The 57,094-nt window shown below is 72.2% G+C and carries 54 protein-coding genes, 1 pseudogene and 1 riboswitch (1 of these 56 only partly in view); of the genes and pseudogenes, 20 read left to right on the top strand and 35 right to left on the bottom strand.

Annotated elements, in window-relative coordinates; all coding sequences use genetic code 11:
• Together ACNTMW_RS22465 and ACNTMW_RS22460 are read left to right on the top strand one after the other, a co-directional pair.
• A protein-coding gene (locus ACNTMW_RS22465) for a methyl-accepting chemotaxis protein (protein ID WP_426635705.1) crosses the window boundary here: on the top strand, positions 1–269 show its final stretch. 1,276 nt of this gene lie to the left of the window's left edge; the window shows 269 of its 1,545 coding nt (coding positions 1,277–1,545); the start codon falls outside the window, past its left edge; it ends in the stop codon at positions 267–269.
• A 381-nt stretch (positions 270–650) separates the two neighbouring features.
• Positions 651–2,405: a cholesterol oxidase substrate-binding domain-containing protein gene (locus tag ACNTMW_RS22460; protein ID WP_426635704.1), complete on the top strand. Its 1,755-nt coding sequence runs from the start codon at positions 651–653 to the stop codon at positions 2,403–2,405.
• Positions 2,406–2,485: 80 nt separating this feature from the next.
• Here ACNTMW_RS22460 and ACNTMW_RS22455 read toward each other — a convergent pair whose 3' ends face one another.
• The 9 genes from ACNTMW_RS22455 to ACNTMW_RS22415 form a co-directional block, all read right to left on the bottom strand.
• Entirely contained in the window at positions 2,486–3,724 is a 1,239-nt protein-coding gene (locus tag ACNTMW_RS22455; protein ID WP_426635703.1) for a deoxyguanosinetriphosphate triphosphohydrolase, read from the bottom strand.
• A complete protein-coding gene (locus ACNTMW_RS22450) occupies positions 3,721–4,908 on the bottom strand; it encodes an AI-2E family transporter (protein ID WP_426635702.1) in 1,188 nt (395 codons plus the stop codon). Before ACNTMW_RS22450 ends, ACNTMW_RS22455 begins: the two co-directional genes overlap by 4 nt.
• Before the next feature lie 88 nt (positions 4,909–4,996).
• Positions 4,997–5,539 (bottom strand): hypothetical protein, encoded by a 543-nt coding sequence (locus ACNTMW_RS22445; RefSeq protein WP_426635701.1) that lies wholly within the window; start codon positions 5,537–5,539, stop codon positions 4,997–4,999.
• A gap of 160 nt (positions 5,540–5,699) precedes the next feature.
• Positions 5,700–6,056: a VOC family protein gene (locus ACNTMW_RS22440; RefSeq protein ID WP_426635700.1), complete on the bottom strand. Its 357-nt coding sequence runs from the start codon at positions 6,054–6,056 to the stop codon at positions 5,700–5,702.
• Positions 6,057–6,124: 68 nt separating this feature from the next.
• Positions 6,125–8,857, bottom strand: coding sequence for a pyruvate, phosphate dikinase (ppdK, locus tag ACNTMW_RS22435; RefSeq protein WP_426635732.1), 2,733 nt, complete (start codon positions 8,855–8,857; stop codon positions 6,125–6,127).
• 395 nt (positions 8,858–9,252) lie between these two features.
• Complete coding sequence (dusB, locus tag ACNTMW_RS22430) at positions 9,253–10,386, bottom strand: tRNA dihydrouridine synthase DusB (protein ID WP_426635699.1); 1,134 nt, start codon at positions 10,384–10,386, stop codon at positions 9,253–9,255.
• Between the two features lie 239 nt (positions 10,387–10,625).
• Entirely contained in the window at positions 10,626–12,005 is a 1,380-nt protein-coding gene (locus tag ACNTMW_RS22425; protein ID WP_426635697.1) for a glycine--tRNA ligase, read from the bottom strand.
• Between the two features lie 262 nt (positions 12,006–12,267).
• On the bottom strand, positions 12,268–12,843 hold the full coding sequence (locus ACNTMW_RS22420; protein WP_426635696.1) for an Rv0361 family membrane protein: 576 nt from the start codon (positions 12,841–12,843) through the stop codon (positions 12,268–12,270).
• Positions 12,840–13,187: an antibiotic biosynthesis monooxygenase family protein gene (locus ACNTMW_RS22415; RefSeq protein WP_426635731.1), complete on the bottom strand. Its 348-nt coding sequence runs from the start codon at positions 13,185–13,187 to the stop codon at positions 12,840–12,842. The genes ACNTMW_RS22420 and ACNTMW_RS22415 overlap by 4 nt, the downstream gene beginning before the upstream one ends.
• Positions 13,188–13,219: 32 nt before the next feature.
• Between ACNTMW_RS22415 and ACNTMW_RS22410 the strand changes: the two genes are divergently transcribed.
• From ACNTMW_RS22410 to ACNTMW_RS22385, 6 genes are all read left to right on the top strand, one after another.
• Positions 13,220–13,549 carry a DUF6703 family protein gene (locus tag ACNTMW_RS22410; RefSeq protein ID WP_426635730.1) on the top strand — a complete coding sequence of 110 codons (330 nt, stop codon included), beginning with the start codon at positions 13,220–13,222 and terminating at the stop codon, positions 13,547–13,549.
• 96 nt (positions 13,550–13,645) lie between these two features.
• Positions 13,646–14,545, top strand: coding sequence for a metal ABC transporter substrate-binding protein (locus tag ACNTMW_RS22405; RefSeq protein ID WP_426635729.1), 900 nt, complete (start codon positions 13,646–13,648; stop codon positions 14,543–14,545).
• The gene (locus tag ACNTMW_RS22400) at positions 14,542–15,339 is read left to right on the top strand and encodes a metal ABC transporter ATP-binding protein (RefSeq protein ID WP_426635695.1); all 798 of its coding nucleotides are present in this window, start codon (positions 14,542–14,544) and stop codon (positions 15,337–15,339) included. Before ACNTMW_RS22405 ends, ACNTMW_RS22400 begins: the two co-directional genes overlap by 4 nt.
• 49 nt (positions 15,340–15,388) lie before the next feature.
• On the top strand, positions 15,389–16,276 hold the full coding sequence (locus ACNTMW_RS22395) for a metal ABC transporter permease (RefSeq protein ID WP_426635693.1): 888 nt from the start codon (positions 15,389–15,391) through the stop codon (positions 16,274–16,276).
• Between the two features lie 13 nt (positions 16,277–16,289).
• On the top strand, positions 16,290–16,577 hold the full coding sequence (locus ACNTMW_RS22390; protein WP_426635692.1) for an ArsR/SmtB family transcription factor: 288 nt from the start codon (positions 16,290–16,292) through the stop codon (positions 16,575–16,577).
• Between the two features lie 26 nt (positions 16,578–16,603).
• Positions 16,604–17,023 carry a Fur family transcriptional regulator gene (locus tag ACNTMW_RS22385; protein ID WP_426635691.1) on the top strand — a complete coding sequence of 140 codons (420 nt, stop codon included), beginning with the start codon at positions 16,604–16,606 and terminating at the stop codon, positions 17,021–17,023.
• Between the two features lie 46 nt (positions 17,024–17,069).
• On the opposite strand, the gene ACNTMW_RS22380 is transcribed toward ACNTMW_RS22385, so the two are convergent.
• The 4 genes from ACNTMW_RS22380 to ACNTMW_RS22365 form a co-directional block, all read right to left on the bottom strand.
• Positions 17,070–19,004 carry an acyl-CoA dehydrogenase family protein gene (locus ACNTMW_RS22380; RefSeq protein WP_426635690.1) on the bottom strand — a complete coding sequence of 645 codons (1,935 nt, stop codon included), beginning with the start codon at positions 19,002–19,004 and terminating at the stop codon, positions 17,070–17,072.
• A 108-nt stretch (positions 19,005–19,112) separates the two neighbouring features.
• Positions 19,113–19,946: an alpha/beta fold hydrolase gene (locus tag ACNTMW_RS22375; protein WP_426635689.1), complete on the bottom strand. Its 834-nt coding sequence runs from the start codon at positions 19,944–19,946 to the stop codon at positions 19,113–19,115.
• A gap of 9 nt (positions 19,947–19,955) precedes the next feature.
• Positions 19,956–20,687, bottom strand: coding sequence for a TIGR03943 family putative permease subunit (locus ACNTMW_RS22370; protein ID WP_426635688.1), 732 nt, complete (start codon positions 20,685–20,687; stop codon positions 19,956–19,958).
• Positions 20,684–21,682, bottom strand: coding sequence for a permease (locus tag ACNTMW_RS22365; protein WP_426635728.1), 999 nt, complete (start codon positions 21,680–21,682; stop codon positions 20,684–20,686). Before ACNTMW_RS22365 ends, ACNTMW_RS22370 begins: the two co-directional genes overlap by 4 nt.
• A 338-nt stretch (positions 21,683–22,020) precedes the next feature.
• Positions 22,021–22,124: riboswitch (TPP riboswitch) on the top strand.
• 77 nt (positions 22,125–22,201) lie between these two features.
• On the opposite strand from ACNTMW_RS22365, the gene ACNTMW_RS22360 reads away from it, so the two are divergent.
• From ACNTMW_RS22360 to ACNTMW_RS22335, 6 genes are all read left to right on the top strand, one after another.
• Entirely contained in the window at positions 22,202–22,774 is a 573-nt protein-coding gene (locus tag ACNTMW_RS22360) for an ECF transporter S component (RefSeq protein WP_426635687.1), read from the top strand.
• Positions 22,771–24,234: an ABC transporter ATP-binding protein gene (locus tag ACNTMW_RS22355; protein WP_426635727.1), complete on the top strand. Its 1,464-nt coding sequence runs from the start codon at positions 22,771–22,773 to the stop codon at positions 24,232–24,234. Before ACNTMW_RS22360 ends, ACNTMW_RS22355 begins: the two co-directional genes overlap by 4 nt.
• Entirely contained in the window at positions 24,231–25,028 is a 798-nt protein-coding gene (locus ACNTMW_RS22350; RefSeq protein ID WP_426635685.1) for an energy-coupling factor transporter transmembrane component T family protein, read from the top strand. The genes ACNTMW_RS22355 and ACNTMW_RS22350 overlap by 4 nt, the downstream gene beginning before the upstream one ends.
• A gap of 189 nt (positions 25,029–25,217) precedes the next feature.
• Positions 25,218–25,478 carry a hypothetical protein gene (locus tag ACNTMW_RS22345; protein ID WP_426635684.1) on the top strand — a complete coding sequence of 87 codons (261 nt, stop codon included), beginning with the start codon at positions 25,218–25,220 and terminating at the stop codon, positions 25,476–25,478.
• Between the two features lie 204 nt (positions 25,479–25,682).
• The gene (locus ACNTMW_RS22340; RefSeq protein WP_426635683.1) at positions 25,683–27,383 is read left to right on the top strand and encodes a PHP domain-containing protein; all 1,701 of its coding nucleotides are present in this window, start codon (positions 25,683–25,685) and stop codon (positions 27,381–27,383) included.
• Positions 27,383–27,949 (top strand): hypothetical protein, encoded by a 567-nt coding sequence (locus ACNTMW_RS22335; RefSeq protein WP_426635682.1) that lies wholly within the window; start codon positions 27,383–27,385, stop codon positions 27,947–27,949. The genes ACNTMW_RS22340 and ACNTMW_RS22335 overlap by 1 nt, the downstream gene beginning before the upstream one ends.
• Before the next feature lie 114 nt (positions 27,950–28,063).
• Here ACNTMW_RS22335 and ACNTMW_RS22330 read toward each other — a convergent pair.
• From ACNTMW_RS22330 to ACNTMW_RS22300, 7 genes and pseudogenes are all read right to left on the bottom strand, one after another.
• Positions 28,064–28,849, bottom strand: a pseudogene (locus tag ACNTMW_RS22330) (isoprenyl transferase); the annotation flags it as partial.
• Positions 28,849–29,664, bottom strand: coding sequence for a DNA repair protein RecO (gene recO, locus ACNTMW_RS22325; protein WP_426635681.1), 816 nt, complete (start codon positions 29,662–29,664; stop codon positions 28,849–28,851). The pseudogene ACNTMW_RS22330 and the gene recO, both read right to left, overlap by 1 nt.
• Positions 29,665–29,712: 48 nt before the next feature.
• On the bottom strand, positions 29,713–30,612 hold the full coding sequence (era, locus tag ACNTMW_RS22320) for a GTPase Era (protein ID WP_426635679.1): 900 nt from the start codon (positions 30,610–30,612) through the stop codon (positions 29,713–29,715).
• Positions 30,613–30,826: 214 nt separating this feature from the next.
• Positions 30,827–31,168, bottom strand: a complete 342-nt coding sequence (locus ACNTMW_RS22315; RefSeq protein WP_426635678.1) for a cytidine deaminase — start codon at positions 31,166–31,168, stop codon at positions 30,827–30,829.
• A complete protein-coding gene (locus ACNTMW_RS22310; RefSeq protein WP_426635677.1) occupies positions 31,161–32,480 on the bottom strand; it encodes a hemolysin family protein in 1,320 nt (439 codons plus the stop codon). The genes ACNTMW_RS22315 and ACNTMW_RS22310 overlap by 8 nt, the downstream gene beginning before the upstream one ends.
• Positions 32,480–32,944 (bottom strand): rRNA maturation RNase YbeY, encoded by a 465-nt coding sequence (ybeY, locus tag ACNTMW_RS22305; protein WP_426635676.1) that lies wholly within the window; start codon positions 32,942–32,944, stop codon positions 32,480–32,482. The genes ACNTMW_RS22310 and ybeY overlap by 1 nt, the downstream gene beginning before the upstream one ends.
• 15 nt (positions 32,945–32,959) lie before the next feature.
• On the bottom strand, positions 32,960–34,030 hold the full coding sequence (locus tag ACNTMW_RS22300) for a PhoH family protein (RefSeq protein ID WP_426635675.1): 1,071 nt from the start codon (positions 34,028–34,030) through the stop codon (positions 32,960–32,962).
• Positions 34,031–34,266: 236 nt separating this feature from the next.
• Here ACNTMW_RS22300 and ACNTMW_RS22295 point away from each other — a divergent pair, with 236 nt between their 5' ends.
• A complete protein-coding gene (locus tag ACNTMW_RS22295; RefSeq protein WP_426635674.1) occupies positions 34,267–35,022 on the top strand; it encodes an SDR family NAD(P)-dependent oxidoreductase in 756 nt (251 codons plus the stop codon).
• A gap of 68 nt (positions 35,023–35,090) precedes the next feature.
• On the opposite strand, the gene ACNTMW_RS22290 is transcribed toward ACNTMW_RS22295, so the two are convergent.
• From ACNTMW_RS22290 to hrcA, 4 genes are all read right to left on the bottom strand, one after another.
• Positions 35,091–36,071 (bottom strand): aldo/keto reductase, encoded by a 981-nt coding sequence (locus ACNTMW_RS22290; protein WP_426635725.1) that lies wholly within the window; start codon positions 36,069–36,071, stop codon positions 35,091–35,093.
• Positions 36,072–36,135: 64 nt separating this feature from the next.
• Complete coding sequence (locus ACNTMW_RS22285) at positions 36,136–36,846, bottom strand: 16S rRNA (uracil(1498)-N(3))-methyltransferase (RefSeq protein ID WP_426635673.1); 711 nt, start codon at positions 36,844–36,846, stop codon at positions 36,136–36,138.
• 115 nt (positions 36,847–36,961) lie between these two features.
• Complete coding sequence (gene dnaJ / locus ACNTMW_RS22280) at positions 36,962–38,092, bottom strand: molecular chaperone DnaJ (protein ID WP_426635672.1); 1,131 nt, start codon at positions 38,090–38,092, stop codon at positions 36,962–36,964.
• A gap of 73 nt (positions 38,093–38,165) precedes the next feature.
• Positions 38,166–39,179 (bottom strand): heat-inducible transcriptional repressor HrcA, encoded by a 1,014-nt coding sequence (gene hrcA / locus ACNTMW_RS22275; RefSeq protein WP_426635671.1) that lies wholly within the window; start codon positions 39,177–39,179, stop codon positions 38,166–38,168.
• A gap of 285 nt (positions 39,180–39,464) precedes the next feature.
• Here hrcA and ACNTMW_RS22270 point away from each other — a divergent pair, with 285 nt between their 5' ends.
• A complete protein-coding gene (locus ACNTMW_RS22270) occupies positions 39,465–40,049 on the top strand; it encodes a DUF4870 domain-containing protein (protein WP_426635670.1) in 585 nt (194 codons plus the stop codon).
• Between the two features lie 118 nt (positions 40,050–40,167).
• Here the strand turns inward: ACNTMW_RS22270 and hemW are convergent, their stop codons facing one another.
• A complete protein-coding gene (gene hemW / locus ACNTMW_RS22265) occupies positions 40,168–41,376 on the bottom strand; it encodes a radical SAM family heme chaperone HemW (protein ID WP_426635669.1) in 1,209 nt (402 codons plus the stop codon).
• 18 nt (positions 41,377–41,394) lie between these two features.
• Between hemW and ACNTMW_RS22260 the strand changes: the two genes are divergently transcribed.
• Both ACNTMW_RS22260 and ACNTMW_RS22255 read left to right on the top strand, forming a co-directional pair.
• The gene (locus tag ACNTMW_RS22260; RefSeq protein WP_426635668.1) at positions 41,395–42,171 is read left to right on the top strand and encodes an enoyl-CoA hydratase-related protein; all 777 of its coding nucleotides are present in this window, start codon (positions 41,395–41,397) and stop codon (positions 42,169–42,171) included.
• A 78-nt stretch (positions 42,172–42,249) separates the two neighbouring features.
• Entirely contained in the window at positions 42,250–43,122 is an 873-nt protein-coding gene (locus ACNTMW_RS22255) for a hypothetical protein (protein WP_426635667.1), read from the top strand.
• A 98-nt stretch (positions 43,123–43,220) separates the two neighbouring features.
• On the opposite strand, the gene ACNTMW_RS22250 is transcribed toward ACNTMW_RS22255, so the two are convergent.
• The 8 genes from ACNTMW_RS22250 to ettA form a co-directional block, all read right to left on the bottom strand.
• The gene (locus ACNTMW_RS22250) at positions 43,221–43,496 is read right to left on the bottom strand and encodes a GlsB/YeaQ/YmgE family stress response membrane protein (RefSeq protein ID WP_426635666.1); all 276 of its coding nucleotides are present in this window, start codon (positions 43,494–43,496) and stop codon (positions 43,221–43,223) included.
• 289 nt (positions 43,497–43,785) lie between these two features.
• On the bottom strand, positions 43,786–44,061 hold the full coding sequence (locus ACNTMW_RS22245; RefSeq protein ID WP_426635665.1) for a GlsB/YeaQ/YmgE family stress response membrane protein: 276 nt from the start codon (positions 44,059–44,061) through the stop codon (positions 43,786–43,788).
• Positions 44,062–44,125: 64 nt separating this feature from the next.
• On the bottom strand, positions 44,126–44,569 hold the full coding sequence (locus ACNTMW_RS22240) for an NUDIX hydrolase (protein WP_426635664.1): 444 nt from the start codon (positions 44,567–44,569) through the stop codon (positions 44,126–44,128).
• 53 nt (positions 44,570–44,622) lie between these two features.
• A complete protein-coding gene (gene lepA / locus ACNTMW_RS22235; protein WP_426635663.1) occupies positions 44,623–46,491 on the bottom strand; it encodes a translation elongation factor 4 in 1,869 nt (622 codons plus the stop codon).
• A 116-nt stretch (positions 46,492–46,607) separates the two neighbouring features.
• Entirely contained in the window at positions 46,608–47,129 is a 522-nt protein-coding gene (locus ACNTMW_RS22230) for a type III secretion system chaperone family protein (protein WP_426635662.1), read from the bottom strand.
• A 252-nt stretch (positions 47,130–47,381) separates the two neighbouring features.
• Complete coding sequence (locus tag ACNTMW_RS22225) at positions 47,382–48,068, bottom strand: DUF8010 domain-containing protein (RefSeq protein WP_426635661.1); 687 nt, start codon at positions 48,066–48,068, stop codon at positions 47,382–47,384.
• The gene (locus tag ACNTMW_RS22220) at positions 48,065–48,517 is read right to left on the bottom strand and encodes an acyl-CoA thioesterase (RefSeq protein ID WP_426635660.1); all 453 of its coding nucleotides are present in this window, start codon (positions 48,515–48,517) and stop codon (positions 48,065–48,067) included. Before ACNTMW_RS22220 ends, ACNTMW_RS22225 begins: the two co-directional genes overlap by 4 nt.
• Before the next feature lie 93 nt (positions 48,518–48,610).
• On the bottom strand, positions 48,611–50,287 hold the full coding sequence (gene ettA, locus ACNTMW_RS22215; protein WP_426635659.1) for an energy-dependent translational throttle protein EttA: 1,677 nt from the start codon (positions 50,285–50,287) through the stop codon (positions 48,611–48,613).
• A gap of 288 nt (positions 50,288–50,575) precedes the next feature.
• Between ettA and ACNTMW_RS22210 the strand changes: the two genes are divergently transcribed.
• Both ACNTMW_RS22210 and otsB read left to right on the top strand, forming a co-directional pair.
• Positions 50,576–51,982, top strand: a complete 1,407-nt coding sequence (locus tag ACNTMW_RS22210; RefSeq protein ID WP_426635658.1) for an alpha,alpha-trehalose-phosphate synthase (UDP-forming) — start codon at positions 50,576–50,578, stop codon at positions 51,980–51,982.
• Entirely contained in the window at positions 51,979–54,639 is a 2,661-nt protein-coding gene (gene otsB / locus ACNTMW_RS22205; protein ID WP_426635656.1) for a trehalose-phosphatase, read from the top strand. The genes ACNTMW_RS22210 and otsB overlap by 4 nt, the downstream gene beginning before the upstream one ends.
• Positions 54,640–54,668: 29 nt before the next feature.
• Here otsB and cobA read toward each other — a convergent pair whose 3' ends face one another.
• Both cobA and cobT read right to left on the bottom strand, forming a co-directional pair.
• Positions 54,669–55,895, bottom strand: coding sequence for a uroporphyrinogen-III C-methyltransferase (cobA, locus tag ACNTMW_RS22200; protein ID WP_426635655.1), 1,227 nt, complete (start codon positions 55,893–55,895; stop codon positions 54,669–54,671).
• Between the two features lie 53 nt (positions 55,896–55,948).
• Entirely contained in the window at positions 55,949–57,016 is a 1,068-nt protein-coding gene (gene cobT, locus ACNTMW_RS22195; RefSeq protein ID WP_426635723.1) for a nicotinate-nucleotide--dimethylbenzimidazole phosphoribosyltransferase, read from the bottom strand.
• Between the last annotated feature and the right edge of the window lie 78 nt (positions 57,017–57,094).

Raw genomic sequence — 57,094 nt, 5'->3', positions numbered from 1 at the left:
ACGAGATCTCCCAGATCATCAACCGCATCAACGACTACCAGGCCACCATCGCCTCCGCGGTCGAGGAGCAGACCGCCACGACCGGCGAGATCAACCGCAACGTCAGCGAGGCCGCCACCGGCTCCGGACAGATCGCGGTCAACATCACCAGCGTCGCCTCGGCGACCGCCGCCACCACGACCGGCGCTGCCCGCAGCCGGCAGGCCGCCGCCGAACTGGCCCGCCTCTCCGACGACCTGGGCGCGCTGGTATCGCAGTTCCGCCTCTGACCCGGGACGGGACCCCCAACGTCGCAAACATTGCGGCATCGGCGACGCCTGATGCCGCAATGTTTGCGACATTGCCTGGATCTTGGGCGTTGCCGGAAGCACGCGGGGCGCCCTCCTCGGTACCGGGTCGACCACCGCCACGCCGGCGCTGCCCGGTTTGGCGTTATTTGTCCTCATTGGTCCGACTCGGCTTGATTCGGTGGCGGTGATCGGCACCGCGCCGGTTCGGCAATCTTCTCGACACTTGTCGTTTCAAGCGACACTTGTCGTTTCAAGCGGTACTTGTCTTTTCGAGCGGCTAACGCAATCGCTGCTTTCGATCAATCGGCTCCGGGTACCCGTCGGCGGCACATCCATACACCCGTTGCCGAAGGGGGCGTCGTGACGCAGGAGCGCGACCGTGGGGTGGTGTCCCGTCGACAGGTGCTGACCGCCGCGGCGACCGGCGTGGGGTGGACGCTGGCCGGCCGGGTCGGCGCCGCGTCCGCCGCCGGCCCGGCTACCACGGCGGGCGCGGGGGCGGCGGTGGCGTCCGGCGTGGGGCCGGCACCCGCCGACTTCCCGGCCGGCATCGAGCCGTACCGCCAGGTGTACCGCAACTGGGCCGGTGAACTGGTCGTCGACGACGTGTGGACGTGCGCACCCGGTACCCCGGACGAGGTGGTGACGCTGGCCAACTGGGCGCACACGCACGGGTACACGCTGCGCGCGCAGGGGTTCCGCCACGGCTGGTCGCCGCTGACGGTGACCGCCGGCGGCGCCGACCGGGTGGTCCTGGTGGACACCACGCGGCACCTGACCGGGATGTCCCTGACCGGGAACTCGGTCCGGGTACAGGCCGGCGCGGCGATGGAGGACCTGCTCGGGTACCTGGAACGGGCCGGCCGCGGCCTGCTGGCCACGCCCGCGCCCGGTGACCTGTCGGTGGGCGGCGCGCTCGCCGTCGACGGGCACGGCACCGCCGTCCCCGCCGACGGCGAGACGCGACCCGCCGACACCACGTACGGCTCGCTGAGCAACCTGATCCTGTCGCTGACCGCCGTGGTGTGGGATCCCGCCGCCGGCGGGTACGTCCTGCGCACGTTCGACCGGGCGGAGCCCGACTGCGGCGCGTTCCTGACCCACCTCGGCCGCGCCTTCGTCACCGAGGTGGTCCTGCGGGTCGGCGCCGACCGCAACCTGCGCTGCGTGAGCCAGGTCGACGTGCCGGCCGCCGAACTGTTCGCCGCACCGGGGTCGGCCGGGCGTACCTTCGCGTCGGTGCTGGACGCGACCGGCCGGGCCGAGGCGATCTGGTTCGCGTTCACCGCGAACCCGTGGCTGAAGACGTGGCGGGTCAGCCCCGCCCGTCCGCCGGCCAGCCGGCCGGTCAGCGGGCCGTACAACTACCCGTTCTCCGACAACGTGCCCCGGCCGGTCGCCGAGCTGGCCGGGCGGGTCGTCGCCGGCGAGTACTATCTCGCCCCGGTGTTCGGGCAGGCGCAGTACGACACCACCGTCGCCGGGCTGGCGGCCACCGCCTCGGCCGACCTCTGGGGCGCGTCGAAGAACCTCCTGCTGTACATCAAGCCGACCACGATGCGGATGCACGCCAACGGGTACGCCGTCCTGTGCGCCCGTGCCGACGTCCAGCGGGTGGTGCACGAGTTCACCCGGTTCTACTCCCGGCGGCTGGACGAGTACGCGGCGGCGGGCCGTTTCCCCGTCAACGGGGCGCTGGAGATCCGGGTGACCGGCCTGGACCGGCCGGGCGACACCGGTCTACCCGGCGCGGTGCCCGCCGCGCTGTCGGCGCTGTCCCCGCGCCCGGACCACCCCGACTGGGACGTGGCGGTCTGGTTCGACGTGCTCACCCTGCCCGGCACCGCGTACGCCGGGGAGTTCTACCGCGAGGTCGAGCAGTTCCTGTTCACCACGTTCGCCGGCTCCTCGGCCGCGACCCGGGTGGAGTGGTCGAAGGGCTGGGGCTACACCGACCGGGCGGCCTGGTCGGAGCCGGCGACGCTGACCGGCAGGATCCCGGCGTCGTTCCCCGCCGGCCCGGACACCGGCTGGCGCTGGGCGGTGGACACGCTCGACCGGTACGACCCGCACCGGGTCTTCACCAACCCGTTCCTGGACGCCCTGCTGTCCTGACCGGGCACAGCCCGGCGGCGGGGCGCCAGCGGCGGCGTCCGCGCCGGCTCAGCGCACGAGTCGGCGGTGGCCGCGCCGGCTCAGCGCACGAGCCGGCGGTGCCAGTCGACGGCCGCCGGGTCGGTGAGGCTGGCCACCTGGTCGACCACGACCCGCAGCCGGGCGTCGTCGTCGGCCGCGGCCCGCCAGCGCGGGGCGAAGACCGGGTCGAGCGCCTCCGGGGCGCGCCGGCACAGCACCTCCACCAGGTCCCGCAGGATCTCCTGCTGGCGGTCGCGCCACGAGGCGACGCCCGCGCGGCGCATCACGTACCGCAGGGCGATGCCTTTGAGCAGCGCGCACTGCGCCCGGATCCGGCGGGGCACGACCAGGTCGCAGGCGTACCGGTGGAGCGGCCCGTCGCCGTGGCGCTCCCGGGTGGCCGACACCGCTCCGGCGATGAACCGCCCGGTGAGCACGCTGGTCACCCGTTTGAGCCCGACCTGGGCGCGGTGGCTGCCGTCGTAGTCGTCGAGCGGGGTGAACAGCGGGTCGGCGAGCAGCTCGTCGAGGACGGCCGCCAGGTCCGCCGGAGACTCGGCGGAGTACGCGGCGGCCACGTCGGCGCAGAGCGCCGCCCGCTCGTCGGCGTCCTTGCGCAGCCGGGTCAGTGGCACGTACCCGCCGTAGACGCCGTCCTCGACGTCGTGCACCGAGTAGGCCACGTCGTCGGCCCAGTCCATGACCTGGGCCTCCAGGCAGCGCCGGCCGTCCGGGGCACCGGCGCGCAGCCACTCGAAGACCGCCGCGTCCTCGGCGTACGCGCCGAACTTGCGGGTGCCGGGGCGGCGGTACCACGGGTACTTGGCGACCGCGTCGAGGCTGGCCCTGGTCAGGTTGAGGCCGGCCGAGCCGCCGTCGGCGTCGAGGATCTTGGCTTCCAGGTTGGTGAGTACCCGCAGCGTCTGCGCGTTGCCCTCGAAGCCACCGCAGTCCCGCGCGGCCGCGTCGAGCGCCTCCTCGCCGGTGTGCCCGAACGGCGGATGGCCGAGGTCGTGGGCGAGCCCGGCGGTGTCGACGATGTCGGGGTCGCAGCCCAGCCGCTCCCCCATCTCGCGGGCGATCTGCGCGACCTCCAGCGAGTGGGTCAGCCGGGTGCGCAGGAATTCGTCCCCGCCGGCCGTGTGTACCTGCGTCTTGGCGGCCAACCGCCGGAAGGCCGCCGAGTGCAGCACCCGGGCGCGGTCGCGCTGGAAGGGGCTGCGCCAGCCGGCCTCGACCGGGCGTAGCGGGTCCTTGGCCGTCTCCGGCACGAACCGCTCGGTGTCGTGATCGCTCACCTGCCGAGATTATCCGCGCCGGCCGACGGTTCCGCCTCGGACACGGCCTCCGCCGGCGGCGGGGGCTGGTGCATGGTCTCGATCGTCGGGGTGACGACCACCTTGACGGCCGCCGCGATCGGGATGGCCATCAGCGCGCCGACCACGCCCAGGACGCTGCCGCCGATCAGCGCGACCAGCAGCACCGCCACCGCGGACAGGTCGACGGTGTTGCGCAGCACCCGCGGCGCGATCAGGTAGTTCTCAAGTTGCTGGTACACCACGAAGAAGATCAGCACGATCACGCCGGCCGGCCACAGGTCGACGGTGAAGAACGTGACGAGTACGCACAGCGCCGCCCCGAGGGTGGCACCGATCAGGGGGATCAGGTCGGTGATTGCCACCGCGATCGCGAGCGGCAGCGCGAACGGCACCTTCAGGATCGCCAGGCACAGGAAGGCCGAGACCCCGGCGAACAGGGAGATGATCAGATTGCCGATCATGTAGGCGCCGACCTTGTCGACGACGATGTTGGCGATCTCGGCGACCTGCGGGCGCCGCCGGTGCGGGAACAGGCGGACCAGGCCGCGCCGCATCCGCGGCATGTCGGCCATGAAGTAGATGGCGAGCACCAGCACGGTGACCGTGGACAGCAGCGCGCCGAAGAACTGCTGCACGAAGCCGAGCGCGCCGCCTGCGATCCGCGTGGGCAGGTCGGCGACGAACGCGCTGAGCCGGTTGGTCAGGTTGTACCGGTCGCTGAGCTCCCGGAAGGTCCTCGACTCCTCGGGCAGCCGGCGCAGGTAGTCCGGCACGTTGGAGATGAGCTTGCCGCCCTGCTCGACCAGCGGCGGCACGATCGACCAGATGAAGACGCCGAACAGCGCGAGGACGACCAGGACCACCAGCGTGACCGCGACCGGGCGGCCCATCCCGCGCCGGACCAGCCAGCGCACCGCCGGGTCGAGGCTGACCGCGATGAACAGCGAGATCAGCACGAGCACGAGGATGCTGCGCACGGTGTAGAGCGCGTACAGGCTCAGCAGGACGGTGAGCACACCGAGGGTCGCCGCCGCGGCCCACCGGAAGACCAGACCGGGCGGTACGAGTCGGGCGAACCCCGCGGGGCCGGACGCCCGGTCGACGCCCGCGGCATCCATCGGCTCGTCGCGTCCTCCCTGCGGTTTCTCTTCCACGGCGGTCATACGCACACGATGCCAGCCGACAATCCGGAAGTCCAAGACGGCGGCCGGTCACGCCGTGCCGCCGGCCAGGAACGACGCCTGCCGCCGGTCACGGAACGACGTCGAGGACCCCGTTGTCGTCGCGGCGCCACCGGCGGCCGAGGGCGTCGGCGAAGCTGATCTCCACCCGCATCTCCGCCGACGGTAGGAGCTTGATCGAGCCGTCCTTGTTGATCCGCTCCGGCGCCGGTACGCCGGTGGTGGCCTCCTCGTCGAACCCGGCGACGATCTGCGGCTCGTCGGAGGGCGCGACCAGGTGCAGGCGACGGACGGCGGTCCACGCGGCGCCCTCGTCGCGGTACACGATCTCGACGTTGTAGATGGGCATCGGCGACGCGTTGCGGACGGCCGCGCCGACCACCCCGCGCTCGATCGTCTTCTGGAACGTCTCACGCTCGCTGATCGGCCAGGCGGCCACCAGGGTCGCCTGCTGGCGCTCCCGCGCCTCCCGGCGCGCGTCGTCGGCCCGGGCGGCCGCGGCGGACGCGGTCAGGAACGCGCCGTACGACCAGCGCGCCGCGAGCGCCGCGAGGGTGAGCGCGCCGGCCGACACCACCACGAGAGCCCACGAGGGGACATCACCCCAATTCACGGGGCAAAACTAGCAAAAGGGTGCGAAAAGGCGGGCGAGTTTGCCCGACGGACACGCGGCCGGAGTACGGCGTCCGACAGGCACGCGGCCGGAGTACGGCGTCTGACGGAGACGCGGCCGGAGTACGGCGTCCGACAGGCACGCGGCCGGGGGGCGACACCTACCCGACGCGCGGCCGGAGTACGCAGAACTCGTTGCCCTCGGGGTCGGCCAGCACCACCCACGGCACCTCGTCGCCCTGCCCGATGTCGACCCGGCGGGCGCCCATGTCGACCAGGCGCTCCACCTCGGCCTCCTGGTCGTCGGGCGTGAGGTCGAGGTGGAGCCGGTTCTTGCCGCACTTGGGTTCCGCGATGCGGCCGAACAGCAGCCGCGGATACGTGTCCTCGGCGAGCCCGATCACGACCTCGTCGAGGTCCTCGGAGAGCAGGTGGTAGTCGAGCACCTCCGCCCACCACCGACCGAGACGCGCCGGGTCGACCGCGTCGACGACGACCTCGCTCCACCGGCTGCTCATCGGAAACCCCCTTGCCGGGTCGATCCCACGGACGATGGATCACCCTACGCCCGTGGGATCGACCGGGGTCACCGGCTGTCGGATCCTTCCGACGCCACCGCGGCCCGGCCCGCCTCCAGCCGGGCCACCGGTACCCGGAACGGCGAGCAGGAGACGTAGTCCAGGCCGGCGTCGTGGAAGAAGTGCACCGAGTCCGGGTCGCCGCCGTGCTCGCCGCAGACCCCGAGCTGGAGGTCGGGACGGGCGGCCCGACCCTCCCGGACGGCGAGCTGCACCAGCCGGCCGACGCCGTCGCGGTCGATCGACTCGAACGGCGAGACGCCGAAGATACCCAGCTCCAGGTACCGCGAGAAGAACGCCGCCTCGACGTCGTCCCGGGAGAAGCCCCAGGTCATCTGGGTCAGGTCGTTGGTGCCGAACGAGAAGAACTCGGCGGCCTGCGCGATCTGGCCTGCGTTCAGCGCCGCCCGCGGCAGCTCGATCATGGTGCCGATCAGCGCGGGTACGTCGACACCGGTCTTCTCGGCAACGTCACGCAGTACCCGCTCGGCCTCCGCGCGTACGGTCTCCAGCTCCTGCACGGCGCCGACCAGCGGAACCATGATCTCCGGCCGGGGGTCGCAGCCCTCGGCGCGGCACTGCGCCGCGGCCTCGGCGATCGCGCGGATCTGCATCTCGAACAGTCCCGGGATGACCAGGCCGAGGCGTACGCCGCGCAGGCCCAGCATCGGGTTCTGCTCGTGCATGCGGCGCACGGCGACCAGCATCACGCCGTCCTTACCGGGGTCCTTGTGCAGCGCTTCGGCCACCGCCACCTTCGCGGCCAGGTCCTCCAGGCCGGGCAGGAACTCGTGCAGCGGCGGGTCGATCAGGCGCACCACCACCGGCTGCCCGTCCATCGCCCGGAAGATTTCCAGGAAGTCCGCGCGCTGCAACGGCAGCAGCGCGTCGAGCGCCGCCTGCCGCTGCTCGTCGGTCTCGGCGAGGATCAGCCGCTCGACCAGTTCCCGCCGGTCGCCGAGGAACATGTGCTCGGTGCGGCACAGGCCGATACCTTCGGCGCCGAAGCGGCGGGCCCGCGCGGCGTCCTCCCCGGTGTCGGCGTTGGTCCACACGCCCAGCCGGCGTACCGAGTCGGCGTGGGTGATGAGCCGGTGCACGGCCGTCACGAGGGGGTCCGCGTCGGGGGCCAGCTTGCCCTCGAAGTACTGCACGACCGGCGACGGCTGTACCGGCACCTCGCCGAGGTAGATCTTGCCGCTGGTGCCGTCGATCGAAATGAGGTCGCCCTCGGACACCGTCTGGCCGCCGACGGTGAACTTCCGCCCCTCGATGTCCACGTCGAGCGCCTCGGCGCCGCACACGCAGGTCTTACCCATGCCCCGGGCCACCACCGCGGCGTGCGAGGTCTTGCCGCCCCGGCTGGTCAGGACCCCCTGGGCGGCGATCATGCCCGGCAGGTCGTCCGGGTTGGTCTCCCGGCGGACCAGGACGACCTTCTCCCCCTTTTCTCCCAGCTCGGCGGCGCGGTGCGAGTCGAAGACGGCCTTGCCGACGGCGGCGCCGGGCGACGCGGCGACGCCCTTGGCGACCGGCCTGTGGTCGCCGTCGGTGTCGAACGTGGGGAACATCAGCTGCGCGAGCTGGGTGCCGTTGACCCGCTTGAGCGCCTCGTCGAGATCGATGACGCCCTCGTCGATCAGCTGAGTGGCGATGACGAACGCGGCGGCGGCGGTCCGCTTGCCGACGCGGGTCTGCAGCATCCAGAGCTTGCCGCGCTCGATGGTGAACTCGATGTCGCACAGGTCCTTGTAGTGGCCCTCGAGCGTGGCCATGATCTGCATGAGCTGGTCGAAGCTCGCCTTGTCGAGCTGTTCGAGCTGCTGCAGCGGGATCGTGTTGCGGATGCCGGCGACGACGTCCTCGCCCTGGGCGTTGGCCAGGTAGTCGCCGTAGACGCCCGGCTCGCCGGTTGCCGGGTCGCGGGTGAACGCGACGCCCGTACCGGAGTCGGCGCCCAGGTTGCCGAAGACCATCGCGACCACGTTGACCGCGGTGCCGAGGTCCGCCGGGATGCGCTCCTGGCGTCGGTACAGCACGGCGCGGTCGGCGTTCCACGAGTGGAACACCGCCCGGACGGCGAGGTCGAGCTGCTCGCGCGGGTCCTGCGGGAAGTCGCGCCCGGTGTGCTGGGAGAAGATCTTCTTGTACTCGTCGACCAGTGCCCGCAGGTCGGCGGCGTCCAGGTCGAGGTCGCTGTGGGTGTTCTTGGCGCGCTTGGCGGCCTCGAGCGCGCCCTCGAACGCCTCCCCCGGCACCTCGCACACGGTCTTGCCGAACATCTGGATCAGGCGACGGTAGGAGTCCCAGGCGAAGCGCTCACCGGCTCCGCCGGCCGACGGGTCCGTGCCGCCGGCCTGTTTTGCCAGGCCATTGACGCTGGCGTCGGTGAGGCCGACGTTGAGGACGGTCTCCATCATGCCGGGCATCGAGAACTTCGCGCCCGAACGGACCGACACCAGCAGCGGGTCCTCGCTGTCACCCAGGCGCTTGCCCATGGTGTCTTCCAGCGCCCGCAGATGCTCGGTGATCTCGTCGGCCAGGCCGTCGGGCTCGGTACCCCGCTCGAGGTAGACCTTGCACGCCTCGGTCGTGATGGTGAAGCCCGGCGGCACCGGCAGGCCGAGATTGGTCATCTCGGCGAGGTTGGCACCCTTGCCACCGAGTAGATCCTTGAGGTCCTTGTTGCCTTCCGCGAAGTCGTACACGTACTTCACGGCCCGCTCCTGCTGCGCCACGATTACCTCCCGGGACCCACCGTCGTTCAGGGATATCCGCGGTGCTACTACCCAGTAGGGCGCATACCGGAACGGATAGAGCCCGTTGTGTGGCGTCAGGCTAGTGGCCGGCCAACGGCCTTAGGGAGGCTTCAGTGACTCTTCACATACCGCCGAACCAGCAATAGTCCAAATGCGTTTCCGGGAACGCTCCCACGCGCATGAACGTGCATTAAATGGGGGCGGCCGACCGTTTCGGCCGACCACTGTGATCCCCGTTTCGCCGTCGGTTTCCGCACTGATTCGGCACTGATTCGGCTGCCGATTTCCGCCGTGTGGTGCGCCGGGCCGGCCCGGCGGGGTGACCCGCACGCCGGTCGGCCGGTTCTCGTCAGCTGACGGGTCGTCAGCGGCTCTCGTCAGCCGCCGGAGTCGGCGAGTTCCGCGCCCTCGGGAACACCGTCGGCGTCCGGGCCGTCCAGCCACCCGTCCGGCAGCGCCACCCGGCCCGGCGAGTTGGTACGTCCCCGCGGCTGGCCCAGGGTCTCTACCGGGTACGGCACGGCCGGGTCCAGTTTGCCCAGCAGGTCGTCCAACTCGACCAGGCTGTTGATCATGGCGAGCCGGCGGCGCAGCTCACTGCCGACCGGGAAGCCCTTCAGGTACCACGCGACGTGCTTGCGGAAGTCGGCACAGCCGTGTCGCTCATCCCCCAGCCACTCCACCAGCAGCTCGGCGTGGCGGCGCATCGTCGCGGCGACCTCGCCGAGGGTCGGCAGTACCCGCTCGGGGCGGCCGTCGAAGGCGGCGGCGAGGTCGGCGAACAGCCACGGCCGGCCCAGGCAGCCGCGCCCGACCACCACCCCATCGGCGCCGGTCGTGGCGACCATCCGCAGCGCGTCATCGGCCTCCCAGATGTCGCCGTTGCCGAGCACCGGGACGTCCAGGTGAGCCTTGAGGTCCGCGATCGACTCCCAGTCGGCGGTGCCCGAGTACCGCTGCGCGGCGGTCCGCCCGTGCAGCGCCACCCAGGCCACCCCGGCGTCCTGCGCGATCTCGCCCGCCCGCCGGTACGTCAGGTGGTCGTCGTCGATGCCCGTGCGCATCTTCACGGTCACCGGCACGTGCTCTGCCGCCTCGACCGCACCCCTGACGATCCGCTCGAAGAGGCGGTGCCGCCACGGCAGCGCCGAGCCGCCGCCCTTGCGGGTGACCTTGGGCACCGGGCAGCCGAAGTTCAGGTCGACATGGTCGGCGAGGTTCTCCTCGACCACCATGCGCACCGCCCGGGCCACGATCTCCGGGTCGATGCCGTACAACTGGAGGCTGCGCGGGCGCTCGTCCGGGGAGAACGCGAGCATCCGCATCGTCTTGGGGTTGCGCTCGACCAGCGCCCGGGTGGTGACCATCTCGCACACGTACAGGCCCGCCCCGTACTCGCGGCACAGGCGGCGGAACGCGACGTTGGTGATGCCGGCCATCGGGGCCAGCACGACGGGTGGCCCCACCTCGTAGGGGCCCAGGCGCAGGGATTTCACGTCGTCCAGCCTCACATGATCATCGGAGTTCGCGGAGCAGCGCGGTGACGTTCGACGGACAGCAGCCGAGGGGGTACGCCTGATCGCAGGTCGACCACTGCCCATGACCCGGCGTGCGAGATGGCACGCGGATCGCGATCACCGGAGCCGGACGGGACGATGCGGGTCGACGGCGGCCCGGACGCCGAGATCTTGGACACCGAGGAGGGCTGTGGCCCCCACACGTGTCCAAGATCTCGGCTGGCGGGCGCGGCTCAGCAGCCGGGCAGGCGGTCGGCCAGGTACCGCTCGACGTTGTCCAGCGACACCCGCTCCTGAGCCATCGTGTCCCGGTCCCGCACGGTCACCGCGTTGTCCTCGAGCGTGTCGAAGTCCACCGTCACGCAGAACGGGGTGCCGATCTCGTCCTGGCGGCGGTAGCGGCGGCCGATCGCCTGCGAGTCGTCGAACTCGACGACCCAGCGCTTACGCAGGTCGGCGGCGAGGCCCTTGGCCTTCGGCGACAGCTCCGGGTTGCGCGACAGCGGCAGCACCGCGACCTTGACCGGCGCGAGCCGCGGGTCGAACCGCATGACCGTCCGCTTGTCCACGCCGCCCTTGGTGTTGGGCGCGGTGTCCTCGTCGTACGCCTCGAGCAGGAACGCGAGCACCGCCCGGGTGAGGCCGGCGGCCGGCTCGATCACGTACGGGAACCAGCGCTCGCCCTTCTCCTGATCGAAGTAGGACAGGTCGACGCCGGAGTGCGTGGAGTGCGTACGCAGGTCGAAGTCGGTGCGGTTGGCCACGCCCTCCAACTCCGAGAACTCGGTGCCGCCGAAGCGGAACCGGTACTCGATGTCGACGGTGCGCTTCGAGTAGTGCGAGAGCTTCTCCTGCGGGTGCTCGTAGAAGCGCAGGTTGTCCTCGGACAGGCCGAGGTCGCGGTACCAGTTCCAGCGCTCGGTCAGCCAGTACTCGTGCCACTTCTCGTCGGTGCCGGGCTCGACGAAGTACTCCATCTCCATCTGCTCGAACTCGCGGGTCCGGAAGATGAAGTTGCCCGGGGTGATCTCGTTGCGGAAGCTCTTGCCCACCTGGGCGATGCCGAACGGCGGCTTCTTTCGGGCCGAGGTCTCCACGTTCTTGTAGTTGACGAAGATGCCCTGGGCGGTCTCCGGCCGCAGGTAGTGCAGGCCTTCCTCGCTCTCCACCGGGCCCAGGTAGGTCTTCATCAGGCCGTTGAACATCCGCGGCTCGGTGAAGGTGCCCTTGTTGCCGCAGTTCGGGCAGTTGATCTCGCCGAGGCCGTCCGGCTGCCGGCCGTGCTTGGAGGCGAACGCCTCCTCCAGGTGGTCGGCGCGGAAGCGCTTGTGGCAGGACTGGCACTCGGTCAGCGGGTCGACGAACTCGCTCACGTGGCCCGAGGCCTCCCAGACCGGGCGGGCGAGGATGACGGCGGAGTCCAGGCCGACGATGTCGTCGCGCTGCTGCACCATCGCCTTCCACCACTGACGGCGGACGTTGTCCTTGAGCTCGACGCCGAGCGGACCGTAGTCCCAGGCGGAGCGGGTGCCACCGTAGATCTCGCTCGACGGGTAGACGAAACCGCGGCGCTTGGCGAGGCTGACGACGGATTCGATGCGGTCGGCGGCCATGGAATAGTCCTCCTACGAACGTCGGGTCTGACGTCCGGCTCGTCGTGCCGGTCGACCCGAGGTTCGCCGGCTGGCTGTCGGCGACCAGTCTGGCCCGCCGGGCGAAGCCCGCGAACCAGATTGATCGAAGACCAGTCTGGACTGGTCTGTGGCGGCCCGCATGAGCAGACCGACGGACCGGTCAAGCGTACGATCCCGCTCGCCGGCCAGCACCAACATTAACGCGCGTACCGCCCCGGACCTTCCCTGCCCCCGGAGCCGATCAGATGCCCCCGCAGATACGCAGTTCCTGGCTGCCGGACTCCTGCCGTAGCCGGTAGCGGTGCAGGCTCGAGGTGCCGTCTTGGTACCTGAGGTCCGCCGGTACGACGATCGTGTTGCCGACCTGGGGCTGGTGGACCACGTACGATGTCAGGCGCGGCCCGTCCTCCTGCCGGGCGGCGAACTCGGCCCTGCTGACCTGCCGTTTCATCGGCGAGCACAGGTGCGAGTACGCGGCGTCGTAGTCGGCCGCCTCGATCGCGTCGAGGTACCCGCTGACCTCCTCGGTCGCCTGGGTCTGCACCTGCCGGGTACCGCTGACCGCGAGCAGCCCGAAGCCGGCGAGCCCGCCGACGCAGCAGAGGACGAGGACGAGGGCGCCGAGGCCGAGGCCGATCCACAGCCCGCGCCGGTCCCGGTCGGTCGGCGGGGCGGCGAACGGCGGCGTGACCCCGGGACCGGGCGGCGGCTCGGGCGCACCGGCCGGGCCGGGCCAGCCGGGCACGCCGGACGGGCCGGCACCGGACGGTTCGGAGGTGCCGGACGGTTCGACCGGGTACCCGCCGGGTGTACTCATGGTCGTGATCGTAGTGCGGGCCCCTCGGCCCGGTCGCTGCCGGCGACGACCACCGGGCCGGCGGGCTCGGCGGCGGCGAGCACCTCGAACGCGGACGGCTCGTCGAGCGCCTCCGCCAGCAGCGGCGTGGCGTGCAGCTTCACCTCGTACGACGACAGCGCCCGCCGGTACGCCCCGACCGACTCCCAGCTGGTCACCAGGCACCACGTGTCGGGCTCGTCGACGGCCCGCGCGAGCCGGCCGCTGACGTACCCGGGGCGCGCGGCGAGGGCGGCCAGCGCGGTGTGGGCTCGTTCCACGAACGGATCGGGCTCGCTCACCACGAACCGGGTCACCACCAGCACAGCCGCCTCCACGCGGAAACCACCGGGAACGAATCGCCGGGGAAGCGGAAACGTATCGCCGGGAAAGTAAGGTACGACGTCGAGAATACGGAGGTGCGATTGTGCCGACGCGGGGCACACAGGTCCTACTCGCGCGCCTGCGCCAGCTCAACCCGACGACGGTCTTCCTGGTCGCCGCGGCGCTGGTCATCGGCGGGCTGCTCGCACCACGCCCGTTCGGCGGCGCCCTGCTGCTGGTCATGGCCGCGGCGCTGGCCGCCCTGTTGACGCTCACCTGGGGGTACGGCACGTCCCGCACCCGGGTCGCCCGGGTGGTGATCCTCGCCCTCCTGGTGGCGCTCGCGGTCGTCCGCCTGGTCTGACCCGTCCCCTCCCGTGACCGCGACTCGCCTCTCCCGCCACCGGGACCGATGCGTCTTTGACAATGATTGTCATTAGCCGTCAGAGTAGGGAACATGATTCGTTCTCGCACGGCGCTGCTCGCCGTGGTCGCGGCGTCCGCCTGCCTGCTCACCGCGTGCGGCACCGGCGCCGGGGCGGACACCGGTGACCGGATGCGGGTGGTGGCCGCCTTCTACCCGCTGCAGTACGTGACCGAGCAGGTCGGCGGGGACCGTGTCGCGGTGACGAACCTGGTCAAGCCGGGTGCCGAGCCGCACGACCTGGAGCTGCAGCCGTCCCAGATGGCCAGGCTCGCCACGGCCGACCTCGTGGTGTACCTGCGGGGCTTCCAGCCGAGCGTGGACTCCGCCGTCGACCAGGAGGCCCGCGGCAAGGCGATCGACACCAGCACCGTTCAGCCGCTCCAGCAGGCGGCCCCCGGTGTGGAGGACAGCGGCGGGAAGGACCCGCACATCTGGCTCGACCCGACCCGGCTGGCCGCCGTCGCCGACGCGGTCGCCGACCGGCTGGCCGCGCGCGACTCCGGACACGCCGCCGACATCCGCGCCCGGGCGGCGAAACTGCGCGGCGAACTCGAGGCGCTCGACAAGGAGTACGCGGCCGGGCTCGCGAACTGCCAGCGACACGAGATCGTGACCAGCCACGCCGCCTTCGGCTACCTGGCCGCCCGCTACCGGCTCACCCAGATCCCGATCACCGGGCTCAACCCCGAGGAGGAGCCGACCCCACAGCACCTCGCCGACGTGGCGGCGCAGGCCCGGAAGTACAAGGCGACCACCATCTTCTTCGAGAGCCTGGTCAGCCCCAAGATCGCCGAGACCCTCGCCAAGGAGGTCGGCGCCAAGGCCGAGGTCCTCGACCCGATCGAGGGCATCGAGCCGGGCTCCTCGGACACCTACCTGTCGGTGATGCGCGCCAACCTCGCCACCCTCCGCACCGCGCTGGGCTGCTCATGAGCGGGTCCGTACCGGTGAACGCCGCCGGCGGAACGGAGCCCGTCGTCGCCACCGACGGGGTCGTGGTCGGCTACGACGGGCGGCCGATCCTGCACGACGTGACCCTGCGGGTGGCGGCCGGCGAGGTCGTCGCGATCCTGGGCGCCAACGGATCCGGCAAGTCGACGCTGGTCAAGGCCACCCTCGGCCTGCTGACGCCACGCCACGGCGAGGTGCGGCTGTTCGGTACCCCGCTGCGGCGGTTCCGCCAGTGGCAGCGCATCGGGTACGTACCGCAGCGGCTGGACGCCGGTGGCGGGGTGCCCGCCACGGTACGCGAGGTCGTCGCCTCGGGCCGGCTGGCCCGGCGCGGCTTCCTGCGCCCCCGCGGGGCCGCCGACCGCGCGGCGGTGGCGGCGGCACTGGCCGACGTGGGCCTGTCCGACCGCGCCGCCGATCCGGTGGGCACCCTCTCCGGTGGTCAACAGCAGCGGGTACTCATCGCGCGCGCCCTGGCCGGTGCGCCCGACCTGCTCGTCCTCGACGAGCCGACGGCCGGCGTCGACGCCGCCAGCCAGGAGGCGTTCGCGGCGGCCCTGGGACGGTTCGTCGACCGCGGCGGCACCGTCCTGCTGGTCGCGCACGAACTGGGCCCGCTGGCCCCGCTCATCAGCCGCGCCGTGGTCGTCCACCACGGCCGGATCGTCCATGACGGAGCGGTACCGGAGCCGGCCGGCCACCATGCCGGCCCCGACCACGACCACGTCCATCCACACGCGCCGGTCGACCGGCCCGGCATCTGGAGCGCCCCGTGAGCGGCGTACGAGAACAGCGCTCCGCGCGCGGCGTTGACAAGGAACACGGGTGAACCTCTTCGCGTACGACTACATGATCCGCGCCCTCGTCGGCGCGACGATCATCGGCCTGGCCGCCCCGGCCATCGGCATCTACCTGGTACAGCGCCGACTGTCGCTGATCGGCGACGGGCTCGGCCACGTCGCGCTCACCGGCGTCGGTCTGGGCCTGCTGACCCACAACTCCCCCACGCTCACCGCCGTGGTGGTCGCCGCCCTTGGTGCCGTCGCGGTCGAACTGGTCCGCGAACGCGGCAAGGCGTCCGGCGACGTGGCCCTGGCGATCCTGTTCTACGGCGGTATCTCCGGCGGCGTCGTCCTGGTGAACCTCTCCTCGGGGCAGAGCAGCCGAAGCCTCACGTCGTACCTGTTCGGCTCGCCGTTGACGACGTCACCCGGCGACCTCGCCGTGATGGGCGTCCTCGGCGCGGCCACCCTTGCCGTCGCCCTGCTGCTGCGCCCCTGGCTGTTCGCCACCTGCCACGACGAGGAGTACGCCCGGGTGGCCGGCCTGCCCATCCGGCTGCTGAACGTGGTTCTGGCGGTCACCACCGCGGTGACCGTGACGGCGGCGATGCGCGCGGTCGGACTGCTGCTGGTGAGTGCGCTGATGGTGGTACCGGTGGCGACCGCTCAGCAGGTCACCCGTGGCTTCCACGCGACCATGTACCTCGCCATGGCGTTCGGGGCCGGAGCGGCCGTCGCCGGCATGGGAGTCTCGGCACAGCTCGACACCGCCTCCGGGGCGACGGTCGTCCTGCTGGCCATCGTGGCCTTCGTCGTGGTGACCGCCGGTGCCGGTGCCGTCCGCCGGAGACGGTCACGGCGGACGGCACCGGTGCCGGAACCGCAGCCGCAGGCCGGCTCCGAGCCGCACGAGGTTCTGCTGGACCGCTGATACCGTGGCCCACGTGACAACGGACGGATACGAGGCCGCGGGAGAACTGCTGCGCGCGCTCGCCGCACCGCTGCGCATCGGGATCGTCACCGAACTGGCCGCCGGCCCCCGATGCGTCCACGAACTCGTCGACACCCTCGGTGCGCCGCAGCCGCTGGTCTCCCAACACCTGCGGGTGCTGCGGGGCGCCGGGATCGTACGCGGTTCGCGCCGGGGGCGCGAGATCGCGTACTCGTTGACCGACGAGCACGTGGCTCACATCGTCGCCGACGCGGTGAGCCACAGCCGGGAGGTCCGGTGAACGCGAAGCCACAGCCGGGAGACCAGATGAACGCGCGACCACGGCCGGACAGCCCGGCGGCCGGGCCGGCACGCCACACCCGCCAGCGCGGCGCGGTCAGCGCGCTGCTGGCCGAGGTCGAGGGGTTCCACAGCGCCCAGGAACTGCACGCGATGCTGCGCTCCCGGGGTGAGGCCGTGGGGCTGACGACGGTGTACCGGACGCTGGTCGCGCTGGCCGACGCGGGCGAGATCGACGTGATGCAGACGCCGGCCGGCGAGAACCGGTACCGGCGGTGCAGCGACGGCCACCATCACCACCTGGTGTGCCGCTCCTGCGGGCAGACCGTCGAGGTGCTCGGCCCGGCGGTGGAGAGCTGGGCGGAGAAGGTGGCCGCCCGGCACGGGTACGCCGACGTCAGCCACACCCTGGAGATCTTCGGTACCTGCCCGGAGTGCCGGCGCTGACGCCCCTCTCCGCGATCAGGGGAAACCTCGACGTGGGAAACCTCGACTACAGCCGGCGGCGCACATCGGTCGCCGTGGACGGGCCGGGCGTCCAGCGCGCCACCCAGTCACCGGCGGCCGGCGGCGGCACGATGCCCGACTCCAGCCGGGCGTACCGGCCGGCGACGATCCGCTTGGCCGCCGCCACGTCCACGTCGTCGGTGTTGTCCCACAGGTCGGTGAAGAGCCGCTCCACCCGGGCCTGGGCCTGCCGGCAGAACAGGTCGGCCAGCTCGACCTCCTCGACGCGCCCCGACGCGTTGGCCTTCACGCAGGCCGCGGACATCGCGTACAGCTCGGCGCCGACGTCCACGATGCGCCCGAGGAACGCCTGCTTGCGCTCCATCTTTCCCTGCCAGCGCGCCATCGCGTAGAACGTCTCGCGGGCCAGCTTGCGCGACGCGCGTTCCACGGCCCGCAGGTGCCGGGCCAGCGGCCCGAACTCGGCGTACCCGGCCGGCGCCTGCCCCCTGCCGACGACCAGCGTGGGCAGCCACTTCGCGTAGAAACCGCCGGCCCGGGCGGCCGCCCTGGCCTTGCGGCCCAGCGCCGCCTCCGGGTCGATGATGTCGCCGGCGACCGACAGGTGGGCGTCGACCGCCTCCCGCGCGATGAACAGGTGCATGATCTCGGTCGAGCCCTCGAAGATCCGGTTGATCCGCAGGTCGCGCAGCAGTTGCTCGGTCGGGATCGGGCGCTCGCCGCGGGCGGCGAGCGAGTCGGCCGTCTCGTACCCGCGCCCGCCCCGGATCTGGATCAGCTCGTCGGCGACCTGCCAGGCCAGCTCGCTGGCGTACAGCTTGGCCAGCGCCGCCTCGATGCGGATGTCGTTGCGGTCGTCGTCGGCCAGCCGGCAGGACAGCTCCAGCATCGCCTCCATGCCGTACGCGGAGCCGGCGATGAACGCGAGCTTCTTGGCGACCGCCTCGTGCCGGGCCACCGGCAGGCCCCACTGCACCCGCTCGGCCGCCCACTCCCGGGCCACCCCGAGGCACCACTTCGCCGCGCCGACGCACATCGCCGGCAGTGACAGCCGGCCGGTGTTCAGCGTGGTCAGCGCGATCTTCAGGCCCCGGCCCTCGCCGCCGATGACGTTGGCCGCCGGTACCCGTACGTCGTGGAACCGGGTGACGCTGTTCTCCAGACCGCGCAGTCCCATGAAGGCGTTGCGGTACTCGACGGTGATGCCGGGGGAGTCACCCTCCACCACGAACGCCGTGATGCCGCCACGGTGCCCGTCCGAGGGAGGTACCTGGGCCATCACCACCAGCAGGGTGGCCAGGGTGCCGTTGGTGGCCCACAGCTTCACCCCGTTGAGCAGGTAGTCGCCCTCGGGCGTGATGGTCGCCGTGGTGGACAGCCGGGCCGGGTCGGAGCCGACGTCGGGCTCGGTGAGCAGGAACGCCGACACCTCGCCGGCCGCCAGCCGGGGCAGGAACCGCTGCTTCTGCTCGTCGGTGCCGAACAGCTTGAGCGGCTGCGGCACGCCGATGGACTGGTGGGCCGACAGCAGCGCGCCGATCGCCGGGCTGACCGAGCCGACCAGCATCAGGGCCCGGCAGTAGTCCCAGTTCGACAGGCCCAGGCCGCCGTACTTCTGATCGATCTTCATCCCGAAGGCGCCGAGCTCGGCCAGGCCGGCCAGCGCGTCGTCGGGGATCCGCGCGTCGCGTTCGATCTGCGCACCGTCGACCTTGCCGGTGACGAACTCCTCGAGCCGGGCGATAAACGCCTCCGACTCGCCGGACCCGGCCTCCGGCCGCGGCGGTGGGTTGATCAGATCCAGCGGGAACCGGCCGAGGAACAGCTGCTTGCCGAAGCTCGGCTTGCGCCACTCCTTCTCCCGGGCAGCCTCGGCGACCTGCCTGGCCTGCCGCTCGGAAACCTGGGTCTGGCCGCCGTCGGGCGCGTTCGCCGCCGGCTGGCTGCGGGTCGTCGTCATGGCCACCCCCTTGCGGGTACGGGAGCCTTGCGCGTCTGGTATCAGGCTACTAGCCGGTAGTACCCATCGGTAAGTCCGCGCGACCGATGATCTCGGGCAACCGGACGCTCAGCCCGCCGCACCGACCCGGCCACGCACCGCCGCCGCGACCGCCTCCGGCGCCTGGTCGACCACCCAGTGGCTGAGCCCGGGCAGCTCGACGAAGTCGTACTCCCCGGTCACCTCGCGCGCGCAGCGCCGCGCGGCGACCCGGCCGATCGCCACGTCACCGTCGCTCCACAGGTACGTCGTGGGCACGCCCACCGCCGGCAGCCCGGACCGGTCGAACAGGCGCAGCGCCCGGTACCAGTTCAGCGCGGCGGTCAGCGCGCCCGGCGCCAGCAGCGGCGCGACATACCGGTCGACCCCGGCGGCGTCCAGCCCGGAACCGGCGAAGATCGCCCGCAGCCGCCGGGCGCCGTCGGCCAGCAGCACCTCCTCGGCCCGGCCGGCGCGCCGGAAGAACAGGATGTACCGCGACCGGCGTAGCTGGTCGAGGCTGGTGAGCAGGGCCCGGCCGAGGGCCCGCGGGTGCGGCACCGACAGCGCGGTCAGCGTGGCCACCCGCTCGGGGAACCGGGCGGCCAGGCCCCAGCCGACGGCGGCGCCCCAGTCGTGGCCGACGACGTGGGCGCGGTCCACGCCGAACGCGTCCAGGATCGCGACCGCGTCGGCCACGCACTCGCCCAGCGCGTACGCGGCGACGTCCGGCGGGCGCGCGCCCGGCGAGTACCCGCGCTGGTCGGGCGCGATCGTGCGCAGGCCGGCGGCGTGCAGCCCCGGCGACATCGCGCGCCACATCTGTCCGTTCTGCGGGAACCCGTGCAGCAGCAGGACCGGGGTGCCGCCGGCCGGGCCGCCGACGGTCACCTCGAACGCCAGTCCCCGGGCGGCGACCTGCACGCCCGCCGCCTACGACTCGTACTGTTCGTTCGGCGCGGCCACCGGCGCGAGGTCGATCACCTCGAGGTACGGGATGGTCTCGCCGTTGACGGCGTCCTTGACCGTCTTCGCGGTGTACCGGCCGGTCACCTCGATCCAACTGTCGGCCTTGAGGCCGGCGGGTACCTCGCCGGTCAGCGCCACCTTGACCGGGCGGGCGTCGGCGGCGCAGCAGCTGAGCACCATGCGCGCCAGGTACGGACCACCCTCGCCACCGGTGACGACGAAGCCGGTGAGGCGGACCGTCCGGTCGCCGATCGACCGGCCGCCGTCGAACACCGCCCGGCTGGCGTAGTCCAGCACGCTGATCTTCACCGGGTCACCCGCGGGCAGCGGCGGGAAGTCCGAGACCTGTTGCAGCGCGGTGCCGTTGCGGCTCGCCGCGTACGAGCCGAGGGCCGGCGGCGAGACCAGCAGCAGGGCGAACACCGGCAGGATCAGCAGCCACGCCACCCACGGACCGTGCGCGTGCGAGTGCCCGTCGTCGCCCTGGGGGTGCCCCTCGTGGTCGTGCGCGGCCCGACCGCCGCGGAACTCGTACCACAGTGTCATGACCGCCGCGACGACGAGCAGCGCGCCGGCGGCGATCAGGAACGGGCGCAGCCCCTGCTTGACGTAGCGCAGGTACAGGTCGGTGAGGCTGCTGCGCAGTACGGCGCCGCCGACCAGGAGCAGCACCACGGCCTGGGCCTGACGGTTCACAGCAGGACCACCCCCACGAGGACGGACACCACGATCGCGAGTACGAACGTCGCCGGCGCGAACCGGGTGGCGAACCGGCGGCCGAACATGCCCGCCTGCATCGCGAACAGCTTCAGGTCGATCATCGGCCCGACCACCAGGAACGCCAGCTTCGCCGTGGTCGAGAACTCGCGCAGCGACGCCGCGACGAACGCGTCCGCCTCCGAGCAGATCGACAGCACCACGGCGAGCACCGCCAGGGTGAGCACCCCGAGCACGGGGTTGTCGCCGAGCGTACGCATCCACTGCTGCGGCACGAGCACGTTGATCGTGGCGGCGGCCATCGCGCCGAGCACCAGGTAGCCACCGGCGTGCATGACGTCGTGGCGGGCCGCCGCCCAGAACGCGGCCGGCTTGCCCATGCCGTCGAGTTCCGGCCGGTGCGGCAGCCTGATCCACTCCGTGCGGCCCAGCCGCAGCCACAGCCAGCCCATGGCGCAGGCGGTCAGCATGCTGGCCAGAGCCCGGGCGACGACCATACGGGGCTGGCCGGGGAACGCCACCGCCGTGGAGGCCAGCACGACCGGGTTGATCGCGGGCGAGGCGAGCAGGAACGCCAGCGCCGCCGCCGGGGTGACCCCGCGGCGTACCAGCGCGCCGGCGATCGGCACCGACCCGCACTCGCAGCCGGGCAGTACCATCCCGGCCGCGCTCGCCACCGGCACGGCGAGGGCCGGGTGCCGGGGCAGTGCCTTGGCGAAGAACGACGCCGGCACGAACACCGCGATCACCGCCGACAGCACCACGCCGAACACCAGGAACGGCATTGCCTGGGTCAACACCGACACGAAGATGGTGGTCCAGGTCTGCAGGCCCGGCGCGGACAGCGCGCGGCTGATCGGTGCCCGGAACACGACCACGAGGACCAGGACGGCGGCGAGCACCTCGACGGAGCTGACCCGGCGGGCCGGCCCGCGGCGTCCGGTACCGGCCGCCTCCGCGGCGCCGGTCGTCACGGTCTCCGCGGCGCCGGCCGCATCGACCTCCTTGACGCCGGCCGCATCGGCCTCCTTGACGCCGGCCGCATCGGCCTCCTTGACGCCGGCCGCATCGGCCTCCTTGACGCCGGCCGCATCGGCCTCTCCGGCGCCGGCCGGCGCGGTCGGCTCCCGCGCCTGCGTGCGGTCGGGCGCTGCCACTGGTTCGTTCCTTCCCGTCGCGGGGAGCGGACGCCGACAGCGTACCGCCCACCATCCGGCGCAGCAGGGCAATGACGGCAGGTCCACATACCTCGATGGGCCACCCGGGCCCTTACCGGAGATCGCGGCCACTGCTACTGTCGATGCCACAACTTCACATCCGACAGGGGAGCGCACAGCGCTGAGAGTGCGGCCACGCCGCAGACCCTCGAACCTGATCTGGGTAATGCCAGCGCAGGAAGTTCGGTCAGGCTCCGCGTAGCGCCATGTCCCGCCGACGGCGGGACATGGCGTGCGTCTTCTCCTGGTTCACCCTATTGAACTGGGAGGTTCCACATGAACAACCGATGGCGCACCGTCGACGTCGTCGTCGCCTCCGTCATCGCGGTCGCCTTCGGCGTCGTCTTCTGGGCCTGGGCGCTGCTCTACAACGGACCGGCGGAGGCGTTCCCGCTGCCCGGCCGGGCGCTGCTGTACGGCGTCTGGCTGGTCCCCGCCGTGCTCGGCGCGCTGGTCATCCGCAAGCCCGGCGCGGCCACCTACACCGAACTGGTCGCCGCGATCGTCTCGGCGCTGCTGGGCAACTCGTGGGGGTGGACGGTCATCCCGCAGGGGCTGCTCGAAGGTCTCGGCGCGGAGCTGGTCTTCCTCGCGCTGCTGTACCGGTCGTTCGGCCTGCTCACCGCGCTCGTCGCCGGTGCGGCGGCGGGGGTGGCCGCGACCGCCTTCGACGTGATCGTGTGGTACCCGGGCTACTCGTGGGCGACCTTCCGGCTGCCGTACATCGCGCTGGCCGCGGTCGGCTCGGCGGTCGTGGCCGGCGCCGGCGGCTGGGCGCTGACCCGGGCGCTCGCGCAGACCGGTGCGCTGGACCGGTTCCCCTCCGGACGGGAACGGGCCGCGATCTGAGCACTCTGGAACTCCGCGGCTTCGGCTGGCGGCACGCCGGCCGCAAGGCGTGGGCGATCCGCGGCGTCGACCTGCGCGTCGAGCACGGCGAGCGGGTACTGCTGCTCGGCCCGTCCGGGGCGGGCAAGAGCACCCTGCTCGCCGCGGCCGCCGGCCTGCTCGCGCACGACTCCGGCGAGCAGGAGGGCGAGGTACTCGTCGACGGCCGGGACGCCCGCGCGACCCGCGACCGGGTCGGCATCCTGTTCCAGGATCCGCAGACCCAGCTGGTCATGGCCCGCGCCGGCGACGACGTGGCGTTCGGCCTGGAGAACCGGGGCGTGCCGGCCGCCGGGATCTGGCCGAGGGTCGATGCGGCCCTCGGCCTGGTCGGGTTCCCGTACCCCCGCGACCGCCGCACCGACGCACTGTCCGGCGGCGAGCAGCAGCGACTGGCCCTCGCCGGGGTCCTGGCACCCGGCCCCGGACTGCTGCTGCTCGACGAGCCGACCGCCAACCTCGACCCGGCCGGCGCGGCGCAGGTCCGCGACGCCCTGCGGGCCGTCGAGCCGACGGTGGTCCTGGTCGAACACCGGGTCGCCGACGTCGTACCGCTCGTCGACCGGGTCGTCGTCCTGTCCCCCGGCGGCGGGGTGGCCGCCGACGGCGTGCCGGAGAAGGTCTTCGCCGAACACGGCGCCACGCTGGCCGCGCAGGGCGTGTGGGTACCCGGCGTGCGGCCGGCGCGGCGGCGGGCGGCCGGGTCCCCCGGCGCGGCGCTGCTGACCGCCGACCGGCTGGCGCTGCGCCACCCCGGCGCCGACCGGCCGGCACTGTCCGGCGTGGACATCGAGGTACGCGAGGGTGAGGTGCTGGCCGTCCGCGGCGCCAACGGCGCGGGCAAGTCGACCCTCGCGCTGCTGCTCGGCGGCCTGCTGCGGCCGACCGCCGGCCGGGTGACCGCGCGGGCCGAGCCGGCGGTGCCGCCGCACCGCTGGCGGGCCGCGACCCTGGCCCGCCGGATCGGTTCGGTGTTCCAGAACCCCGAGCACCAGTTCGTCACCAACCGGGTACGCGACGAGCTGGCCCTCGGCCCGCGGCGGGTGGGTCTGGACCCGGCGCCGGTCGTCGACGAGCTGCTGACCCGGCTGGGCCTGGACCGGCTCGCGGCGGCCAACCCGTACACCCTCTCCGGCGGCGAGCAGCGCCGGCTCAGCGTGGCGACGGCCCTGGCCACGGCTCCGGACGTGCTCATCCTCGACGAGCCGACGTTCGGCCAGGATCTGCGGACCTGGCGGGAGCTGGTGGACCTGCTGGCCCGCCTGCGCGACGAGGGGCGGGGCATCGTGACGGTCACCCACGACGAGGACCTGGTCGAAGCGCTGGCTGACCGCCACTTCCTCCTCTCCCATGATCACGGAAATTGCTCCGTGTCCCGGGACGGACGACGTTCCGTGATCACGGAAGGGAGGCCGGCGTGAGGCTGCTCGAACCGCTGGCCGCGCCCGGCGCGCCGCTGGCCCGGCGCAACCCGACCGCGAAGCTGGCCGCCAGCGCGCTGCTCACGTTCATCCTGCTGGCCTCGGTCGACCCGGTGACCCCGGCCGTCGCGATCGGGCTCGAACTCGCGGCGGTACCGCTGTTCGGCATCCGGTACCGGGCCCTGGCCCGCCGGGCCTGGCCGCTGCTGGCGAGCGCGCTGGTCGTCTTCGCGTTCACGCTCGCCTTCACCACCGAACGCGGTGGGGCGGCGCTGCTGGCGGTCGGGCCGCTCGACGTGACCACGGGCAGCCTCGCGGCGGCCCTCGGCCTGGCGCTGCGGATCTTCGCCGTCGCGCTGCCCGGTCTCGTCGTGTTCGCCACCACCGACCCGACCGACCTGGCCGACTCGCTCGTCCAGCAGGTACGCGTACCGCCCCGGTTCGCGATCGGCGCGCTGGCCGCGTTCCGGTTGCTGCCGCTGCTCGCCGGCGAGTGGGAGATGCTGACCCTCGCCCGGCGGGCCCGCGGCATCGACGCCGGCCGCAACCCGGTCGCCCGCGCCCGGCTGTTCGCCTCCACCATGTTCGCGCTGCTCGTGGGCGCGATCCGGCGCGGTACCCGGCTCGCGACCGCGATGGACGCGCGCGGGTTCGACGCGGGCACCACCCGGACGGTGGCCCGTCCGCAGCGGTTCACCGCGGCCGACGCCGCCCTGGTCGTGGGCGCGGTGGGGCTCGCGGCGGTCGCGATCGGCGCCAGCGTCGCCACCGGTACGTTCCGCCTCATCGGGTGAGGCGCGCCCCATCGGATGCGACGTGTCCCCGTCGGGCGCGGGTCGGCCCGCGTCACCTCATCGGGTGAGGCGGGGTCCGGGCCGCTCAAGGCCGCCGCTTCGCCGTCGATACCACCGGTGTTCCGACGAAGACACCCGGACCCCGGCACGCTGGCCGGCCCGATCCCTGCGAGGAGCGCGAGCACGCCGATGAACCGCCTGGACACGCCGCCGCCTCACTACGAGTCCCCCACGCACCGCGCCTACTGCGAGATCGTCGAGGCGCTGTCCGACATCCAGATCACGCTGACCCGCCACGAGTACCGCGAGTCCGTCGAGCGGGGGCTGAACGTCGACAACATCTACGACGAGTTCGCCCGGTGGCTGCACGAGCAGGTCGACTACCAGCTCAGCCAGGCCCGTCGCAACCGCCTCATCCTCGACGCCCTCGACCCGGACAACGGGCGCTGAGCCGACCCGGTCGCGGCGGTACCGTGTACCCCGTTCCGGGTAGCCCGATCGGGCCCGCCCCACCCGTCCGATGCATGCGTGCGCATACGTCGTCGGCTGTTCACACCGCACCCGCGCCGTTGCCACCTTCCGTTCGCCGACCTCCGCCAGATTCCGGCGTGAGTCGCGCGTGATCACGCGCTACGGCCGAACGGAGCAACAGCGATGGGACACAGCCACCCGCACCCCCACGACCACGACGTACCGGGTGAGGTTCCCCCGGTACTCGATATGTCCATCCCCGACAGCGACCTGTCCCCCGCCGAGGTGTCGCGGCGCGGCTTCCTGCGCCGGGCCGGTGTCCTGGGTGCCGGTGCGGCGGCGGCCGGCGCGTTCGGCGGGAGCGTGGCCGGCGCGCTCGGCGGAGCGCGGGCCGCGCACGCGCAGGGTAACGCCGGCGAGCGCGGTGACAGCCGCGGCGGTTACCTGTGGCTCGCCGGAGACCACCACATCCACACCCAGTACAGCTCGGACGCGCAGTACCGCGTCTCGGACCATGTACGGCAGGCGAGCGCGAACGGTCTGGACTGGATGGTCATCACCGACCACGGCAGCGACCAGCACGCCAAGATCGGCGTGGAGAAGGTCAACCCCGACATCCGCCGCGCCCGCGACGCGCATAAGGACATGCTCGTCTTCCAGGGTCTGGAGTGGAACATCCCGGCCGCCGAGCACGGCACCGTCTTCGTGCACCCCGGTAAGGACGAGGTCGCGGTGCTCAAGGAGTTCGAGAACTCCTTCGACGGGACGGTGAAGAAGGCGTCCGGTTCCACCCCGGCCAACGAGGCCCTCGCCATCGCCGGCGTCAACTTCCTCGCCGACGCCGTCAAGCGCAAGCGGGTACAGGACGCGCTGTTCCTGGCCAACCACCCGGCCCGCAAGGGCATCGACTCGCCGCACGAGATCCGGGGGTGGCGCGACGCCCAGCCGCGCATCGCCGTCGGCATGGAGGGCGCGCCCGGCCACCAGGCGGCCGGCATCAAGGCGCCGCTCGGCCCGGGCTCGGGACGCGGCTACTACGACAACAAGCCGGGCCCGGACTCGTTCCCCGGGTACCCGCTGGAAAGCTACGTGACCTGGGGCGGCTTCGACTGGATGACCGCCACCGTCGGCGGCCTGTGGGACAGCCTGCTCGCCGAGGGCAAGGCCTGGTGGATCACCGCGAACTCGGATTCGCACTCGGTCTACGGCGACACCGCCACCCGCGGTCCGGGCAGCGACTTCAACGCCAACGGCTACTACAACGACCCGGTGCACTCGGGCGCGGTCAACCTCGGCAACGGCGACTTCTGGCCGGGCTACTACAGCCGTACCCACGTCGGCGCGGTCAACCGCTCGTACGCGGCGGTGATGGACGGCATCCGGGCCGGGAGGATCTGGGTCGACCACGGCCGCCTCCTCGACGGCCTCGAGGTGTCGCTGCGCGCCGGCGGGGGGCCGGGCACACTGGGCAGCATGCTGCAGGCCAAGCGCGGCTCGGACGTGGAGCTGCGGATCCGGATCTGGCTGCCGCAGGAGGCGAACTGGGCGCAGTTCGTCCCGCAGCTGCGTCGCATCGACGTCATCATGGGCGAGGTCACCGGCCCGGTCGCCGACCGGGACACGTTCACCACGCAGCGTACCCGCGTGGTGAAGTCCTTCGAGGTGACCGCGAACGACAACGGGCGCGAGTTCGTGTTCCGGCTGCCGAAGGTGGACGGACCGAAGTACTTCCGGCTGCGCGGTACCGACGGCAACCGGAGTGCGGTCGGCCTGATGGGCGCCTCGGTCGACCCGGCCGGCCCGGCCGCCGACGTGCTCGGCGACGCCGACCCGTGGAAGGACCTGTGGTTCTACACCAACCCGCTCTGGGTGCTCACGCACTGATGGAGCTCACCGTCGCCGGCGACGCGGTCCGCGTCGCCGGCCTCGACCTGGGCCACGACTCCGTCGAGGCGGCCGAGCACTGGCTGCACGAACTCGTGCACCGGCTCGGCCACCCGGCCGGGCTCATCGCGTGCACCCACCTCGTGTACGAACCGCACCCGCACGTGGCGGTGTCGTTCGCCGCCCCCGTCCCCGGGTCGGGCGCCCCGCTCGGCACGTCCGGCGCGCAGGATCCGTGGCCGCCGGACGCGGTGGGCACCGCCGGGGCGCGGCGGGCGGCTGCCGAGCACACCGCCCGTACCGGCGGCCGGGCCGTCCATTACCCCGGGGTCGAGCTGCTCACCGGCAGCCTTCCCGTCGGCGAGGTGATCGGGCGCAGCGCCATCGAACGCGTCGTCATGCTCGGCGGCGTCGAGGCCGCGCCGGAAACGGTCCTGCACACGCTGGACTATGTCCGTCCGGTGTGGCGGGACGGACGGTTGACGCTGGTGACCCGGCCGGCGCCGGAAGGCACCCTGGCGCCGTTCGAGCTGCGCAACCCGACGCCCTGCTGCGCCGACCGCTGACCGCGCCCGCCTGTCATCACCGGCCCAGAAACGTCACAACGTCCCGGACGTTGTGGTCTCCGGGGATACCTGAGACCACAACGTGCCGGCCGTTGCGTCGATCGTGGCCGCCTCGGGTGCCACCGGGTTCGGGATCGCGCCGCCGAATCGGCGGTCGCGCTGCGCGTACAGCTCGCAGGCGTACCACAGGTGGCGCCGGTCGAAGTCGGGCCACAGGGTGTCCAGCGAGACGAACTCGGCGTACGCCGACTGCCAGATCAGGAAGTTGGAGATGCGCTGCTCGCCCGAGGAGCGCAGCAGCAGGTCCACGTCGGGCATGTCCGGCTCGTCCAGGTACCGCGCGAACGTCTTCTCAGTGATCTTGTCCGGCTTGATCCGGCCGGCCGCCACGTCGGCGGCCAGCTTCGCGGCCGCGTCGGCGATCTCGGCCCGGCCGCCGTAGTTGACGCACATCGTCAGCGTCAGCTTGTCGTTGTGCCGGGTGAGCCGCTCGGCCTCCTCCAACTCGGCGATGACGCTGCGCCACAGCCGCGGCCGCCGGCCCGCCCAGCGGACCCGTACGCCCATCTCGTTGAACGCGTCCCGGCGGTTGCGCAACGTCTCCCGCTTGAAGCCCATGAGGAAGCGCACCTCGTCCGGCGAGCGCTTCCAGTTCTCGGTGGAGAACGCGTAGATGCTCACGTGCCGGATGCCCAGTTCCAGCGCGCCCTGCACCACGTCGAACATCGCCGCCTCGCCCGCGGTGTGGCCGGCGGTACGGGGCAGCCCGCGCTGTTTCGCCCAGCGCCCGTTGCCGTCCATGATGATCGCCACGTGCTGCGGTACGGCCTCGGCCGGCAGCGCCGGCGGGCGCGCCCCGGACGCGTGCGGCGTGGGGGGACGGTAGGTGGGGCGGCGGATCACGCGCGGTCCTTTCCAATACGGTCAACGGTCCGGTCGGCCCGGTCGGTGCGGTCGACGGCCCGGTCCACGGTCCGGTCGACCAGCGGCAGCGAGCGTAGTCCGCGCTCCAGGTGCCACTGCAGATGCGCGGCGATCAGGCCGCTGGCCTCATTGCGCGGCCCCGCCTCGCTGGCGTCGGCGACCGCCCAGTCGCCCTCGGCGAGGGCCGCCATCAGGGCCAGCGTCGCCGGCGCCGGGCGGGCCGCGCCGGGCGGGCGGCAGTCCGGGCAGACACAGCCCCCCGCCGGTACGGAGAATGCCCGGTGCGCGCCCTTGGTGCCGCAGACCGCGCACTCGCGCAGCGCCGGTGCCCAGCCGGCGATCGCGGCGGCGCGCAGCAGGTACGCGTCGAGCACCAGCGACACCGTGTGCTCGCCGGCCGCCAGCGCCCGCAGCGCGCCGATGGTGAGCAGGAACAGCCGCAGCGACGGGTCGTGCTCGACCGGGGTGAGCCGTTCGGCGGTCTCGGTGATCGCGCTCGCCGCCGTGTAGCGGGGATAGTCGCCGAGGAACCGCTTGCCGTACAGGTCGACGCCTTCGACCTGGCTGACCACGTGCAGGTTACGTCCCTCGATCCACTGCACGTCGACGTGCCCGAACGGCTCCAGCCGGGCGCCGAAGCGCGACGTGGTACGCCGTACCCCCTTCGCCACCGCGCGGATCCGGCCGTACCGGCGGGTCAGCAGGGTGACGATCCGGTCGGACTCTCCCAGCTTCTGTACGCGCAGCACCACCGCGTCGTCGCGGGTGAGCTTGCCTCGGAAGCCGGTCACCGGCCTATTCTGCCCTACCGACCGGGAAACCCAGCGATCTTGTCCGGCTCAGAAGCCCAGCTTACGGAGCTGTTTCGGGTCGCGCTGCCAGTCCTTGGCCACCCGGACGTGCAGGTCCAGGTACACCCGGGTGCCCAGCAGTTCCTCGATCTCCCGGCGGGCCCGGCTGCCGACGGCCTTGAGCCGACTGCCGCCCGCGCCGATCACGATGGCCTTCTGGCTCGGGCGCTCCACGTAGATGTCGGCGTACACCTTGGTGACCCGGTCTTCCGGGATCACCTCCTCGACGAGTACCGCGATCGAGTGCGGCAGTTCCTCCCGGACGCCCTCCAGCGCCGCCTCGCGGATCATCTCCGCCATCAGCACGTGCTCGGGCTCGTCGGTGATCATGTGGTCGGGGTAGAGCTGCGGTGACTCCGGCAGGTACCGCGCCATCACGTCGGTGAGGGTGTCGACCTGCTCACCGGAGACCGCGCTGACCGGTACGATCTCGGCGAATTCGCCCAGCTCCCCCACCTGCGCCAGCCGTTTCGCCAGCTTGCCGCGGTCGACCAGGTCGATCTTGGTGACGACGGCGATCACGTCCGCCTTGAGCGAGGCGATCTCCCCCGCGATGAACCGGTCGCCGCGCCCGATCTCCTCGTCGGCCGGCAGGCACAGGCCGATCACGTCGACCTCGCTCCAGGTCTCCCGGACGAGGTCGTTGAGGCGCTCGCCGAGCAGCGTGCGCGGCCGGTGCAACCCCGGCGTGTCGACCAGGACGAGCTGGGAGTCCGGGCGGTGCACCACACCCCGGATGACGTGCCGCGTGGTCTGCGGCCGGTTCGAGGTGATCGCGATCTTCTGGCCGACCAATGCGTTGGTCAACGTGGACTTGCCGGCGTTCGGCCGCCCCACGAAACAGGCGAAGCCCGCCCGGTACCCGCTGTCCGTCCGGTACTCGCTCACTCTCGCGCCTTTCACTCGCAACCGTCGCGTATACGAGGCTACGGTCCACGCGGGACGTCGCTGCGGGCGGCCACCTGCCAGCACCCGGCGCGGGTCCGCGCGGGTGCCCACCGGCGCCGGAGAGCCCGGCCGCGGCCAGAGAACCCGACCGCGGCCGCCCGGGGAGGCTGCCCGGGGAGGCTGCCCGGGTCCGGTCAGCGCGGAGCGGGCGCCGTCAGTCCGTGACGGCGCCCAGCACGGTCCCGTCCGGGCCGGCGAGGTAGACCGGCGCGTCGGCCGCCAGGTCGCGCACCGCGGCCAGGCCGGCGCCGTCGAGCGTCGACGCCTCGGTGACCACGGCCGCCGCCTCCAGCTTGGCCGCGCCGGCCGACACCGCGCTCGCGACCGCCAGTTGCAACGCCGTCAGGGTCAGCGAGGGCAGGGCGACGGTGGCGGCGGCGTACGTGCGCCCGTCGCCGTCGCGCACCGCGGCGCCCTCGACGGCACCGGTACGCGCCCGCGACGCCCGGGCGAGCGTCACCAGCTTGGCGTCTTCCGGATTGAGCGGTTCAGGCATCGGCTGGCTGCCTCTCCTCGTGTCGGTCGGGTACCGCCGCGAGGTCGGTCTCCTCGATGCGGCGTACCAGAACGGTATCGATCCGGTTCCGGCGGCCGGTGGTGCCCTCCGCGACCAGCCGCAGCCCCGCCACGTCGGCGGCCGCGCCCGGGATCGGCACCCGGCCCAGTGCCTGCGCGAGCAGGCCCGCCACGGTCTCCACCTCGTCGGCCGGCAGCTCGGTCTCGAACAGCTCGCCCAGATCCTCGATCGGCAGTCGGGCGGTGACCCGGATCGCGCCGTCGGGCAGCCGCTCGACCGGCGGCCGCTCCGCCACGTCGTACTCGTCGGTGATCTCACCGACGATCTCCTCCAGGATGTCCTCGATCGTGACCAGACCCGCCGTGCCGCCGTACTCGTCCACGACGACGGCGATGTGGTTGCGCGCGGCCTGCATCTCCCGCAGCAGGTCGTCGACCGGCTTGGACTCCGGCACGTACGCGGCGTCGCGCATCACCTGCGCGACCGGCGTCTCGGCGGCGGCCGGGTCGCCGCTGGAGGTGCGCCGGACCAGGTCCTTGAGGTAGACGATGCCGAGGACGTCGTCGACGTTCTCTCCGATCACCGGCATGCGGGAGAAGCCGCCGCGCATGGCCAGCGCCAGGGCCTGCCGCAGGGTCTTGTGCGACTCGATCCAGACCATCTCGGTACGCGGGACCATGACCTCACGCACGATCGTGTGCCCCAGCTCGAACACCGAGTGGATCATGTCCCGTTCGCCGTGCTCGACCACGCCGCGCTGCTCGGCGAGGTCGACCAGCTCACGCAGCTCGACCGTGGTGGCGAAGGGACCCTCCCGGTACCCGCGCCCGGGCGTGACCGCGTTGCCGATCATGATCAGCAGCGAGGCGAGCGGGCCGAGCGCCCGGCCCAGCCAGCGCACCAGCGGCGCCACGAACCGGCCCACCCGGTACGCGTGCTGCCGGCCGATCGTGCGTGGCCCCACCCCGACCACCACGTAGCTGACGATCGTCATGGAGCCGGCGGTGATCAGGGCCGCCCGCCAGCCCGGCCCGAACGCGTGGGCGGTCACCAGCGCGACGATCGTGGTGGCGGTCAGCTCGCAGACCAGCCGCAGCAGCAGGAGCAGGTTGATGTGGCGCGGTGCGTCCGAGGCGACCACCTGGAGCGTGCGGGCACCCCGGACGCCCTCGCGGGCCATCTCGCCCGCCCGCGCCGGGGACACCGTCCCCAGTGCCGCGTCGGTCATCGCGAACAGACCGGCCAGCACCACCAGCCCCACCGCGGTGACGAGGAGCGTGACGGGATCCATCACTGTTTCCCGGCGGCACGCCAGCTTTCGAGCAGACGGGCCTGCAGCCCGAACATCTCGCGCTCCTCCTCGGGTTCGGCGTGGTCGTACCCGAGCAGGTGCAGCGTTCCGTGCACGGTGAGCAGAGCCAGCTCGTCGAAGGTGCTGTGGCCGGCCTGGACGGCCTGCGTGGCGGCCACCTCCGGGCAGAGCACGATGTCGCCGAGCAGCGCCGGCTCACTCCCCGACTCGCCGGGGCCGTGGTCGATGCTGCCCTCGTCCATCGGGAACGCGAGGACGTCGGTCGGGCCCTCGCCGTCCATCCACCGATGGTTGAGATCGGTCATGTACTCGACGTCGACCAGCAGGATGGAGAGCTCGGCGAGCGGGTTGACGCCCATCTCGTCGAGCGCGTGGCGCGCCACGGCGAGGATGGCGTCGGAGTCGACCTCGACACCGGACTCATTGGCTATCTCGATGGACATGCGACCTTCTGCGGTTCAGCGCCGGCGGCCGGAACGGCCCTGGGCGGCGCGGTTGGGCACGGCGTGGACGTTACCGTCGGACTGCTGGGCGGCGTCGTACCGCGCGTACGCGTCGACGATGTCGCTGACCAGCCGGTGCCGCACCACGTCCGAGCTGCCCAGTTGGGCGAAGTGCACGTCCTCGAGCCCCTCCAGGATCTCGCGGACGACCCGCAGGCCGCTGGTGGTGCCGCCGGGCAGGTCGACCTGGGTGACGTCGCCGGTGACCACGATCCGGGAGCCGAAGCCGAGCCGGGTCAGGAACATCTTCATCTGCTCCGGCGTGGTGTTCTGCGCCTCGTCGAGGATGATGAACGCGTCGTTGAGCGTGCGGCCCCGCATGTACGCCAGCGGCGCCACCTCGATCGTGCCCGCCTGCATCAGCCGCGGGATCGACTCCGGGTCCAGCATGTCGTGCAGCGCGTCGTAGAGCGGCCGCAGGTACGGGTCGATCTTCTCGTACAGCGTGCCGGGCAGGAAGCCGAGCCGCTCGCCGGCCTCCACGGCCGGGCGGGTGAGGATGATCCGGTTGACCTGCTTGGCCTGGAGCGCCTGGACGGCCTTCGCCATCGCCAGGTAGGTCTTGCCGGTACCGGCCGGGCCGATGCCGAAGACGATGGTGTGCTGGTCGATCGCGTCGACGTAGCGCTTCTGACCCAGGGTCTTCGGGCGGATCGTCCGGCCGCGCCGGGACAGGATGTTGAGCGTGAGGACGTCGGCGGGCCGTTCGGTGGTGCCCTCCTCGAGCATGCCCACGGTCCGCCGCACAGCGTCAGCGGTCAGTGTCTCGCCTTTCTCGATCAGTTCGAGCAGCTCCGCGAAGATGCGCTCGGCGAGCGCGTTATCGGCAGGGGCACCCGTGATGGTGATTTCGTTTCCCCGGACGTGGACATCGCTGGCCACCGCGCGTTCGACCTGGCGGAGCAGCTCGTCACGGGCGCCGAGCAGCCGGACCATGGTGTGCGGATCCTCGACCGTGATCTTCGTCTGCGCCCGCAGGGGCTCGGCGTGCGCGCCACTCACCGCGGGGGATGGAATCTGGGTCATGGGTCGGCCCGCGGGCCTCACGACACCTGCTTTCACATTCTGCGGCGCGCTCGTCGCCCGCCGGCACCCTCAATCAAACCTATCTGGGTACTCAATGGTATCGGGCCTGCCCCGCCAGGTCTCGCCCGTATTTCCCGGTCCGCGCCCGGTCACCGTCCGGGACCGGCCCGACTCGTGATCACAGCCGGGTGGTACCCGGATAATCTTCGGGCGTACCACCCTTCCAGGAGGCGGCGATGAGCGAGTCGGCGATGAGATCGGTGCTGGTGACCGGCGGTTCCCGTGGCATCGGCCGGGCGGTGGTCCGGGCCTTCGCCGCGGCCGGCGACCGGGTCGCGATCCACCACCGCGCCTCGGCCGACCTCGCCGAGGCGCTGCGCGCCGAGCTGCCCGGTGCTCACCACGTCGTGGTCTCCGGCGACGTGGCCGACCCGCAGGCCGTACGGCGCTTCGTCGACGCGGCGGCCGACGCCCTGGGCGGCCTCGACGTCGTGGTCAACAACGCGGCGGTCTTCCCCCGCCACCCGATCATGGAAACCTCGTACGACGACTGGCAGGCGGCCTGGCGGGAGACGCTCGCGGTCAACCTGGTCGGCCCGGCCAACGTCGCCTGGTGCGCGGTACGCCACCTGCGCCCCGGCGGCCGCATCGTCAACGTGTCGTCGCGGGGCGCCTTCCGGGGCGAGCCGGAGCAGCCCGGGTACGGGGCGAGCAAGGCCGGACTGAACGCCCTGACCCAGTCGCTGGCGCAGGCCCTCGCCCCGTACGGCATCGCCGTGTCGGCGGTCGCACCGGGCTTCGTCGAGACCGACATGACCAACGAGCACCTCAAGTCGCCGCGCGGCGACGAGATCCGGGCCCAGAGCCCGTTCCACCGGGTCGCCCGGCCCGACGAGATCGCGGCGGCCGTGCGCTACCTCGCCTCGCCGGAGGCCGAGTGGGCCAGCGGCGCGATCCTCGACCTGAACGGCGCGTCGTACCTCCGCACGTAGCCGCTCCGCGATCCTCAGACACTCGTGCCGGCGGCGGTCCGTACGAGCGTCTGAGGATCCGGGACGACCTAGTGCCCCAGCAGCGCCTCGATCTCCGTCACCTGATCGGGGGTCAGCGGCCCGTGGCTCAACGCGCCGGCGTTCTCCTCCACCTGGGCGACCGTGCGGCAGCCGGGCAGCGGGATCGCCCGCGGGCTGCGGGCCCAGTTCCAGGCCAGCGCGCCCTGGGCGAGGGTGCGGCCACCGCTGGTGAGGATCTCGCGTACCGCGTCGCGGCGGCGCAGGAACTCCGGCGCCGCCCGGCCGTCCCGGAACCACGTGAGCCACTCCGGCGCCCGCCCCCGCACCGTGTCGGGCGGGAACGTGGTGTGCGCGGTCACCTTCTCGCTGAGCAGGCCCATGGCGAGCGGACTGCGGTTGAGGCTGGCGAGGTCGTAGCGCTCGCAGCGCTCCAGGATCTCCGGCGCGTCGAGGAACAGGTTCAGCGCGTGCTGTACCACCGAGCAGTGCGCCCCGGCGGCGAAGACGTCCACCCCGGCCGGATTGTCGGTGCTCCAACCGTACGTGCGGATCAGGCCCCGGTCGACCAGCTCCTCGCAGACCGGTACCAGGTCGGCCGCCTCGTCGAGTGGCAGCCCGTTGACGTGCAGCTGGTACACGTCGATCCGGTCGGTGTCCAGCCGCCGCAGCGACTCGCGTACCGCCCAGCGCAGGTACTCGGGTGCCCCGGTCTCGCCGAGGAGCTGACGCGTGCGCTCGTCGTACCGGTTGCCCCACTTGGTGGCGATCACGACCTCGTCGCGGACCGGTGCCAGCACCCGGCCCAGCAGCTCCTCCGCGTGGCCGGCACCGTACGCGTCGGCCGTGTCGAACAGGGTGACGCCGAGGTCGACGGCACGCCGGAGCGCTCTGGCCGACTCCTCGTCGTCGGCCGGGCCCCAGCCGAGCGGCTGCCCGCCGGCGACCATCTCGCCGCCCATGGCCCACGTCCCGACTCCGAGGGCGCTCACCTCGATGCCGCTGCGCCCCAGAACCCGCTTCAGATCCATCGTCATGGGTACGAGCCTGCAACCTGGAGCGCACTCCAGGGCAAGTGCTCCGTCGGTTACGCCCTCACCAGCGGCCGAGGCGCACCGACAGGGCGGACAGCGCCGCCACCCCGGCGGTCGAGGTACGCAGGACCTCCGGGCCGAGCCGGACCGGTAGCGCCCCGGCACCCTCCAGCGCGGCCAGTTCCTCGGGAGCGATGCCGCCTTCCGGGCCGACGACGAGCGTGATGTCGTCGGCGGCGGGCAGGTCGACCCGTGACAGCGGCGCCGCCGCCTCCTCGTGGAGTACCAGCAGCGGCCCCGGCCGCCGGGTCAGGTTCGCGGTGGTCGTGGCGTCCGCCACCACCGGAAGCCACGGCCGGCGCGCCTGCTTGGCCGCTTCCCGCGCGGTGGCCCGCCAGCGCTGGAGCGGCCGGTCGTCCTTCCACCGCGCGACCGACCGGGCCGCGGCCCACGGAACGATCTCGTCCACGCCGACCTCGGTCATCGCCTGGACCGCCAGTTCGCCCCGGTCGCCCTTGGCGATGCCCTGGACGACGACGAGTCGCGGGGTCGGCGCCGCGACCCGGGTACGGCCGGTGACCGCCACGTCCAGGGTGCCCCGGCCGACGGCGGTGACCACGCCGGTGGCCGTACCGCCCTGGCCGTCGCCGAGCAGCAGGTGCTCGCCCACGCGCAGGCGCTGGACGGTGGCGGCGTGGTGCCCCTCCGGCCCGTCGAGGTGGAACTCGTCGCCGTCGGGCAGGGCGTCGACGAGAAACAGCGGCAAACTCATGATCGACGCAACTCATCGGCGCGTGATCGACGCAACGTCCGGGAAACCGTGGTCCCCCGAGTGGTGGGCGACCACGGCTTCCCGGACGTTGTGATGATCAAGGCTGTCAACAAGGTCACGCGTGGCCGTTGAACGCGTCCCGCATCCGCGAGAAGAAGCCACCCTGCTTGGACAGTTCGGCGACCTCCTCGCCCCGGGAGCGGGCGAACTCGCGCAGCAGCCGCTCCTGCTCCGGGTCGAGCTTGGTCGGGGTACGCACGTCGAGGTGCACGAACAGGTCCCCCCGGCCGGTGCCGCGCAGGTGCGGCACGCCCTTGCCCCGGATGCGCATCGTCGCGCCGGGCTGGGTGCCGGCCCGGACGTCGACGTTCTCCTCGCCGTCGAGCGTCTTGATGGTCAGCCGGGTGCCGAGGGCGGCGGCCGTCATCGGCACGGTGACCCGGCAGTGCAGGTCGTCGCCCTTGCGCGAGTACACGTCGTGCGTGCGCTCGTGGATCTCCACGTACAGGTCGCCGGGCGGGCCGCCACCGGGGCCGACCTCGCCCTGCTGGGCCAGCCGGATGCGCATGCCGTCCTCGACCCCGGCCGGGATCTTGACCGTCAGCGTGCGCCGGGTGCGTACCCGACCGTCGCCGCCGCAGGTCTGGCACGGGTGCGGAATGACCGTGCCGTACCCCTGGCAGGCGGCGCAGGGGCGGGCCGAGACGACCTGCCCGAGGAACGTGCGCTGCACCGACTGCACCTCGCCCCGGCCGCCGCAGACGTCACAGGTGGCAGGGTGGGTGCCGGCCGCCGTACCCGCGCCGGAGCAGGTGGTGCAGAGCACGGCGGTGTCGACGGTGATCGGCGTCTCCACGCCGAACGCGGTCTCGTTGAGGTCGAGTTCGAGCCGGAGGATCGCGTCGGCGCCGGGCCGCACCCGGGGTCGCGGGCCGCGGGCCGCGGAGGTACCGAAGAAGGCGTCCATGATGTCCTGGAAGCCCACGAACGGCCCGCCCGCGCCGGGGCCGGGTCCGCCACCACCGGGGGCGAGCGGGTCGCCGCCGAGGTCGACCATCTCGCGCTTCGCCGGGTCGGACAGGACCTCGTACGCGGCGTTGATCTCCTTGAACTTCTCCTGCGCCACCGGGTCCGGGTTGACGTCAGGGTGATACTCGCGGGCCAGCTTCCGGTAGGCCCGCTTTATCTCGTCCGCGGAGGCGTCCCGACGTACCCCCAGGATCCCGTAGTAGTCCTTGTTGGCCACGTGCGTCCTTCTGCCCTCGCTCTATGCGCCTGTTGGTCAGCCGTATCAGCTGTGTGTCACTGCAGTGTCAGCTCTATGCGAGCAGATCGCCGACGTAGCGTGCCACGGCACGTACGGTGGCGATGGTCCCGGGGTAGTCCATGCGGGTCGGCCCGAGCACACCCATGCCGCCCACGACAATGGTGCCCGGTCCGTACCCGGTGCTGACCACCGAGGTGGTCCGCAGGTCCTCGATCTCGTTCTCGTCGCCGATCAGCACGCGCGTCCCGCTCGGCTCCACCTCACCGAACAGCTTGAGGAGCACCACTTCTTCCTCGAGCGCCTCGAGGATCGGCCGCAGGGCGCCCTGGAAGTCCAGCAGGCCGCGCGCCAGGTTGGCGGTGCCGGCGAGCGCGATGCGCTCCTCCTTGCGCTCCACGAGCGTCTCCAGCAGCACGGTGGACAGGGCGGTCATCGCCGGCCGCAGCGCCGGCGACACCTCGTCCAGCAGCGCCTCGACCAGCGGCGGGGTCTCGGTGAGCGCGCTGCCGGCCAGCTTTTCGTTGATCAGGCGGCGCAGGTGGGCCACGTCGTCGGCGGGCAGCGTGCCGGGCAGCTCCACGAGGCGCTGATCGACGCGACCGGTATCGGCGATCATCACCAGCATCAGTCGGGTGGTGGACAGCGGGACCAGTTCGAGGTGGCGCACCTTCGACCGCGACAGGCTCGGGTACTGCACGATCGCGACCTGGCGGGTGAGCTGGGCCAACAGCCGCACGGTGCGGTGCACGACGTCGTCGAGGTCGACCGCGCCGAGCAGGAACCGTTCGATCGCGCGGCGCTCCGCCGGAGACAGCGGCTTGACCCGGCTGAGCCGGTCGACGAACAGCCGGTACCCGCGGTCGGTGGGCACCCGGCCGGCGCTCGTGTGCGGCTGCCGGATGTACCCCTCCTCCTCGAGCACGGCCATGTCGTTGCGCACGGTCGCGGGCGAGACCCTCAGGTTGTGCCGCTTGACGAGCGCCTTGCTGCCGACCGGCTCCTGGGTCGCGACGTAGTCCTCGACGATGGCGCGCAGCACTTCCAACTTACGATCGTCGAGGGCCATGGCCGCACCTCCCGTCGGGCTCGTCGCCGTCCCCGACGGGCCGGCTGGCACTCCAGATAAGTGAGTGCCAGTCTAGCGCCGCAGGCCAGACCGATGCGATGCTTCTTTTGTCCGTTTCGCGCATGAATAACGTACTTTCTTCGCCCGCTGGGGTGCCGGCCCACCGGCCGGCTCTCCCGGGGTGTCTTCCCCTGACCGACCGGACGCCGAAACAGGTCTGGTTGTCTCGAACATGTCGCACCAGGTCGCTACCGCGAATTGATCGATGGTTCTACGGTGGCGCACATGACAGAACCACCCCGCCCTCCGGGCGAGGGCACCGGCATCCCGCCGGACCCCACCGCCCCGCAACCACCGTCGGCCTCCACCCCGGGCGAGGCGACCGCTCCCTCATACCCGCCGCCACCGTCAGGCGGGTACGCGCCCCCGCCGCCGCCCGGCGGGTACCCGCCCCCGCCGCCCGGCGGGTACGCGCCCCCTCCGGCCGGTGGCTACCAGCCCGGCCCGGGCGTCCCCCCGCCGGGGTACGCCAGCAACGACGACAAAACCTGGGCGCTGGTGGCGCACTTCGGCGGCGCGGCCGGCATGTTCGTCAGCGGCGGCCTCCTGGGCTTCGTCGCCCCGCTGATCGCCTACCTGGCGAAGGGGCAGCAGTCCCCCGCGGTACGGGCGCACGCCGTGGCGGCGCTGAACTTCCAGATCCTGTGGTCGATCCTCGGCTTCGTCGCCTGGATCATCGGGTGCTTCCTGTTGTTCCTGCCCACCCTGGCCGTGATGGCGATCGGGGTCATCTTCGGCGTCATCGCCGGGGTCAAGGCCAACGAGGGCGAGCTCTACCGCTACCCGATGTCGGCCGGCTTCATAAAGTAGCCGGGCAGGGAGCCAGGCCGGCTCGACGTCCCATGATCGTCACAACGTGCCGGACGTTGTGACGATCATGGGCACGCGCCGCCGACCATGGGCGCGTGCTGCCGACCACGGGCGCGCGTCACGGCAACAGGTCGCGGACCACCGCGTCGGCCAGCAGCCGCCCGCGCAGGGTGAGCACCGCCCCGCCTGCGCCGAACACCGCCGCGTCCAGCAGTCCGGCGCCGGCGGCCCGGTGCGCCGCCGCCCGCCCGGCATCGTCGAGCGTGTCCAGCGGCAGCCCCGACGACAGCCGCAGCCGCAGCATCACGTCCTCGGTGTGGCGCTCGCCGGGCGTCAGCAGCTCCCGAGCCTGCGCCGGGGACTCCCCCGCCGCCAGCCGCGCAGCGTACGCCGCCGGATGCTTGACGTTCCACCACCGCACCCCGCCGACGTGGCTGTGCGCGCCCGGCCCGAGCCCCCACCAGTCCCCGCCGGTCCAGTACAGCAGGTTGTGCCGGCACCGGGCGGCCTCGTCGCGCGCCCAGTTGGAGACCTCGTACCAGCGCAGACCCGCGGCGGTCAGCGCGGCCTCGGCGGCGAGGTACCGGTCGGCGGCCACGTCGTCGTCCGGGTACGGCAGCTCGCCCCGGCGCATCCGGGCAGCCAGCCGGGTGCCCTCCTCAACGATCAGGGCGTACGCGCTGACGTGGTCGGCACCGGCCGACACGACCGCGGCGAGCGAGGCTGCGAAGTCCTCGGCGGTCTCCCCCGGTGTGCCGTAGATCAGGTCCAGGTTGACGTGGTCGAACCCGGCCTCCCGCGCCTCGGCCGCCGCCACCACCGCGCGGCCCGGGGTGTGCCGGCGGTCGAGCACCGAGAGGACGTGCGGGGCCGCCGACTGCATGCCCAGCGAGATCCGGTTGTACCCGGCGGCGCGCAGGGCCCGCAGCTTCGCCGGGTCCACCGACTCGGGGTTGGCCTCGGTGGTGACCTCCGCCCCGGCGGCCAGCCCCCAGGTCTTGTCGATCGCCTCCAGCACCCGGCCGAGGTCACCCGCGTCCAGCAGGGTGGGCGTACCACCGCCGACGAACACGGTGTCGACGGTGCGTGGCTCACCGAGCACCCGTTCGGCGAGCGCCAGCTCGGCGAGGACCGCGTCGAGATAGCCGTCGCGTACGACGCCCTCGCCGGGGGCGTACGTGTTGAAGTCGCAGTAGCCGCAGCGGCTGGCGCAGAACGGGACGTGGACGTACACGCCGAAACCGGCGCGGCGGTCGGCGTTACGCGCGGACGGCGGCAGGGAACCGTCGACGGGAACCGGCTCGCCGTCTGGAAGTGCTCCGGGCATGCCGTCTAGTGTGCCCGCATGCCTGAGCTCGTCCGGTCCGAGACCGCCCGTGGGGTCACCACCCTCACGCTCGACAGTCCCCCCAACCGCAACGCGCTCTCCTCGGCGCTGATCGAGCAGCTCCTGGCCGCGCTGCGGGCCGCCGAGGAGGACAGCGGGACGCGCGTGGTCGTCCTCAGCCACACCGGCCCGGTCTTCTGCTCCGGGGCCGACCTGAAGGAGACGGGGGCCGCGCTGGCCGCGGGCGGCAACGGCAGCCCTCCGATCGGCCGCCTCGGCGAGGTGCTCGCCGCGATCTGGGAGAGCGGCAAACCGGTGGTGGCGCGGGTCGCCGGCCCGGCGCGCGCGGGGGGCCTGGGGCTGATCGCGGCCGCCGACGTCGCGGTCTGCGCCGCCGAGGCGACGTTCGCGTTCTCGGAGGTACGCATCGGCGTGATCCCCGCCGTGATCTCAGCCACCGTGCTGCCCCGGCTGGCCCCGCGCGCCGCCGCCGAGCTGTACCTGACCGGGGAGACCTTCGACGGCACCCGGGCGGCGGAGATCGGCCTGGTCACCGCCGCGGTACCGGCCGCCGCGCTCGACGGGGCGGTGGCGCGCTACACCGACGCGCTCGTGCGCGGGGCGCCCGGCGCCCTCGACGGCACCAAGCGGCTGCTGCGCCGCGGCCACGACATCCGCGCCGATCTCGACGCGCTCACCGCGCTGTCGGTCCGCTACTTCGGGTCGGCGGAGGGGCTGGAGGGAATCCAGGCATTCCGGGAGAAACGCGACGCGAACTGGGTACCGCGCGACTGAGGGCGTGTCTCCTGGTTCACTGGTCACAAATGGGGTATTTTGCATCGCCCCGTAGGCTGGGCGTATCGATCGGTGGGGGTGACCTTGCGTATTCGGACCGTCCTGGCGGCTGTGCTCGTGATCGCCGTTGCCATCACGGTGGGCGCTCTGGTGGTCGTCGACCGGTTCGGCCGACAACTGGCCCTGCACCTGCCGACGGCGCGGCCGTGCGTCGTCGACGACGGTACCGGCGAGATCACCCTCGACGCGGACCAGATGGCCAACGCGGCGACCGTGGCCGCGGTGGGCCTGAGCCGTCGGGTACCGCCACGCGCGGTCACCGTCGCGCTGGCCACGGTCTGGCAGGAGTCCAAGCTGCACAACCTCAGCGGCGGTGACCGCGATTCGATCGGCCTGTTCCAGCAGCGCCCCAGCCAGGGCTGGGGCACCCCGGAACAGATCAGTGACCCGCGGTACGCCGCGGGCAAGTTCTACGACGGCCTGCTCCGCGTGGACGGCTGGCAGACCATGCGGGTCACCGACGCCGCCCAGGCCGTACAGCGCAGCGCCCACCCGGAGGCGTACGAGAAGTGGGCCGGCAAGTCCGAGTCGCTGGCGAAGGCGCTGACCGGGGAGGCCGTGGGCGCCGTCTCCTGCACGGTGTCGGGCGAGCCGGCCAAGCGTGGGCCGGCCGCCGCCGATGAGCTCGCGGCCGAACTGCGGGCCGACTGGGGGCCCCGGACCTCCGCCGTCACGGCCGGTGACCTGCCCGGCCTGACCGTCCGGGTCACCGACGTACGAGCCGGCTGGCAGTACGCCCACTGGCTCGTCGCCTACGCCTCCGACCGCGGGATCAAGCGGGTGCGCTTCGCCGATCGGGAGTGGACCGCGAAGGGCGGCTCCTGGTCGAAGATCACCGCCAGCCCCGGCGACAGCGGCCGGGTGCTCGCCGAGGTCTACCAGGAGGCGTGAGCGGGCCCGGCTAGCGATCCGCTCCGACCGCGATCCTCCAGACATGGTGCAGCCCCCCGGTCCGGTCCGGGGGGCTGCACCGTGCCGTACGGACGGCGTCAGATGGTGGTGTGGCGGCGGCCGGTGATGCTCACCGTCAGGGCGACCCCGACGGCGGCCAGGACCACCTGGATGAGCAGTTCGATCCAGTCCACACCGTTGGTGTTGGCGACGCCGAGGGCCCGCGCGATCGCGGTACCGATGAGCGCGGCGACCACACCGATGACCATGGTCAGCCAGACCGGGATGTTCTGGCGGCCGGGCACCACGAGACGACCGAGCGCGCCGATGATCAGACCAACGATGAGCGCGGTGATAATGCCGGTGATAGTCACGGTATCTCTCCTTGACAGCCGGGGGGTTCGGGTTTCTCTGTCGCCGATCTATTGCCCCCCGGCGAAGAGAACCAAACTCCCGCCGCACACAAAATTGACGCGGCCGTATGTGGCGAGGGGAAACGGCGAGGCCGGCGAAACGACGAGACCCACGGAAGCGACGAGGCCCACGGAAACACGGGACCGCCCCTGACGGAAACGCCGGACCGCACCGGAGAAAGAGCGCCGGCCGGCGGGCGTCAGTGACCGACGAGAGATCAGCCGGCTGACGAGGGATCGATGGTGGGCACTACACGGTGGTGTGGCGGCGTGCGCTGATACTGGCCGCCAACGCGACACCCACGGCGGCGAGAACCACCTGGATGAGCAGCTCGATCCAGTCCACACCGCGGGTGTTGGCGACGCCGATCGCCCCCGCGATCGCGGTACCGATGAGTGCGGCGACGATACCGATGACCATGGTCAGCCAGATCGGGATGTTCTGGCGGCCGGGCACCACGAGACGGCCCAGCGCGCCGATGATCAGACCGACGATGATTGCGGTGATAATGCCGGTGATGGCCACGGTTCCCTCCTTGGCCGAGGGCATGTCCAGCTGTTTCCGGAGTAATGCCCCGACAGCCGAAGGATCAAACTCCGGGGGAACCGGAAATCGATGCCGCCCGTACCGCCCGGTCCATGGACGAGAAGGCCAACGGCGGGGGTTCGCCCAGCGGTAACCAGGCGAACTCGCTGGCCTCCCGCGGGTCGACGGTCACCGGCCCGCCGGCGAGCCGGGCCAGCCAGAAGCAGTCCAGCACCGGCAGTGCCTCGTCCTGGTAGTCGTACCGATCCAGGTACATGCCCAGGAACGGCCCCAGCTCGACGTCAACCCCCAGCTCCTCGCGCGCCTCCCGGACGGCCGCGTCGACCGGGTGCTCCCAGCCGTCACAGAAGCCGCTGGGCAGCTCCCACTGCCCGGCCTTCGGCTCCCGGGCGCGGCGCAGAGCCAGAAACCGGTCGCCGTCAACCACGACGACCCCGCCCGACGGTCGGGGGTTGAGGTACAGCTCGTACCCGCAGGAGCCGCACACGAGCGGCGGCGGCCCGGACAGCGGGCCGCCGCAGCGCGGGCAGAACCGGGCGGCTATTTCTTGGCGCCCTTGTCGGCGGGGGCGTCGGAGGTCGACAGCGCGGCGATGAACGCCTCCTGCGGCACCTCGACCCGGCCGACCATCTTCATCCGCTTCTTGCCTTCCTTCTGCTTCTCCAGCAGCTTGCGCTTACGGGTGATGTCACCGCCGTAGCACTTGGACAGCACGTCCTTGCGGATCGCCCGGATCGTCTCGCGGGCGATGACCCGGCTGCCGATCGCCGCCTGGATCGGCACCTCGAACTGCTGGCGCGGGATCAACGCGCGCAGCTTCGAGGCGATCGTCACGCCGTAGTTGTACGCCTTGTCCTTGTGCACGATCGCGCTGAACGCGTCGACCGCCTCGCCGTGCAGCAGGATGTCCACCTTGACCAGGTCGGACTCCTGCTCGCCACTGGGCTCGTAGTCGAGGCTGGCGTACCCCTTGGTGCGGCTCTTGAGCTGGTCGAAGAAGTCGAAAATGATCTCAGCGAGGGGCAGCGTGTAGCGCAGCTCGACCCGGTCGGCCGACAGGTAGTCCATCCCCTGCAGCTGGCCACGCCGGCCCTGGCACAGCTCCATGACCGCGCCGACGTAGTCGTTGGGCGTCAGCACCGTGGCGCGCACCACCGGCTCGTACACATTGCCGATCTTTCCAGCCGGGTACTCGCTGGGGTTGGTGACGACGTGCCCGGTGCCGTCCTCCATCGTCACCCGGTAGATCACGTTGGGCGCGGTGGAGATCAGGTCGAGGTTGAACTCGCGCTCCAGCCGCTCCCGGATGATCTCCAGGTGCAGCAGGCCGAGGAAGCCGCAGCGGAACCCGAAGCCCAGGGCGGCGGAGGTCTCCGGCTCGTACACCAGCGCGGCGTCGTTGAGCTTGAGCTTGTCGAGGGCGTCGCGCAGCAGCGGGTAGTCCGAACCGTCGATCGGGTACAGCCCGGAGTAGACCATCGGCTTGGGGTCGGAGTACCCGCCGAGCGGCTCGCCGGCCGGCCGGGCGTTGATCGTGACCGTGTCACCCACCCGGGACTGCCGGACGTCCTTCACACCGGTGATGAGGTAGCCCACCTCGCCGACGCCCAGCGCCGCGGCCTTGACCGGCTCCGGCGAGATGACGCCGAGCTCGAGCAGCTCGTGGACGGCGCCGGTGGACATCATCCGGATCCGGTCCCGGGCCTCGATCCGCCCGTCGACCACCCGGATGTAGGTGATGACGCCGCGGTACACGTCGTAGACCGAGTCGAAGATCATGGCGCGGGCCGGAGCGTCCGCGTCGCCCTTCGGCGCGGGGATCTTGCGGACGATCTCGTCGAGCAGGTGGGCCACGCCCTCACCGGTCTTGCCGGAGACCCGCAGCACGTCGCTCGGCTCGCAGCCGATCAGGTGCGCCAGCTCCTCGGCGTACTTCTCCGGCTGCGCCGCGGGCAGGTCGATCTTGTTGAGCACCGGGATGACCTGCAGGTCGTTCTCGAGCGCCAGGTACAGGTTCGCCAGCGTCTGCGCCTCGATGCCCTGGGCGGCGTCGACCAGCAGAACGGCGCCCTCACAGGCCGCCAGGGACCGCGACACCTCGTACGTGAAGTCGACGTGCCCCGGCGTGTCGATCATGTTCAGGACGACCGTCTCGCCAGCCTGCTCACCCTCGCGCACCTGCCACGGCATCCGCACGGCCTGGCTCTTGATCGTGATGCCGCGCTCCCGCTCGATGTCCATGCGGTCGAGGTACTGCGCGCGCATCTGCCGGGCATCGACCACCTCGGTGAGCTGCAACATCCGGTCGGCAAGGGTCGACTTGCCGTGGTCGATGTGGGCGATGATGCAGAAGTTGCGGATGCTGTCCGGGGGTGTCGCCCCGGGCAGGAGGGCACCGGTCGGTGGCACGGTCGTCCGTTCATGGGTAGTCGGGCGCTTGCATCGTAGGCCGACACCTCGGGCGAGGACGTCGGCCGTACCCCATCGTCCCACGCCGCCGACGGTGGCCGGTGCTCACCGGCCGGTCAGAGAAGCGCGCCCTCGTCGTGCAGCCAGTCCACGAAGCCGAGCGCGACCGCCGCGGCGCAGTCGACCAGCTCGACGAGCAGGGCGTCGTGCGCTCCGGAGCCGAGCGGAACCTGCATCTCCGCGTAGATCGGCAGTTGGCCGCGGTCGGTGGGGTCGCCGACGTACGCCTTGCAGAAGCGCCGGCTGTGGTTCCACTCGTTGACTACCCGGTAGGACCGGTCCGCCCAGTCCGGCGGGACGGTCATGTGCGGCCGCGCCCGGATGACCAGGATCTCGTCGTCCGGACCCTCCAGCGCGAACAGCACCGCGTGCCGCTCCCAGAGGGCGATGAGCGTACCGCTACCGTCGGTGAGGTAACGGATATCCAGCTTGTCGAGCGCCTCGGCAACGCGCGCCAACGTCACCGTCGTCACGGTTGCGGGCCGGTCGGCCGTGGCCGTGTTGCCCGCGGTCCCGACGTCGGCCGAATCATCTGTCCGCGTGTCGGTCTGTCCAGCACGCTTCTGCCACCACGGCATCGATTCCGTGCTCCCTGCTCCCCGTGCGCCTCGCTCCCCTATGGATCCATCACGGTTTTTGTCAATACCCGCAACCGTGGGGGACCCGAGCCAAGACGGTACCCGTTCGGACGAGTTTCGGCAGCCCCGAACTGCGTCGGGACGGATGATCGGAGGGGTCGCCTATCATCCTTTTGGATATATCGATTGTAACGATCCGTTACCCAATGTTTTCTCTACGCTCACATATCCAGGGCTTATTTACGCCTGTCGTCACGCCGGCGTAACAGATCGCTCACCAACCGGCCGCACCTCAAATCCTCGGGACGACCGGTACCAACCGGTGCCGAACTCACCCCCGAGGCCTACCCAGCCACCGGCCACCCGCACCTGTACCTCGCCGCCGGCTCCCGGCGGCCCCGCGAACCCCATCCGGACCACGGCCTGCACCAGGCGCTGCGGCACCTCCACCCGGGTGCCGTCGTCGGTGAGCACCACCACCGGTACGTGGTCGAGCAGCGCGTCCCGCAGGACCCGCTCCCCCACCGCACGCCCGCGCACCCCGCCGGCCACGGCCGCGCGCAGCGTCGTCTCCGCCGCCGCGCCGACCCGGTGCACTTCGGTGGCGGGCAGCCGCTCCACGAGCCGGCTGACCGCCGGCGGCAGCGGCCACCGCCATTGCGCATCGCACCGCGGCGGCAGCCGGTCGGCGCCCGCGTCGAGCGTGCGCAGCAGGTCGGCCGCGCGTACCGTCACGTCATCGGCCAGGCCGGCACGCACCTGGCGGGTCACCAGCACCTCGAACGGCAGCCGGGCCCACAGCGCCACCGTGCCGTCGCCGGCCGGCCGCAGCCGCACCAGGGCCGCCGGGTCCAGCCGGACCAGGCGCGCGAGGTAGGCACCGGTGTCCGCGACGCTCGCCGGCTCCAGCCGGTGCACGCCCGCCTCCCGGCCGCTCACGCCGGCTGTCCCGGGCCGGCCGGCGAAAGCCACGGCGTCAGGTACGCCCGCTCGGCGTCCGACAGCCGTCTCGGGCGGCCGGCCGCGAGGTCGAACGGTACGCACACCGAACGCGCCCGGCTCGCGAGCGCGCCGTCGTCGAACAGTTCGTAGGCCACCACGAACCGGCTGGGCCGGATCTCCTCCAGCCACATGTCGATGCGGACGCGCCGCGGCTCCGTCGCGCCGACGGACTCGGCTCCGTAGTCGACCGGACGCAGGTAGTCGATCTCGTGCCGGGCGATGACCACGCCCCCCTCCAGCGAGGTGACGCCGGCCTCCCGGGCGCCGGTGAACATCATCGCCACCCGCGCCTCCTCATAGAGCGTGAGGAAGCGGGCGTTGTTGACGTGCCCGTACGCGTCCATGTCCGACCAGCGGAGCGCGCAGTGGTACGTGTAGCGCGGCATCTGCCCTGCCCCTTTCCGCCCGCCGGCTGACCCAGCGTCGCGCGCCGCCACGGCACCGCTCACACCCGCGCGAGCGGTGCCGTGGCGGCCCGCTCAGTCACGGGTGAGCTTGCGGTGGGTGACCCGGTGCGGGCGGGCGGCGTCGGCGCCGAGGCGGTCGATCTTGTTCTTCTCGTACGCCTCGAAGTTGCCCTCGAACCAGAACCACTTCGCCGGGTTCTCGTCGTCGCCCTCCCACGCCAGGATGTGCGTGGCGACCCGGTCGAGGAACATCCGGTCGTGGGAGATGACCACGGCGCAGCCGGGGAAGTCCAGCAGCGCGTTCTCCAGCGACGACAGCGTCTCGACGTCGAGGTCGTTCGTGGGCTCGTCGAGCAGCAGCAGGTTGCCGCCCTGCTTGAGGGTCAGCGCCAGGTTGAGCCGGTTGCGCTCGCCACCGGACAGCACCCCGGACGGCTTCTGCTGGTCCGGCCCCTTGAAGCCGAACGCCGCGACGTAGGCCCGCGAGGGCATCTCGACCTTACCGACCATCAAGTGGTCAAGGCCGTCGGAGACGACCTCCCAGACCGTCTTGCGGGGGTCCAGGCCGGCCCGGTTCTGGTCGACGTACGAGACCTGCACCGTCTCGCCGACGCGCACCTGGCCGTCGGTCGGCTGCTCCAGCCCGACCAGCGTCTTGAACAGAGTCGTCTTTCCGACACCGTTCGGGCCGATGATGCCGACGATGCCGTTACGCGGCAGCGAGAACGACAGGTGGTCGATGAGGGTCCGGCCGTCGAACCCCTTCGTGAGCTTGTCGGCCTCGATGACCACGTTGCCCAGGCGCGGGCCCGGCGGGATCTGGATCTCCTCGAAGTCCAGCTTGCGGGTCTTGTCCGCCTCGGCGGCCATCTCCTCATACCGATCGAGCCGGGCGCGGGACTTGGTCTGGCGCGCCTTCGCGTTCGAGCGCACCCACTGCAGCTCGTCCTCGAGGCGCTTCTTCATCTTGGCGTCCTTGCGCCCCTCGACGGCCAGCCGGGCCGCCTTCTTCTCCAGGTACGTGGAGTAGTTGCCCTCGTAGCCGTGCACCCGGCCCCGGTCGACCTCGGCGATCCACTCGGCCACGTGGTCGAGGAAGTACCGGTCGTGGGTGACCGCCAGGACGGCGCCCGGGTACTTCGCCAGGTGCTGCTCCAGCCAGAGCACGCTCTCGGCGTCGAGGTGGTTGGTGGGCTCGTCGAGCAGCAGCAGGTCGGGCTGCTCCAGCAGCAGCTTGCACAGCGCGACCCGGCGGCGCTCACCACCGGAGAGCACGTTGACCGGGGAGTCCGGCGGCGGGCAGCGCAGGGCGTCCATCGCCAGCTCCAGCTTGGAGTCGATGTCCCACGCGTCGGCGTGGTCGAGCTCCTCCTGCAGCCGGCCCATCTCCTCCATCAGCTCGTCGGAGTAGTCGGTGGCCAGCTGCTCGGCGATCTGGTTGAAGCGGTTCAGCTTCGCCTTGGTGTCGGCGACCGCCATCTCGATGTTCTCGAGCACGGTCTTCGAGTCGTCGAGCTTGGGCTCCTGGGACAGCATGCCGACGGTGTAACCGGGCATCAGCCGGGCCTCGCCGTTGCTCAGGGTGTCCTCGCCCGCCATGATCCGGAGCAGGCTGGACTTACCGGCACCGTTCGGGCCCACCACGCCGATCTTCGCCCCGGGCAGGAAGCTGAGCGTCACGTTGTCGAGCACGACCTTGTCGCCGTGTGCCTTGCGCGCCTTCTCAAGCACGTAGATGTACTGGGCCACAGTGCGCCCTACCTCCGAGAGATCGTGGTTTACCGCGGACGTACCGCGCGGTGATCGCGGGTTGGCCCGGCCGCCGTCGCGCCCAATCTTTCCAGGTGGGCGCCGCGCCGCGCACATCACCCTGGATCAGTGGTACCGCGGCCCGGCTTCTCGGGTCCCGGTATGTACCAACCTCGCCGGGCACCCGGGTATTTCGTCCCACGGACACGCACCTGCACCCGTTGAAGATCGGCCAGTTCAGTAGGCTGTTCGATCGAGGTGGGCTCGTCCGTGGGGAGGGGATCAACGGTGGGCCGAAGCTCTTTCGTGGTGGTCGCGAACCGGCTGCCGGTCGACCAGGTGAGCACGCCGGAGGGGCGCCGCTGGCGGCGCAGCCCCGGCGGCCTGGTCACCGCGCTGCAACCGGTCCTCGCCTCGCACCGCGGCACCTGGATCGGCTGGACCGGAGCGGCGTCCGGGCCGGGCGACCCGCCGCTGGAGCCGTTCGAGCTGGAGGACATGCGCCTGCACCCGGTGTCGTTGACGGCAGAGGAGGTCGCGCGCTACTACGAGGGATTCAGCAACTCCAGCCTGTGGCCGCTCTACCACGACGCCGTGGAGACGCCGATCTACCGGCGACGCTGGTGGGACGCGTACCGGCGGGTCAACGAGCGCTTCGCCGAAGCCGCCGCCGAGGAGGCCGCCGAGGGCGCCGTGGTCTGGGTGCAGGACTACCAGCTCCAACTGGTACCCGCGATGCTCCGGGAGCGCCGCCCGGACCTGCGGATCGGGTTCTTCCTGCACATCCCGTTCCCGCCGATCGAGCTGTTCGTCCAGTTGCCGCGCCGCATCGAGGTGCTGCGCGGGCTGCTCGGCGCCGACCTGGTCGGCTTCCAGCAGCCACTGGCCGCCCAGAACTTCCTCCGGCTCAGCCGCCACCTGCTGGGCCTGCGGCCGCGCGGCGACAGCGTCGAGATCGACGGACGCGTCGTGCGCGCCGGGGCGTTCCCGATCTCCATCGACGTCGCCGAGTTCGAGAACCTGGTCGCGATGCCGCATATCCGACAGCGCGCCGCGGAGATCCGCCACGAGCTGGGAGACCCGAAGACGATCCTGCTCGGCGTCGACCGGCTCGACTACACCAAGGGGATCGAGCAGCGGCTCACCGCGTTCCAGGAGCTGCTCGCCGAGGGCAAGGTGACCGTCCCCGAGGCGGTGATGGTGCAGGTCGCCACGCCCAGCCGGGAGCGCGTCGAGCACTACCAGGCGCTGCGGGTCAAGGTCGAGCGTGAGGTGGGCCGGATAAACGGCGACTACGGCCGGGTCGGCGTCCCGGCGGTCCATTACCTGCACCAGTCGTACAGCCGCAGCGAGTTGGCCGCGCTCTACTGCGCTGCCGATGTCATGATGGTGACGCCACTACGTGACGGAATGAACCTGGTGGCAAAGGAGTACGTGGCTGCACGAGCCGATCTCGGCGGAGCGTTGGTACTCTCCGAGTTCGCCGGCGCGTCCGCCGAGCTGCGCCAGGCGTTTCTGGTCAACCCACACGACCTAGACGGGCTCAAGGACACGCTGGTGCGCGCCATCAACGTCGACCCGGTTGAGGCCAACAGGCGGATGCGGGCGATGCGGCGCCACCTACGGACCCACGATGTAACGGCGTGGGCTCGATCGTTCCTGACCTCCCTCGGCGTACTGGACACGATGACATGAATGCTCCCACCGACGGCGACGGCGCCGCCCCGGCAGCCGGCAAACTACCCGCCGCACCCGCGGACCTGACCGCGGGTGCGGTCGAGGCCCTGGACGCCGGGCTGCGCGCCGCCTGCGCGCGGGTCGCCCGGGTGCCCACCCTCCTGGTCGCCTGCGACTACGACGGCACGCTGGCGCCGATCGTGGAGGACCCGACCCGCGCGGTACCGCTGCCGGAGGCGGTGGCGGCGCTGCGGGCGCTGGCCGCCCTGCCGCAGACCACGGTCGCGGTGATCTCCGGGCGGGCGCTGCGCGACCTGGCCGCACTGTCCCGCCTGCCCAGCGAGGTCCACCTCGTCGGCAGCCACGGCTCCGAGTTCGACGTCGGCTTCGTCGACGCGCTCGCCCCGGACCTCCAGCAGCTGCGCGGCGAACTGGTCGAGACGCTGTCCGGGCTGGTCCGCCGCCGGCCCGGGGTCCGGCTGGAGGTCAAGCCGGCCAGCGTGGCCGTGCACTTCCGCTCGGCCGAGCCCGAGGTCGCCCGGCTGGTCCTGGAGTCGATCCGCACCGGACCGGCCACCTGGCCCGGGGTCAACGTGACCCAGGGCAAGGAGGTCATCGAGCTGTCGGTGATCACCACCAACAAGGGCCTGGCGATCGACGCGCTGCGCACCCAGCTGTCGGCCAGCGCGGTGGTCTTCTGCGGCGACGACGTCACCGACGAGAACGCGTTCGCCCAGCTGCACGGCCCCGACCTGGGCATCAAGATCGGCCCCGGGGAGACCCGGGCACACTACCGGGTGTCCGGGCCGGTCGACGCGGTCCGGCTGCTGGGCCTGCTGCTGCACTACCGCCGGCAGTGGCTGTTCGGCGAGCGGGCGGTACCGATCGAGCGGCACTCGATGCTGTCCAACGGCCGCACCGTCGCCCTGGTCACCCCGGACGCCCGGGTGAGCTGGCTGTGCCACCCCCGGCCGGACTCCTCCGCGCTCTTCGCCGACCTGCTCGGCGGGCCGACCGCCGGGCACTTCACCGTCACGCTGGAACGCGGCGGGCTGCCCCTGGGCCAGCGGTACCTGCCCGGCACGATGACCGTCGAGACCCGCTGGTCCGGACTGACCATCACCGACTGGCTGGACACCCACCCGGCGGGCGGCGAGTACGAGGGCGCCACCCGCGCCTTCCACGTCTCCGACAACCAGGGCACCGCGCTGGTACGGGTGCTGACCGGTACCGCCCGCGCCAAGGTCGAGTTCGCGCCGCGGCCGGAGTTCGGCCAGCTGCCGATCCGGTTGCAGCCGCTCGGCGACGGGCTGCTGGTCCTCGGCTCCAACGAGCCGATCGCGCTGCACTCCCCCGGCGTGGAGTGGGACATCGTCAGCGACGGCGGTAACGAGGCCGCCCGGGCGGTGGTCGACCTGTCCGCGATGGGCGGCCAGGCCGTCCTGGAGCTGCGGATGGGTACCAGCGACGTCGAAGCGCACCCACTCGACGCGGACAAGCGCCGGGCCATCGCCGAGCAGCGCTCCCAGGACTGGGCCACCTCGCTGCGGCTGCCGGTCCGGGCCCGCGACGCGGTGCTGCGCAGCGCGCTGACCCTGCGCGGGCTGTGCCACGAGTCGTCCGGGGCGATCCTGGCGGCGGCGACGGCGGCGCTGCCGGAGGAGATCGGCGGCGTGCGCAACTGGGACTACCGGTACTGCTGGCTGCGCGACGCGGCGATGACCGCGCGGGCGCTGGTCGACCTCGGCTCGATCGAGGAGGCCGACCGCTTCCTGTCCTGGACCATGCGGGTGATCGAGTCGACCGGTGGCCATCCGGAGCGGCTGCACCCGCTGTACGCCGTGGACGGCAACGAACTGGGCGCCGAGGCGGTCATCGACACCCTGCCCGGCTACGCCGGCTCCCGGCCGGTACGCGTCGGCAACGCCGCCAACCGGCAGGTCCAGCTCGACGTGTTCGGGCCGGTCGCCGACCTGATCGCGGCCGTCGTCGACCATCGCGGCCTGACCCCCAACGACGTGGCCGTCATGGGCGCCATGGTGGAGGCGGTCGAGCGGCGTTGGCACGAGCCCGACCACGGCCTGTGGGAGGCCCGGCTGCCCCCGCGCCACCACGTGTACTCCAAGGTCATGTGCTGGCTGACCGTCGACCGGGCGATCCACCTCGGCGAGAAGCACGGCATGCCGATCAGGCCGGAGTGGCGGGTACTGCGCGACACGATCGCCCAGAACGTGCTCACCCACGGCTGGCACGACGAGGTCGGCGCGTACACGGTGGCCTACGGCGACCGGGACCTGGACGCCTCGTCGCTGTGGATCGGCCTGTCCGGGCTGCTCACCGACGACGACCCCCGGTTCCTCAAGACCGTCCTCGCCATCGAGGCGGAACTGCGCAGCGGCGCGACGGTCTACCGGTACCTGTGGGACGACGGGCTACCCGGCCGGGAGGGCGGCTTCCACATCTGCACGGCCTGGCTGATCGAGGCGTACCTGCGCACCGGCCGCCGTACCGAGGCCGAGGAGCTGTTCGAGCAGATGCTCGACTGTGCCGGGCCGACCGGGCTGCTGCCCGAGCAGTACGACCCGGAGGCCGAGCGCGGCCTGGGCAACCACCCGCAGGCGTACAGCCACCTCGGCCTGATCCGCTGCGCGCTGCTGCTCGACGCCACACGCTGAGTTCCGGCGATCTTGGACACTCGGGCCGGCTACGGCCGGTCCCCGTGTCCAAGATCGCCAAGAACACCGACCACGTCGCCGAGAACCACGATCGCCGGGGGCCGTAGCGCCGCCTCGGCCGCCCGCTCGGCGATCGTGTCCAGGCGTCCCCGTACCACCCGCTGCGCCCCGGTCGTACCCTCCTGCACCACGGCGGCCGGGGTGTCCGCCGGCTTGCCGTGGCGCAACAACGTGGCGGTGATCGCCGGCAGGTTCTTCAGCCCCATCAGGATGCACGTGGTGCCGCGCAGGCGGGCCAGGGCCGGCCAGTCGACCAGCGAGTGAGGGTGGTCCGGCGCGACGTGGCCGGAGACGACCACCAGCTCGTGGGCGACCCCGCGGTGGGTCACCGGGATGCCGGCCGCGGCCGGTACGGCCAGCGCGCTGGTGACGCCGGGGACCACCGTCACCGGGATGCCGGCCTGCGCGCAGGCGATCAGCTCCTCGCCGCCCCGGCCGAACAGGTACGGGTCACCGCCCTTGAGCCGGACGACGAACTTCCCCTCCTTGGCCCGCTCGACCAGGATCCGGTTGATCTCGTCCTGGGTACGCGACGGCCCGTACGGGATCTTCGACGCGTCGACCAGCTCCACCTCGGGGCGCAGCTCGTCCAGGAGCAGCCCGGGTACCAGCCGGTCGGCCACCACGACCTCGGCGGCGGCCAGCAGGCGCCGGCCGCGGACCGTGATCAGCTCGGGGTCGCCGGGGCCGGAGCCGACGAGCACCACCGCCCCGCCGCCCGGGGCGTGCGGCGCGGGGTCGAGCGTGCCGTCTCCCAGACCTCTGCGGATGCCGTCCCGGACGGCCATCGCCCGGCGCGGGTCGCCGCCCCCGAGGACCGCCACGGTCACCGGGCCGTGCCGCGTCACCGCCGGGGTCCAGGCCGTCGCCGCGTGGCGGTCGTCGGCGCGTACGCAGAACACCCGCCGCTCGCGCGCCGCGTCGCTGACCGCCGTGGCGGCGGCCGGGTCGTCGACGGCGACGTGGACCAGCCAGACGCCGTCCACGTCGCCCGCCTCGAACCGGCGCGGCAGCCACCGCAGCCGGCCGGCGGTGGCGAGGTCGTGCAGGGCCGGGGTGAGGTGCGGCGCGACCAGGACCACCTCGGCACCGGCCGCCAGCAACGCCGGGACCCGTCGGGTCGCCACCGCCCCGCCGCCCACGACGAGGACCGGCAGCCCCTCCAGGCGCAGCCCGATCGGGTACAGCTCGCTCACTTGCCCCCTACTTCCTTCGAGATCCTGGACGCCTGGACCGCCCGGTAGCCGGCCTACGTGTCCAAGATCGCCGACTTGGACGACACGCCGGCCGAGTCGAACGTGGCCACCTCGTGCAGCACCCGCACCGCGCTGGCCACGATCGGCAGCGCGAGCACCGCACCGGTACCCTCGCCGAGCCGCAGCCCGAGGTCGATCAGCGGGTTCAGGCCCAGGTGGGCCAGGGCCACCGTAGCGCCCGGCTCCACCGATCGGTGCCCGGCCACCATCGCCGCCACCGCGTCGGGCGCCAGCGCCGCCGCCACCAGCGCCGCCGAGGCCGCGATGACCCCGTCGAGCAGCACCGGTACCCGGCGGGCCGCCGCACCGAGGACGTACCCGGCGAGGGCGGCGTGCTCGAACCCGCCGACGGCGGCGAGCGCACCGACCGGGTCGTCGGCGCCGACCCGGTGCCGGGCCAGGGCCTGCCGGACCACGTCCACCTTGCGCGCGTACGTGTCGTCGTCCACGCCGGTGCCCCGGCCGGTGACGTCGGCGGGGTCGACGCCGGTGAACACGGCGACCAGCGCGGCGGCCGGCGTGGTGTTGGCGATCCCCATGTCGCCGGTGAGCAGGATCTTCGCCCCGTCGTCGATCAGGTCGTGCGCGACCCCGATCCCCGCCGTGAGCGCCCGGCGGGCCTCCTCGCGGGTCATCGCCGGCTCCACGGCGAGGTCGCGGGTACCGGCGCCTACCTTGCGGACCAGCAGCCCGTCGGCCGGTTCGAGCCGGGCCGCGACGCCCACGTCCACCACGGTCACGGACACCCCGGCCTGCCGCGCGAACGCGTTGACCACCGCGCCGCCGGCCAGGAAGTTCGCCACCATCTGGGCGGTGACCTCCTGCGGCCACGGGGTGACGCCCTGCGCGTGTACGCCGTGGTCACCGGCGAACACGGCGACGGCGCCGGGGGTGGGCAAGGGCGGCGGGCAGGTACCCGCGAGGCCGGCCAGCCGCACCGCGAGCCCCTCCAGCTCGCCGAGGGAGCCGGCCGGCTTGGTCAGCCGGGCCTGCCGCTCGGTCGCGGCCCGGGCGGCAGCGGCGTCGGCCGGCACGACGGCCGCGATCGTACGGTCGAGCAGGTCGTCGGTCATGGCGGTGCTCCCCCTGTCAGGTGGCGGCTCAGCCGGGTAGCGGCTCAGAGCCAGGTGGCGGCTCAG

The sequence above is a fragment of the Planosporangium spinosum genome (assembly GCF_049999945.1).
Classification (GTDB): domain Bacteria; phylum Actinomycetota; class Actinomycetes; order Mycobacteriales; family Micromonosporaceae; genus Planosporangium; species Planosporangium spinosum.
Note: the sequence above shows the minus strand (reverse complement) of the source record. Positions and strands in the feature narration are given on the sequence as shown.

Excerpts from the sequence above, each read along its gene's own strand:
- ybeY (WP_426635676.1), bottom strand. The coding sequence starts at position 32,944 with ATGTCCATCGAGATAGCCAATGAGTCCGGTGTCGAGGTCGACTCCGAC.
- ACNTMW_RS22420 (WP_426635696.1), bottom strand. The coding sequence starts at position 12,843 with ATGAGTACACCCGGCGGGTACCCGGTCGAACCGTCCGGCACCTCCGAA.
- ACNTMW_RS22335 (WP_426635682.1), top strand. The coding sequence starts at position 27,383 with ATGGAGCTCACCGTCGCCGGCGACGCGGTCCGCGTCGCCGGCCTCGAC.
- ACNTMW_RS22290 (WP_426635725.1), bottom strand. The coding sequence starts at position 36,071 with ATGGATCTGAAGCGGGTTCTGGGGCGCAGCGGCATCGAGGTGAGCGCC.
- ACNTMW_RS22310 (WP_426635677.1), bottom strand. The coding sequence starts at position 32,480 with ATGGATCCCGTCACGCTCCTCGTCACCGCGGTGGGGCTGGTGGTGCTG.
- ACNTMW_RS22425 (WP_426635697.1), bottom strand. The coding sequence starts at position 12,005 with ATGGCCGCCGACCGCATCGAATCCGTCGTCAGCCTCGCCAAGCGCCGC.
- ACNTMW_RS22360 (WP_426635687.1), top strand. The coding sequence starts at position 22,202 with ATGAACAACCGATGGCGCACCGTCGACGTCGTCGTCGCCTCCGTCATC.
- otsB (WP_426635656.1), top strand. The coding sequence starts at position 51,979 with ATGAATGCTCCCACCGACGGCGACGGCGCCGCCCCGGCAGCCGGCAAA.
- ACNTMW_RS22440 (WP_426635700.1), bottom strand. The coding sequence starts at position 6,056 with ATGAGCAGCCGGTGGAGCGAGGTCGTCGTCGACGCGGTCGACCCGGCG.
- ACNTMW_RS22380 (WP_426635690.1), bottom strand. The coding sequence starts at position 19,004 with ATGACGACGACCCGCAGCCAGCCGGCGGCGAACGCGCCCGACGGCGGC.
- ACNTMW_RS22270 (WP_426635670.1), top strand. The coding sequence starts at position 39,465 with ATGACAGAACCACCCCGCCCTCCGGGCGAGGGCACCGGCATCCCGCCG.
- hrcA (WP_426635671.1), bottom strand. The coding sequence starts at position 39,179 with ATGGCCCTCGACGATCGTAAGTTGGAAGTGCTGCGCGCCATCGTCGAG.
- hemW (WP_426635669.1), bottom strand. The coding sequence starts at position 41,376 with ATGCCCGGAGCACTTCCAGACGGCGAGCCGGTTCCCGTCGACGGTTCC.
- ACNTMW_RS22385 (WP_426635691.1), top strand. The coding sequence starts at position 16,604 with ATGAACGCGCGACCACGGCCGGACAGCCCGGCGGCCGGGCCGGCACGC.
- ACNTMW_RS22450 (WP_426635702.1), bottom strand. The coding sequence starts at position 4,908 with ATGACCGCCGTGGAAGAGAAACCGCAGGGAGGACGCGACGAGCCGATG.
- ACNTMW_RS22315 (WP_426635678.1), bottom strand. The coding sequence starts at position 31,168 with ATGCCTGAACCGCTCAATCCGGAAGACGCCAAGCTGGTGACGCTCGCC.
- ACNTMW_RS22260 (WP_426635668.1), top strand. The coding sequence starts at position 41,395 with ATGCCTGAGCTCGTCCGGTCCGAGACCGCCCGTGGGGTCACCACCCTC.
- ACNTMW_RS22400 (WP_426635695.1), top strand. The coding sequence starts at position 14,542 with ATGAGCGGGTCCGTACCGGTGAACGCCGCCGGCGGAACGGAGCCCGTC.
- ACNTMW_RS22230 (WP_426635662.1), bottom strand. The coding sequence starts at position 47,129 with ATGCCGTGGTGGCAGAAGCGTGCTGGACAGACCGACACGCGGACAGAT.
- ACNTMW_RS22220 (WP_426635660.1), bottom strand. The coding sequence starts at position 48,517 with ATGCCGCGCTACACGTACCACTGCGCGCTCCGCTGGTCGGACATGGAC.
- ACNTMW_RS22300 (WP_426635675.1), bottom strand. The coding sequence starts at position 34,030 with ATGACCCAGATTCCATCCCCCGCGGTGAGTGGCGCGCACGCCGAGCCC.
- ACNTMW_RS22295 (WP_426635674.1), top strand. The coding sequence starts at position 34,267 with ATGAGCGAGTCGGCGATGAGATCGGTGCTGGTGACCGGCGGTTCCCGT.
- ACNTMW_RS22340 (WP_426635683.1), top strand. The coding sequence starts at position 25,683 with ATGGGACACAGCCACCCGCACCCCCACGACCACGACGTACCGGGTGAG.
- ACNTMW_RS22285 (WP_426635673.1), bottom strand. The coding sequence starts at position 36,846 with ATGAGTTTGCCGCTGTTTCTCGTCGACGCCCTGCCCGACGGCGACGAG.
- ACNTMW_RS22345 (WP_426635684.1), top strand. The coding sequence starts at position 25,218 with ATGAACCGCCTGGACACGCCGCCGCCTCACTACGAGTCCCCCACGCAC.